Raw genomic sequence first — 57,671 nt, 5'->3', positions numbered from 1 at the left:
TCGAAGGTGTGACGTGGGAGGACAAACACAACGGCGTCGCCCTGCATTGCCGCCGCGCGCCCGCGCAGTTCGCGCCGCTGCAGGCGGCGGCCATCGCCCTGCTGCCGCAGCTGCCCGGCTACGAACTGCAGCCGGGCAACCTGGTGCTGGAGTTCAAGCCCGCGGGCATGGACAAGGGCAAGGCGTTGCTGGAGCTGCTGGACAGCGAACCGTTCCGCGGCCGCTTGCCGATCTACCTGGGCGACGACCTCACCGACGAGCATGCTTTTGCCAGCATCAACGAAGGTCATGGCATCAGCGTGCGCGTGGGCAACCGTGAACCCACCCATGCCCGTTTCACATTGTCTGGCCCTGCTGCCACGCAAGCTTGGCTGGATCGCGTCCTGGACGCCCTGATGCAAGGAACCCCCGCCCATGCCCCAATCCCCGGAGGCCACACTGCCCGCCAGCCTTGAGCTCGGCGTGATCGGCAACGGCAGCGTTGCCGCACTGATCGACAGCCACGCGCGCATCGTATGGTGCTGCCTGCCCCGCTTCGACGATGACGCCAGCTTCTGCGCGCTGCTGTCGCCCACCACCGAGGGCGGCGACTGGTCGATCGAGCTGGAGGATTTCGACCACGCCGAGCAGTACTACCTGCAGAACACCGCCGTGCTGGTCACCCGCCTTTTCAGCCGCCACGGCGACGCGGTGGAGATCATCGATTTCGCGCCCCGGCATCGCTCCAACGGCCGCTTCTACCATCCGGTGATGCTGGCGCGCCGGGTCAGTCCGATCAGCGGCTCGCCGCGCATCCGCGTGCGCCTGCGCCCACTGTGCGACTACGGCGCGCGCGTGGCGCCCACCACGTCGGGCAGCAATCACATCCGCTACCTGCTGACCAGCGTGGTGCAGCGCCTGACCAGCGACGTGGCCACGCCGCTGATCGAGCGCGGGCTGGCGTTCGGGCTGGATCGCCCGGCCCATTTCATCTTCGGCCCCGACGAAACCCTCAGCGAAAGCCCCACGGTGTTCTTCCACCTGATGCTGGAGCGCACGCTGGAATACTGGCGCGAGTGGGTGCGCTACCTGTCGGTGCCGTACGAATGGCAGGACGCGGTGATCCGCGCCGCGATCACGCTGAAGCTGTGCCAGTACGAGGCCACCGGCGCCATCGTGGCGGCGCTGACCACCTCCATCCCCGAATCCGCCGGCACCGCGCGCAACTGGGATTACCGCTACTGCTGGCTGCGCGACGCCGCGTTCACCGTGCGCGCGCTGAACCGTCTTGGCGCCACCCGCACGATGGAGGAATACATCCGCTACGTGTTCAACCTGATCGCGGCGCAACCGGACCCGGAAACCGGGGATGCGGAGATCGGGCCGGTGTTCGGCATCACCTTCGAGCGCGAGCTGACCGAGCGCCAGGTGCCCAGTCTGGCCGGCTACCGCGGCATGGGTCCGGTGCGCGTGGGCAACGACGCCTGGCGCCAGCGGCAGAACGATGTCTACGGCTCGGTGGTGCTGGCGTCAGCGCAGTTGTTCTTCGACCGCCGACTGGAGCACCGCGGCGACAAGCTCACCTTCCAGCGGCTGGAACGCATGGGCGCGCTGGCGCTGCGCACCGCCGAGGAGCCGGATGCCGGGCTGTGGGAGTTCCGCGGCCGCGCCGCCGTGCACACCTATTCGGCGGCGATGTGCTGGGCCGCCTGCGACCGGCTGGCACACATCGCCACCGAACTGGGGCTGGACGAGCGTGCGCGCTACTGGCACGACGAGGCGGTGCAATTGCATGCGCGCATCGAGGCGCGCGCGTGGAACGCCGAGCTGGGCCATTTCGTGGATGCCTACGATGGCCATCATCTGGACGCCAGCCTGTTGCTGCTGGCCGACATCGGCTTCGTCGAGCCGATGGACCCGCGTTTCATCGCCACCGTGGACGCCATCGGCGCGGCTCTGGGCCGCGGCGAATACCTGTTCCGCTACATCGCCCCGGACGATTTCGGTGCGCCGGAAACCAGCTTCAACATCTGCACGTTCTGGTACATCGAGGCGCTGGCCGCCACCGGCCGCAGAGACCGGGCGCGGGCGATGTTCGAGCACATGCTGAAGAAGCGCACTGCGCTGGGGTTGTTGTCCGAAGACCTTGCACCCGACAGCGGCGAGCACTGGGGCAATTACCCGCAGACGTACTCGCTGGTGGGGCTGATCCAGGCCGCCATGCGCCTGTCGCGCCGCTGGGAGGATGCCCTGTGATGGCCAACCGCAACACCAAGGGGCGCCTCGTTGTCGTCTCCAACCGCGTGGCCTTGCCGCGACAAACCGCGACCGGCGGCCTCGCCTCCGCGCTGCAGGCGGCGCTGCACGAACTGGGCGGCCTGTGGTTTGGCTGGAGTGGCAAGCTGGCCGCGGAAACCGGTGCCGAGGTGCATCGCCTGCACGACGCCAAGGTGGATTACGCCACCATCGACCTGTCGCGCGCCGACCACGACGACTTCTACACCGGGTTCGCCAACGGCACGCTATGGCCGATGCTGCATTACCGCCCCGACCTGGTGGATTACCAGCGCAGCCATCTGGAAGGCTATCTGCGCGTCAACGAGATCTTCGCCCAGCACCTGTGCAAGCTGATCACGCCAGAGGACGTGCTGTGGGTACACGACTATCACCTGATTCCGCTGGCCGCGATGCTGCGCCAGCGCGGCGTCAGGAACCGCATCGGCTTCTTCCTGCATACGCCGTTGCCGGCCGCCGGCCTGCTGATCGCCCTGCCCAACCACCGCGAGTTGCTGGAAACCCTGGCCAGCTACGACCTCATCGGCGTGCACACCACCCGCGACCTGCGCGCGCTGGAGGACTATTTCCTGCATGAGGCGGGTGCCTCCATGCGCCTGGGCGGACGCATGCGCTCGGCCGGCGGGCGGATATTCCGCGCCGCGGCGTTCCCCATCAGCATCGACACCGCGGGCATCGCCAGGACGGCCAGCGACGCCGGCGCGCACAAGGAGATCAACCAGCTGCGCACCAGCCTGGATGGGCGCGCGCTGATCATCGGCGTCGACCGGCTGGATTATTCCAAGGGCCTGCCGCAGCGCTTCGAGGCGTTCGCGCGGCTGCTGGAACGCGCACCGGAGCTGCACCGCCAGGTCACCTTCATGCAGATCGCGCCGCCCTCGCGCGGCAGCGTGCTGGAATACCGGCAGATCCGCCGCGAACTGGAACGCAGCGCCGGCCACATCAACGGCAAGTACGCGACCCCCGACTGGGCGCCGCTGCGCTACATCAACAAGTCGTTTCCCCATCGATTGCTGGCCGGCTACTACCGCACCGCGCGCGTCGGCCTGGTGACGCCGCTGCGCGACGGCATGAACCTGGTGGCCAAGGAATACGTGGCATCGCAGAACCCCGACGATCCGGGTGTGCTGATCCTGTCGCGCTTCGCCGGCGCGGCGCAGGAGCTCACCACCGCCTTGCTGGTCAACCCGGCCGATACCGAAGAGGTGGCCGACGCGCTGCAGCGCGCGCTCAACATGCCGCTGCCCGAACGGCGCGACCGCTGGCGGGCGATGATGAAGGTGCTGGAGCACAACGACATCACGTTCTGGCGCAAATCCTTCCTCAGCGCATTGACCGAAAAAGCGCCGGTGGCGCAACGGCGGGTCGCCGAGACGCTGGGCTGAGCGACGCGCGGTGCGTCAGCCGCGCCTGGATGGTTCCAGCCAGATCAGGCTGGCGAACCGGCCGCTCCCGGCAGCATCCCGGCGGTACGAATAAAAACGGGGGTCGGCAAAGGTGTCGAAGCCGCCGCCGCTGACCTGCCTCACGCCAGCCGCCTGCAGACGCTGGCGTGCCAGCCCGGCCAGATCGCACAACCAGTGGCCGGGATGCGTCGGCTCGAAGCACGCCGAGGCGGCGGCATCGCGTGCCACGAAGGCCGCGCGCACCTCGTCGCCCACTTCATACGACGCCGCGCCGATGCACGGCCCCAGCCAGGCCAGCACGTCGCCGCGCGGCGACGCCATCTGCTCCAGCGTCGCCTCCAATACACCGCCGGCCAACCCGCGCCAACCCGCATGCGCGGCGGCGATTTCACGCCCATCCACGGCGCAGAACAGCACCGGCAGGCAATCGGCGGTGAGGATGGACAACACCGTACCCGGCACCCGCGACACCGCCGCATCGGCCACCGGCTCGTCGGCGCTGGGCAACGGCCCCAGCTCGGCCACCTCGCTGCCGTGCACCTGCCGCAACCAGCGCGGCGCCGCAGGCAGCGCCAAGGCCTGCTGCAGGGCGCTGCGGTTGGTCGCCACCGCCTCGGCCATGTCGCCATTGCGCAGGCCAAGGTTGAAACGCTCGAACGGCGCCGCGGACACACCCGGCCCATGCCGCGTGGTGACCGCCGCATGCACCTGCGGCGGCGCGGGCCAGTCGGGGAAAATCCAGGCTTCGGTCATGACGGCACGGTCCAAAAACAATCTGACATCACGAGCCCTTGCTGCATGACGTTGCTCTGGCCCCTCATGCCGCGCCCTCGGATTGTCCCGCCTTCCGCCGCCGCACCCAGGTAACGAGGCATCCCAGCGCGAAGATCGCCAACAGATAAGTCAACGGCCGAAACGGCACGCTGTAGCGCGACAGCGGGAGTGCCGCCAAATGCACCAGCACGAAATAAGCATGGATGAAAGCTGCCGCCCGCATGCCCATAACGGCTGGCGCGGGCAGCCATCGGGTTGCCGCCGGCACAAACGCAAACAGCGTCCCGACAAGCCCCAGCAGCATCAGCAGCGGATGGAGACCAACCATCACCGACATCAGGACGATCAAGCCATGATTGGAGAGCCACGGCGAGCGGTGGACGGGGTATTCGAACAGGTTTTTCCAGCCGCTCTGCTCCGTCCAGGCAAACAGCGCCATCGGCTTGCCCACGACATACCAGCGGAGCATTTGCCAGGGATGGGCGCGAAACTTGCCCGCAAGATCGACCAGCGCGGCGCGCACGCTGGACTCGGCTTGCGCCGCCGCCGGATCACCGCGGTAGGGATAACCAAAGGTCGCAGGATCGCCTCCGCGCATCATGTCCGGATAGCTGCCCTGATGAATCGTCACCGCCATCGCATGCGACTGCTTCTGGTGCGAAACCTGCGTATTCCGCACCCACCATGGCGTCATCACGGCAACGAAACCGAGCAGGAATATAGATGTAATCATCCACTGGCGCCGCCACGCCGGCACGGCGAGGGCCAGGCCGAGCACGACCCAAGCCAGTTGGTCCAGCGTGGGCCGAAGCAGGCAGGCCACGCCCAGGCAGAGGCCGGCAACTGCCATCAGCGCGGCCCGCCGCCTCGACGACGGCGCCATCAGCCCGCACGCCGCCGCCATCACGAAACCCGTGAGCGCGAGGGAAAACGGCGTTTCTGTAAGCAGGTAGGGCACGTAGACCACCAGATGTGGACTCAGCGCGGTAAGCACCGCCACCGGGATCGCCCACAACCAGCCAAGCAACCGCGCCGCCAGCAGGCCGACGAGCCACACCACGAGCGCACCCAGCCATGCCTGCGCCACGACCACGTGATGGATGAAGCCACCCAGGTCGCCGAGATCGAAAAACGGTGCCAGGAACAGGGGGTAACCGGGCGGGCGCTTGGCGTCCGGCAACAGCTGTCCATTGAACTGGCCCACCAGCACGTGGGGGTCGGACGAATACACGCCATGCAAGGTGAGATTGGCCGCATAACTCACGTAGTCGCGGGCGTCATTGCGGATGGGGACGTCAACCTGCGTACCCACCGCTGTCCACCAGCGCAACGCCAACCCCAGCAGGACGATGACGAAAAGCGCGGGCAGGAACCAGCGTGGTCGCGGTACGGCGGCGTTCCCGATGTCAGTTGTCGTCAAGGCTGCATACTCAAGTGTGCTGCCGCACGCACTCGTGGTGGCGTGGGCAGTTGGGAGAAATCCAGGATTCGGTCATTTTTTCGGGATCGACGAGCGTCGCATGCCTTGGGTTTTCTTCCCCGCCTCAGTAATGGTCCGAGCCGTGTTCGGCCAGGTCCGCCCGCAACGCCTCGATCAGCAACTGCAGGTCGGCCGGCCGCTCGGCGCTGAAGGACACCGTTTCACCGGTGGCGGGGTGGCTGAAGGACAGCTTTTCGGCGTGCAGCGCCTGGCGCCGAAAGCCGCGCAGCGTGGCAGCCAGTTCCGCTGAAGCACCCTTGGGCAGCTTCAGCCCGCCGCCGTAGAGCGGATCGCCGATCAGCGGATGCTGGATATGCGCCAGATGCACGCGGATCTGGTGCGTGCGCCCGGTTTCCAGCTGGCACTGCACCAGGCTGTGGGCGCGGAAGCGTTCGCGCAGGCGGTAGTGGGTGACCGCGCGCTTGCCGTCCTCCTCGTCGCGCACGGCCTGGCGCAGGCGGTCGCCCATGCTGCGACCGATGGGTTCATCGACCGTGCCGCCGGCCACCATCGTGCCCAGCACCACCGCCTCGTACTGGCGCTCCACTTCGTGCCGCGACAGCAGGTCGACCAGTGCCGTGTACGTAGGCAGCGTGCGCGCCACCACCATCAGGCCGGAGGTGTCCTTGTCCAGCCGGTGCACGATGCCCGCACGGGGCAGTTCGGCCAGCTTGGGATCGCGGAACAGCAACGCGTTGAGCAGGGTGCCCGCCGGATTGCCGGCGCCCGGGTGTACCACCAGGCCCGCCGGCTTGTTCAGCACCAGCAGGTGGTCGTCCTCGTGCACGATGTCCAGCGCGATGTCTTCCGGCGCGCTGGTGACCTCGTTCTCCAGCTCCGCCTGCAGCACCACCTGCTCGCCACCGCGCAGCAACTGGCGCGGCGGCACCTGGGCGCCGTCGAGCGTCACCGCGCCGGACTTGATCCAGCCGCTGAGACGCGAGCGCGAATAATCGGGGAACATCTCGGCCAAAGCCTGGTCGAACCTGCGTCCTGCGGCGGTCAATGGCACCGCCGCTTCCTGCCTGATGGTGGTCACGCCGGGCTCCGCGAGGCCGGGCCGGTTTCCGCTATCATGCCTTTTCGATCAAACATCTGAATTCTTTCCCATGCGCGTAATGAAGTTGCCGAAGTTCGACTTGCCTGTCCTGAAGGGGCTCATCGTGATCGCCGTGGTCGTGTCGCTGAGCGCCTGCTCCATATTCCGGAACAAGCATGACTCGCTCGACACGATGCCGGTGGACGCGCTGTACAACAAGGCGCACGTCTCGCTGGAGAAATCCGATTACGCCGCCGCCGGCAAGGCCTTCCAGCGCCTGATCGCACGCTTCCCCTCGGGTGAGTACAACGAACAGGCGCAGCTCGAACTGGCCTATGCGCAGTACAAGGCCAACCGGCCCGACGACGGGCTTTCGACGGTGAACCGGTTCATCAAGACGTATCCGACCAACAAGCACGTCGATTATGCCTACTACCTGCGCGGCCTGATCAATTTCGACCGTACCGGTGGCGCGATCGAGCGCCTGCTCAAGCGCAGCGACCAGCAGTCGCGGCGCGACCAAGCTTACAACCTGCAGGCGTTCGACGATTTCTCCGAGCTGGCGCGCCGCTTCCCGGACAGCGCCTACACCGCCGATGCGCGCCAGCGGATGATCTACCTGCGCAACGTGCTGGCCCAGTACGAGATCAACGTGGCCGAGTTCTACCTGCGCAACAAGGCTTATGTGGCCTCGGCCGATCGTGCCCAGTACGTGATCGAGCATTACCAGCAGGCACCACAGACCGGCGACGCGCTGGCCATCCTCAGCCGCAGCTACCTGTCGATGGACCAGAAGGACCAGGCCGAGCAGGTGCGCAAGGTGCTGGCGCTGAACTATCCCGATCATCCGTATCTGGACGACCCCAAGTGGCCGCACCCGCCGTCCACCTTGCGCAAGATGGTGCCGTTTTCGGGGCATCATTGAGGGAGCGGTTGGGTGAAGGAAAAAAACCGGCGCTGAGCCGGTTTTTTTTGTGTCGGGTGCGGGAGAGGGGGCGATGGCGGTGGGCGGGATCGCTCCATAGGCATGATCGCAGTCGTCAGCGGTGAGGATGAATGGATTGCGGAGGATTTATCACTTCCATCCGGAAGTGATGGGATACCTCCGCTCCCTTCCGAACGCCCGCGTGGTCACCCGCGGCCCTGGCGCGGACTGGCGGCGCTTGAACTCGTTGGCCAGCACCAGGCGCACCACACGGTGCACGGTGTCGGCGTCGAAACCCTGCGCCACGATCTCCGCCTGCGATTGCTCGCGTTCGATGAAGCGGTTGAGAATGCCATCCAGTTCGTCGTACGCAGGCAGCGAATCCTGATCGGTCTGGTTGTCGCGCAGTTCGGCCGATGGTGGGCGGTCGATGACTTCTTCCGGGATTGGGGATTTGGGATTTGAGATTCGTGAAAGGCCGCCGTCTGGCGAGGATTCGCTCTGCCGAATCCCGAATCCCCAATCCCCAATCCCGGCCTTGTTACGCCAGCGCGCCAACCGGTACACCACCGTCTTGTACACGTCCTTCAGTGGCGCATACGCGCCGCACATGTCGCCATAAAGCGTGGCGTAACCCACTGCCATCTCGCTCTTGTTGCCGGTGGCCAGCAGCAGTTGGCGGTGCTTGTTGGACAGCGCCATCAGCATCACGCCGCGGGTGCGTGATTGCAGGTTTTCCTCGGCGGTATCGGCCGCCTTGCCAACGAACGCCGGGGTCAGCGCATCCACGAAGGATTCGTACGTGGCCTCGATCGAGATCACGTGATATGCCACGCCGAGCCGTTCGGCCTGCGCCTGCGCGCCATCCAGCGACAACTGCGAGGTGTAGCGCGTGGGCATCATCACCGCGGTGACGCGATCGGCGCCCAGCGCATCCACCGCCAGCGCCAGGGTCAGCGCGGAATCGATGCCGCCGGACAGGCCCAGCAGCACGCCGGGGAAGCCGTTCTTGTCGATGTAGTCGCGAATGCCGCGCACCAGCGCGCGATACAGCGTGGCGTCGGCGCTGGGGTCAGCGGCGAGCGGCCAGTCCTGCGCAGTCAGTGTGCGGGTTTCGGTATCGAATTCCGCCCATAGCAAGGCGTCCACGAACGCCGGTGCACGCGCGGCGACGGAGCCGTCGCCATTGACCAGGATCGAGGCGCCGTCGTAGACCACCTCGTCCTGGCCGCCGACCAGATTGAGATAGGCGATCGCGCAGCCGGTCTCCCGCGCGCGCGCCACCAGCACGGCCTCGCGCTCGGCCTGCTTGGCGTCGTCCCACGGCGAGGCATTGATCACCAGCAGCAATTGCGCACCGGCCGCCGCCGCCTGCGCGGCCGGTTCGCTGCGCCAGACGTCCTCGCAGATCAACAAGCCCACGGTGACACCATCGATCACCGCCGTGGCGGTTTCGTGGCCGGGCTGGAAATAGCGCATGTCGTCGAACACGCCGTAGTTCGGCAACGCCTGCTTGTGCGCCGTCACCTCGATGCGGCCTTGGCGCAGCAGGCTGGCGGCATTGAACACTTCGCCTTCGCTGTGCGGATGCCCGACCAGCACGGCGACGTCAGCGGAACCCGCGGCCAGCACCGCCAGTTCGCTCTGGCAGGCCGCCAGGAAACTGGGACGCAGCAACAGATCCTCGGGCGGATAGCCGCTCAACGTCAGCTCCGGAAACGCCACCAGCGCCGCCCCGCCCGCCGCGGCCGCGGCGGCGAGCTGGCGCACGCGATTCGCGTTGGCAGCCACCGCGCCGACCGGGAAATCCTGCTGGGCCAATGCCAGACGCAACTTTGCCATGGCGAAAAACGTTTCCGGAAAAATGGACGGCCATGGTAATCCATAGCGTTGGTCAAGAACCTTATCGCAGCTGCGGGATGCCGCGATCGGCCGTCCAAATGGCTGCGGCCCAGCATGCCAAGAGCGCCCTCATCCGCCCTGTCGGGCACCTTCTCCCGCGAGCGGGAGAAGGGAATGGTCGTGAGCCTTTCAACCGTGCCGGGAAAACAAAAGGCCGCGCAATGCGCGGCCTTTCATCAACAACGTGCCATCACGGCTTACTTCATCAGCTTGGCGAGCGCCTTGCCCAGGTCCGCGGGCGACTTCACCGTGGTGACGCCGGCCTTCTCCAGCGCGGCGAACTTCGCTGCGGCGGTGCCCTTGCCGCCGGAGATGATCGCGCCGGCGTGGCCCATGCGCTTGCCCGGAGGGGCGGAGGCACCGGCGATGAAGGAAACCACCGGCTTCTTCACGTATTCGCCGATGAACTCGGCGGCGTCTTCCTCGGCGCTGCCGCCGATCTCGCCGACCATGATGATGCCTTCGGTCTGCGGGTCGTCCTGGAACAGCTTCAGGCAGTCGATGAAGTTCAGGCCGTTGATCGGGTCGCCGCCGATGCCGATCACCGTGCTCTGGCCCAGGCCTTCGTTGGTGGTCTGGAACACGGCTTCATAGGTGAGCGTGCCGGAGCGCGAAACCACGCCGACCTTGCCCTTCTGGTGGATGTGGCCGGGCATGATGCCGATCTTGCATTCGCCGGGGGTGATGATGCCGGGGCAGTTCGGCCCGATCAGCACCACTTCCGGATGCTGGGCCAGCACGTTCTTCACGCGCAGCATGTCCAGCACGGGGATGCCTTCGGTGATCGCCACGATGGTCTTGATGCCGGCGTCGATCGCTTCGAGGATGGAATCGGCCGCGAACGGCGGCGGCACGAAGATCACCGACGCGTCGGCGCCGGTTTCCAGCACGGCTTCGGCCACTTCGTTGTAGACCGGCAGGCCGATGTGCTCGGAGCCGCCCTTGCCCGGGGTCACGCCGCCCACGATCTGGGTGCCGTAATCAAGGCACTGCTGCGCATGGAAGGTGCCCTGCTGGCCGGTGAAGCCCTGCACGATCACCTTGGTGTTCTTGTTGACGAGTACGCTCATGTTTCGATTGCTCCTCAGGCCTTGGCCGCAGCCACGGCTTTCTGGGCCGCGTCGTTGAGATCATCCGCCGGCGTGATCGCCAGGCCGGAGTTGGCCAGCAGTTCGCGGCCCTTCTCCACATTGGTGCCCTGCAGGCGCACCACCACGGGAATCTTCAGGCCCACTTCCTTGACCGCGGCGATGATGCCCTCGGCAATCATGTCGCAGCGGACGATGCCGCCGAAGATGTTGACCAGGATGCAGTTGACCTTGTCCGAGGAGGTGATCAGCTTGAACGCCTCGGTCACGCGCTCCTTGGTGGCGCCGCCGCCCACGTCGAGGAAGTTGGCCGGCTCGCCGCCTGCCAGCTTGATCACGTCCATGGTGGCCATGGCCAGACCGGCGCCGTTGACCATGCAGCCGATGTTGCCATCCATCGTCACGTAGTTGAGGTTGCTCTGCTGCGCGGCGGCTTCGGCGGCGTCTTCCTGGGTCAGGTCGCGCATCGCGGCCAGGTTCGGATGACGGAACTCGGCGTTGTCGTCGGAGTTGACCTTGCCGTCCAGCGCGGCGAGGTTGCCGTCTTCCAGCACGGCCAGCGGGTTCAGCTCGACCAGGGCCAGGTCCTGCTCGTTAAACAGCTTGTACAGGCCCAGCATGATCTTGGTCAGCTGGTTGACCTGCTTGTTGTTGAGGTCCATCGCGAAGCCGAGCTGGCGGCACTGGTACGGCTGCAGCCCTTCGACGAAGTCGACCACGATGGTGTGGATGTCTTCCGGGGTGTCCTTGGCGACCTGCTCGATGTCCACGCCGCCGTGCTTGGAGGCGATGAACGAAACGGCCTTGGAGTCGCGGTCGACCAGGATCGACAGATACAGCTCGCGGGCGATGTCGGTGGCGTCGGTCACCAGCACCAGGTTCACCGGCAGCGCGCGGCCGGCCGACTGGTAGGTTTCCATGTTGGTGCCCAGCATCGCCTTGGCGGCGGCGCGCACGTCATCGAAGCTGCGGCAGAACTTGACGCCGCCGGACTTGCCGCGGCCGCCTGCGTGGATCTGCGCCTTGACCATCCATTGCGTGCCACCCAGTGCCTTGGCGGCATCGACGGCAGCGTCGGGGGAGTTGGCGACCTTGCCCGGCGGCACGGCGATGCCGTATTGCGCGAACAGTTCTTTGGCCTGGTATTCGTGGAAATTCATTCGATACCTCGAGCGAACGGGGGAACATGGTGGCCGCACACGGTGCGGCGGCGTGGGTCACGAAGGCGGAAAGCGGGAAGATCGATGCCGTTGAAACGGGCAAAATCCACGCGATTCGGCCCGCCATTTTCGCGGATGGGGGCCGCAATGGAAAGAGCCAGCCCCCAAAGCGAGGCCCGGCGCGGCCTGCGCGGCGCGAAAGCCCCGGCCCGGCCTAGCCGGCAGGGCTCGTGCCGCCCTCCGCGGCCGGCACGTAAACCGCCCCATCCGCCCGCAAGGTGCGCACGGGCACCGCGAAGGTCAGCTCAAGCGCTTCCAGCCGTTGCATCAATGCCAGGTTGATGCCCTGCTGGATATCCATGTAGACGTTGTAGTCGGGGCTTTGCACGATGTGCACCACCTCGAAATCCAGCGAACTGGGGCCGAATCGCTGGAAGTGGGCCCGGTCCAGCCGGGTGTTTTCCACGGCGCCGACGATATCGCGCACCGCCTCGACCACCTGCTCGACCTTGCCGCGCGGCGTGTCGATCGGCAAACCGAAGCCGAACACGATGCGCCGCGTCTGCATGCGGCTGTAGTTGCGGATGGTCTGATCCAGCAGCATCGAGTTGCTGATGCTGATCTCCTCGCCGCTGAGTGATCGGATGCGGGTGGTCTTGATGCCCACGTGCGCGATCGTTCCCAGGAAATCGCCGAACTGGATGAATTCGCCGATCTCGAACGGCTTGTCCAGGCCGATCGCCAGCGAGGCGAACAGGTCCTTCAGCACGTTCTGCAAACCCAGCGCCACCGCGATGCCGCCAATGCCCAGGCTGGCCACGAACGCGGTCACGTTGACGCCCACGTTGTCCAGCACCGCCAGCAGCAGCAACGCCCACACCATGGTGCGCGCAAACCAGCTCAGCATCGTCATCACGACCGGGTTGCCCGCGCCTGTGCCGGTACGGCGGAGGCTGCTGGCCGTCCATGCGCTGATCGCATGGCTGGCCCACAGCCCCACCTGCAAACCGACGACGAGAAACATCAGGCTGTCGAGCCAGCGCGCCACCTGTGGCGACGGCTGCAGCACATGCAGCCCGATCAGTACGAAAAGCAGGAAAAGCAGGGTGGCGCTGGTCAGTTTGAGTACCGAGGCCATGATCGTCAGCGCGGCGCTGCCGGTGCGCTCGGCCAGTTTGCGCAAGCGGGTCGACACCACGCGCAACACGCCGCGAGTCAGCAGGAAGCCACCCAGCGTCACCAGCGCGGCATAGGCCCAGCGCAATACCGGGATGTGGAAAAACTGATGCCCTGAAAGCCAGTCATGCATGGCGTTCTACCTTGTTCGGGGAGAGGGGGGCGGAGCAGCCGGATCAATCACGGCATGCGGTTGCGCAGACGGCCATGCTCGCAAATGCCCGCGCATGGCTCAACCCGCGACGCGGCAGCTGGCGCCTGCCAGCACATCGAAAAACCGTGTTCCACGCACTGCGCGCCTGGCGCGCGCCGCTTATACTCGCGCAACTGCCACGGAGTGCCTTGCGAATGTCCAGCACGTCACTTTTGCCCGCCTCCAGCGGACCCGCCACGACGTTCTACAACGAACTTACCTTTCTCAACGTTTTCCGCCTGGTCCAGGCGCTGGTCTACATGGGGTTGGCCTTCAGCCCCACGGGACTGGGCTGGCCCAACGTGCCCGACCCCGCCTTCGCCCACCACGTGGCCGAGGCCTATCTGCTGTTCGCGCTGGTGTCGCTGCTGCTGAACCGGCGCAGCATGCCGCATGCCCGGCTCGCGGTTTCAGTGGCGCTGGTGGTGGATATCGGCGGCGCGCTGCTGGCGATCACCGCGATGCGCGAAGCCCATATCGGCATCGCCATGATGCTGGCAGTGAACCTCAGCGCGGGCGCGCTGATCCTGCCGCTGCGCCTGTCCAGCTTTTTCGCGGCGCTGGCCACGCTGGGCACCCTCGGCCACACCTTGCTGGACACCAGCTCCGCGGGTGCCGGCGACCGCGACCTGCTGGAAGCGGCACTGTTCGGCCTGGCCTACTTCGCCACCACCACGCTGTGCCACGTGCTGGGCCGGCAACTGCGCGCCACCGAGGCATTGGCCGAGCAGCGCAGCACCGACCTGGCCAACCTGGCGCAGGTCAACGAGCTGATCATCCGCCGCATGAAAACCGGCGTGCTGCTGGTGGACGACGCCAACCGCATCCACCAGATCAACGAATCGGCCTGGATGCTGATGGGCAACCCCGGCGCCGACCAGCGCGACCTGGGGCAGCTGGCGCCGGAACTGTCGCGCCGCCTGTATCACTGGATGACCTCGGGCAAGCTGGACGAAACCGCCACCCAGCTGGCCGACGGCGTGCCCGAGGTGGTGCCGCGTTTCTCGCGCCTGGCGCCGAACGACGACTCCCACGTACTGATCTTCCTGGACGACACTTCGCTGCTGTCGCGCCGCGCCGAAGAGCTCACGCTGACCTCGCTGGGCCGGCTGTCCGCCTCCATCGCGCACGAGATCCGCAACCCGCTGGCGGCCATCCGCTACTCCGCGCAGCTGCTGGCCGAATCGAAAAGCATGGACAGCACCGACCAGCGCATGGTCGAGATCATCAACAACCACTGCATCCGCCTCAACGAGATCATCGAGAACATCCTGCAGCTGTCCCGGCGCGAACGCTCGCGGCCGGAAACGCTGGACCTGGGCCACTGGGCGCAGTCGTTCGTGGAGGAATACAAGCAGGGCAACGACATCGGCGCCGACACGCTGCGCGCAGTCACCAACAGCGATGTCGAGGTCGCCGCCGTGGCCGACCCGCAGCAACTGCAGCAGGTGATCTGGAACCTGGTGCAGAACGCGCTGCGCTATGGCCGCATGCCCGGCCAGGCGGCGCGGGTGCTGGTGGTGGCGCGCCGTGGCGAACATGGCGTGCCCATCCTCGAAGTGATCGATCGCGGCCCCGGCATCGCGCCGAAAGTGGCCGCGCAGATTTTCGAGCCGTTCTACACCACCCACGAATACGGCACCGGCCTGGGCCTGTACCTGGCCCGGCAGATGAGCGACGCCAACCAGGCCGCGCTGGAATACGTGCGCGTACCCGGCGGCGGCAGCTGTTTCCGGCTGGTGCTGACGCCGCCGGCGCGCAATCCGGCCGACGCGGAGGTAGCCGATCGCGCCGCCACGCGTTGACCTTTCGCCCTGCCCTAGTAACCTGCACAGCACCGTTGCCAACCAAGAAGCCCATGACTGCACAGACCGTTCTGGTCATCGACGATGAACGCGACATCCGCGAACTGCTGACCATCACGCTGGGCCGGATGGATCTGCAGGTTGACGCCGTGGGCACCGTCGCCGACGCGCGACGCGCGCTGGCCGAACGCACGTACGACCTCTGCTTCACCGATATGCGCCTGCCCGACGGCAACGGCCAGGAGATCATCGAACTGATCGCCGAAACCTGCCCGGACACACCGGTGGCGATGATTACCGCCTACGGCAACGTCGACGCGGCGGTGACCGCGTTGAAAGCCGGCGCGTTCGACTTCGTCTCCAAACCGGTGGACATCCAGATGTTGCGCGGCCTGGTACGCACCGCGCTGCGGCTGGCCGAGGAAAAGCGCAACGGCGGCGGCGCCACCAAGGCCGGCGACTTCGGCTCGCGCCTGATCGGCGACTCGGCGGCGATGCAGCAGGTGCGCACCACCATCGCCAAGCTCGCCCGCAACCAGGCGCCGGTGTACATCGCCGGCGAATCGGGCGTAGGCAAGGAGCTGGTGGCGCGACTGATCCACGAGCAAGGCCCCCGCGCGGCCGGCCCGTTCATCCCGGTCAACTGCGGCGCGATCCCGTCCGAGTTGATGGAGAGCGAGTTCTTCGGTCACCGCAAGGGCAGCTTCACCGGCGCCGGCGCCGACAAGGAAGGCCTGTTCCAGGCAGCGCAGGGCGGCACCCTGTTCCTCGACGAAGTGGCCGAACTGCCGCTGCACATGCAGGTGAAACTGCTGCGCGCGATCCAGGAGAAGGCGGTACGCGCCATCGGCGGTCGCGACGAGATTCCGGTGGACGTGCGCATCCTCTCGGCCACCCACAAGAACCTCGGCCAACTGGTTGAACAAGGCCAGTTCCGCCAGGATCTGTTCTATCGCATCAACGTGATCGAGCTGCGCGTGCCACCGTTGCGCGAGCGTCGCAGCGATGTGCCGCAACTGTCCGGGTTCATCCTGCAGGCACTGGCCAGCAAGAACGGCGGTGGCGTCGGGCAGCTGTCCGCCGAAGCGAAACAGGCGCTGGAAGCCTACGATTTCCCCGGCAACGTGCGCGAACTGGAAAACATCCTGGAACGCGCCATGGCCATGTGCGACGGCGAACGCATCGACGCCGCCGACCTGATGCTGCCGCAGCGGACAGCTCGCCCCAGCCCCGAACCCGCCGCCGAACCCGCGCTCGGCCAGCCGCCGGCAGCGCCGGCACCGGGCGCCGATGGCGGTCTCGACGACTACATCAGCAACCTGGAACGCACCGCGATCATCAAGGCGCTGGAAGAATCCCGCTACAACAAGACCGCCGCCGCCAGAAAGCTCGGCATCACCTTCCGCGCACTGCGCTACAAGCTGAAGAAGCTGGGTATCGACTGAGGCTGGATAACCTTCCCTCCTTCTCGTGGAGGATGAGCCAGAACCCGCCATCTGCTTCGCCCCCTCCACTGCTTGCAGGGGAGGGTTGGGGGTGGGGTTCGCTTTTGATCTTCTCCGCCGGCCCGGACAACCCCCTCCCAACCTCCCCCTGCGCGCAGAGGGAGGAGACAAGAGGGCTGCACTGGCTCACGCGTTCGAGGCCACCGCCTGCAGCGCCTTGCGCAAGGTACGCAGCAGTACCTGGGTCACCACGGGCTTGTCGACCACGAACAGGTTTTTCAGCGACGGCAGTTCGTTCGGGTCGGGCGGCGCGTCGGGGCGGGCCAGCAGGATCACCGCGCCGGCGTAGCCGTGGTCGATCAGGGCGGCCAGGGTGCGCACACCGGTGAACAGGTTCATGTCGGCGTCGAGCACGACCAGGTCGGGCAGGCCGCAGGCTTCGATCCATTGCAGCGCGGCGGTACCGCTCTGGCTGGCGTGCGCCTCGTAGCCGTAGGCATCGAGGGTGTCGACCAGCAGGGACAGCTGGCCGGCCTCTTCCACCACCACCAGCACGCTTTCGGCGGCACCATCCAGATCCTCTTCCAGCGCGGTGTCGGTATCGGCGGCCAACGCTTCCAGCGGAATGTAGAGATCGAAACGGGTGCCGCGGCCCGGCGCGCTGTCCACCCGCATCACGCCGCCATGGCTGCCCACGATACGCTTGCACGACATCAGACCCAGGCCGGTACCGGTTTCCTTGGTGGTGAAGAACGGCTCGAACAGGTGCTCCAGCACGGCGCTGTCCATGCCCGGGCCGCTGTCGATCACGCTGATGCGCAGGTAGCGGCCCGAATGCGGCTGTTCGCCGGCCATGAAAAAATCGACGGGAAGCTCGGCCTGGCTGGTCTGGATGCGCAGCCTGCCGCCGTCGGGCATCGCCTGGATGGCGTTGAGGCAGAGATTGAGCAGGCACTGCTGCAGCTCGGTGTGGTTGCCCTCGAACGTCAGCTCGGGGTCCTCGATCGCCAGCTCCATCGCCACCGAGCGGGGCACGCTGCCCTGCATCAGCAGGTCCAGCGCGCTGAACAGTTCGCCCAGCCGCACCTGTTCGGCGCGGCGTGCGCCGCGGGCGAACGACAGCATCGACTGCACCATGTCCAGGCCGCGCTTGCCGCAATCGCGCACCAGCTTGCCCAGCCGCGCCAGCCGCGGGTCGTCTTGGTAATCCTGCAAGCTGTCGCCGGCCAGCAGCAGGGGCTGCAGCAGGTTGCGCAGGTCGTGGCTGAGGCCACCGGCCAGCATCGCCAGGCTTTCGAAGCGTTGCGCGCGGATCAGTTCGGACTCGGCGCGGCGGCTGGCGCGGCGTGCGGCAGCCTCGGCCAGCGCGCGGCGCACGGCGCTGGCCAGCCGGGCCGGGTTCTGTTTCAGGATGTAATCGGTAGCGCCGTTGCGCAGTGCCTCGATCGCCGCCTCCTCGCCCAGGGTGGCGGAGACGAAGATGAAGGGCAGATCCTCGTCGTGCCGGCGCAGCAACTCCAGCGCGTGCTGGCCGGAGAAGCCCGGCAGGCTGAGGTCGGACAGCACGATGTGCGGCTTGAAGTCGCGCAGGGCGGCGCTGAAATGGGCTTCGTCGTCGACCAGCAGCACTTCGTAGGGAAGGCCGTCGTCGTCGAGCTCGGCCAGGACCAACTCGGCATCGAGATGGTTGTCTTCGACCTGCAGCACGCGAACGACCGGCATGGTGCGCGACGTTTCGTTTGACCCGGTGTGCTCCGCCATGATCCTCGTCCTTTCAACCCGCACCTGCGCGTTTTCAGTAGCCACCCAGCGCGGCCGTATCGCCCTGACTCGCGTTCGCTCAGTCCTGTTCGGGCGCCTGGTTCAACACGGCCCAGAACTGGCCCAGCGTGCGCACGGCGTCGAAGAACTGGTCCACGTCGACCGGCTTGATCACGTACGCGTTGGCGCCCAGGTCCCAGCTGCGCGCCAGGTCGCTTTCCTCGCGCGAGGAGGACAGGATCACCACCGGTATACGCCTGAACTGCTCGTCATTGCGCATCTGGGTAAGTACGTCCAGGCCATTCATGCGCGGCATCTTGATGTCCAGCAGCACCACCGCCGGATCGCCGGGTTCGCGCGTGGCCCAGGCGCCGCGCGCATAGAGGTAGTCGAGGCATTCGACGCCGTCTTCCACGTGCACCACCGGGTTGGCCAGATGCGCCTCGCCCAGCGCATCCATCGCCATTTCCGCGTCGGCGGCGCTGTCTTCAACCAACAGGATGGTTCGCAGGTCTTTCTTGTTCATGCCTTGTCTCGGGTTTGTGAGCCGGCCAGGTCGGTGGCCGGCAACGAAAAGTGGAAGTGGGCTCCGTGCCCGGGTTCGGCTTCGGCCCAGACGCGGCCGCCATGGCGTGCCACGATGCGCCGGACATTGGCCAGGCCGATGCCATTGCCCGGAAACTCGGAAGCGCGGTGCAGGCGCTGGAACACGCCGAACAGTTTGTCCGCATACTGCATGTCGAAACCGGCGCCGTTGTCGCTCACGGTGAACTGGTACTCGCCCTGGCGACCCTGGGTCGCGCTGACCTCGATCTGCGCCACGTCGCAATGGCCGGTGTACTTGACCGCATTGCCCAGCAGATTCTGCCAGACGGTGCGCAGCATGTTCTCGTCGCCGATGACCATCGGCAGCGGCTTGATGGTCCACACGATGCGCCGGTCCGGTGCGCCCGATTCGGCCAGCGCGCTGGCTTCCTCCACCAGCGACTGCATGTCCACCGCCTGCAGCCGCAGCGCACCACGGCCCAGGCGGGAAAACACCAGCAGGTCGTCGATCAACAGCGCCATGCGCTGTGCCGAGCCGCCGATGACATCAATGTAGTGGCTGGCCTTCTCGTCCACCCGTTCGCCCAGGTGCTGCTCCAGCTTGCGGGCGAACCCGGAGATGTGCCGCAGCGGCGCCCGCAGGTCGTGCGATACCGAATAGCTGAACGCCTCCAGCTCGCGGTTGACGTCGGAAACCTGCGCCACCTTGCCTTCCAGCTGGCGGTTGAGGTCGTTCACCTGCTGCTCGGCCAATGCGCGCGTGGTGACGTCGCTGACCGTCAACAGCAGCGTGGGCGCGTCGGTGTCCAGTTTCTGCAGGCGGCGCGCGTTGATCACCACGTGGCGATCCATGCCGTCGACGGTGCGCTGGATCATGTCGTAATCCCACAGCTCACGGTCGCGCAGCAGCACATCCTTGAGACGTTGCAGCAGCACGCTGTCCTGCCACGCGCCTTCGCCGATCTGCGCCAGCGGCATTGAGCGCTGCCCGGCGTCCATGCCGTACAGCTCGCTGAAGGCGTTGTTCACCAGCAGGCTGTTGAGGCTCTCGTCGAACAGCGCGATCGGCTCGCGCACGGCCTGGAAGATCAGCTGCGAGCGCAGCACCGCCCGGCCCTCACGGGTCTCGGCCAATCGCCGCTGGCCGATCTGCCGCTCGGACATGATCACGATGATCATCAGCAGCACGAGCTGGGCCAGTGCGGTGATCGACAACACCACCCGGCCCGTAGTGGCCTGGTCGCTGGCGATGAGCTGACGCTCCGTCAGCAGGTTGTCCTCGTTGGCCACGATCGCACTGATCCGCGCGTTCATCCCGAACAGATCGTCGCCATCGCGCAATGATTGCCGCGCACCGGCGGCATCTCCCTTGTCCAGCCGGGCCTGCGCCTGGGTCATCAGGGCGATGCGACCGTTGACGCTGCTTTCCAGTGCACTGACCAGCGCCTGTTGCTCGGGGCTGTCGCGCATCATCGCGTGCAGGGCCGGCAACAACTCAGCCGCTTCGTTTGCTGCCCTTGCCGCCCGCTGACGCACGGCATCGGTGGCGTCGCCCGCCAGCAGGCGATAGCTGGCCGCCTCGCTGTCGTGGATCACGTACGCGATCCGGTAGGTAAGTGCCTTGACCTCGTTGGAATGAATGACCCACGCGTTGGCGCGCACGGTGTCGCGCTGACCGGACAGCGTCACGATGTATGGCAGGCCCACGATGATCATCATCGCCAGCAACAGCCCGGCCGTGCGCCAGCGCACGATACCGTTCAATTTCATGTGGCTCGCGTCATCGGCACGACCTGCCGCAAAGGGAAATATTCTTCATTCTTGCATGCTTTTGCAGGCTGTCCAGCTGGCGAGGTAACGTTGCACACGGCCCGCGCCTCGTGCGGACGGCTGACACAGGTGTCTGATTTTCGGGGAAAAGACCTGCCGTTGCCAGCGCCCGGCACTATCCGCAAGCCACCGGGCGCGCGGCGTACGCCATGGCCTGTGGAGGTTGTGGATATCATCCCTGCCTTGCCCCTTTCCCCGAGGTATCCATGACTCCATCCACCGCGCGCGTCCTGTTCGGCAGTGTCCTGTTGTGGCTGGCCATGCCGGTCACGGCTGCCACGGCCGATAGTGCCGCGTTCAACCCGCAGCAGGCGTTCGCACCGTTCGATTACCCGCAGCCGGCAACCGCTTACCGCTCCGCCAGCGGCAAGCCCGGGCCGGCGTACTGGCAGAACCGCGCCGACTACCACATCACCGCCACGCTCGACCCGGCCAGCCGCGAGCTCGGCGGCAGCGAAGTGATCAGCTACACCAACAACAGCCCTGACGCGCTGGACGTGCTGTGGCTGCAGCTGGACCAGAACCGCTATCGCAAGGATGCCCGCGGCGCCTTCACCGGCGACAAGTTTCCCACCGAGTTCACCGATGGTTACCGGATCGCATCGGTGGCCGTCGAAGACGCGCACGGCCGCAAGCAGGCGGTGAAGTGGGTGGTCTCCGATACGCGCATGCAGGTGCGCCTGCCTGACGCGTTGCCGGGCCACGGCGGCAAGCTGCGGCTGCACGTCACATGGAGCTTCACCGTGCCCGGGGAGTTCGGCGGCCGCATGGACGTGAACGCCAGCAAGAACGGCGAGATCTTCGAGATCGCGCAGTGGTATCCGCGCATGGCCGTCTACGACGACCTGCGCGGATGGGACACCGCGCCCTACCTCAACAGCGAGTTCTACCTGGAGTACGGCGATTTCGACTATTCGGTCACCGTGCCGTCAAACATGATCGTGGTCGGTTCCGGCGAGCTGCTGAACCCCGAGGACGTGCTGACGGCCACCCAGCAGAAGCGGCTGGCGCAGGCGCGACACAGCGACAAGACGGTGATGATCCGCACGGCAGCGGAGGTGGTCCAACCGTCCAGTCGTCCAAAGGCAGGCGGAACGCTGACCTGGCACTTCCGCATGCAGAACACTCGCGACGTGGCCTTCGGCGCCTCGGCCGCCTATGTGTGGGACGCGGCGCGCATCAACCTGCCCGAGGGCAAGACGGCGCTGGCGATGTCGGTGTATCCGGTGGAAAGTGCGGGCCCGCAGGCCTGGGGTCGGGCCACCGAGTTCCTCAAGGCGTCCACCGAATATTTCTCCAGGCAGTGGTACCCGTACCCGTGGCCAGTGGCGATCAACGAAGCCGGCACCGCCGGCGGCATGGAATATCCCGGCATCACGTTCGATTCCAAGCGGGCGAAGGGCAAGAGCCTGCACATGGTGATTGCGCACGAGATCGGCCACATCTGGTTTCCGATGATCGTGGGCAGCAACGAGCGCCGCGATGCGTGGATGGATGAAGGCTTCAACACCTTCATCGACGTGTACGAGGACGACGCCTTCAACCACGGCGAATACGCACCCAAGCGCGACAGCGAATACGCGCCCGGCGGCGGCAACCCCGCCGACGAAATCGCCAAGGTGATGTTGGACACCGACGCGCCGCCGCTACTGATCGGCGCCGACATGGTGCCGGAGAAATACCGCCACCCGATCACCTACTTCAAGGCCGCCTTCGGCATGGTGCTGCTGCGCGAGCAGATCATCGGGCCGGAACGGTTCGACCCGGCCTTCCGCCGCTACATCGCCACCTGGGCGTACAAGCACCCCAGCCCGTCGGACTTCTTCCGCTTCATGGAAAGCGAAACCGGCGAGGACCTTGGCTGGTTCTGGTGCGGCTGGTTCCAGCACAACTGGACGCTGGATCTGGCGGTGCAGAAGGTGGCTTACACCGATGGCGATTACCGCAAGGGCGTCGACGTCACCATCGCCAACCTGGACCGGCTGGTGTTGCCGGCCACGCTCGACGTGGTCTACGACGACGGCAGCAAGCAGCAGGTGCGCGTGCCGTGGGAAACCTGGCAGCAGCATCGCCACTACGTCGTCCACGTGGATGGCACGCGCCAGGTGTCATCCGTCAGCATCGACCCGGATCATGCCCTGCCCGATCACGACCGCAGCAACAACAGCCTGCAGGTGAAGTAGGCCGCTGACGGCAACGGTGTCCTGCCTGGCATGGGCACCATTGCTTGGCGAAACACTCAGTCGGTCAGGGTGCAGACGAATTCAAGGCGCGTCCCGCCCGGTTCGCGCACCATGCAGTGCATGCGTGATCCTCCGGCGGCCACCGGTTCCGGCGCAAATTCGGTCTGCACGCCGGGCCAGGCCGACACGCGGGCGTAGATGTTCTGCAGCGTCGACGCGTCGGGCACTTTCAATGCCAGGTGATGCAGGCCGATGTTCTTGCGTCGATCGAACGCGACCGTGGTCGCGGACTTGTCGACCTCCCACAGGGACAATCCGACGGTGCCATCGGAGACGAATACCGCCGGGTACGCCGGTACACCGCCAATGACCTGCCACCCCAGGCATTCGACAAAGAAGCGGCGGGACTGCTCCAGGTCACCCACCGTGAGGCCGATGTGGTCGGCCCCCACTGTTTGCGCATGCTGCTCTTGCATGAATCAACTCCTTGCCCGGAAAACCCGGATTGCAGGCCGCCCTGTGAATTTTGTACTTCGTCGGATAATATTTAGACCGGCGCCGCAGGTCAATGTTTCCATACGCAACGGTACAAAATGAACGAAACAGCAAAGAAGCCACGCGGACGACCGCGCGCCTACGAACCGCAGGTTGCCCTGCGACAGGCCACGGGCGCGTTCTGGAAGTCGGGCTATGCCGCAACCTCGCTCGACGACATCACGGCGGCGACCGGCATGAACCGGCCCAGCCTGCGCGCGGCGTTCGGCGACAAGCGCGCGATCTACCTGCAGGCGCTGGCCGACTACTGGGAACTGCAGCTTGCCGCGATGCGCAAGGCACTCGACGGCGACCATGCCCTGGAAACCGCACTGATGCGCGTCTACGACGCGGCATTGGCTATCTATTTCTCCGGGGACGGCCCGGCGCGCGGCTGTTTCGTGGTGGGTACGGCCATCACCGAAGCGGTCGACGACCCCGAGGTGCGGCGCTGCGTGATGGATGGCTTTCGCACGCTCGACACCCGTTTCGAAGCCCGCCTGCGCCGTGCACGCGACAGCGGCGAACTCGGCAGCGATACCGACCCGACCGCGCTGGCCCTGCTCGCCACCGCAACCCTGCACACTCTGGCGCTGCGCGCCCGCGCCGGCACCTCCCGCAAGGACCTGCGCACATTGGCGTCGAAGGCGGTCGGCGTGATCTGCGGATGAACCCTCGGTGGCAAAGCATGCATGGCGAGGCCGAAGGCACATCGACGGCATTGCCGGACCTCATGGCGACGCAGCTTGCCGTGGTGTTCTGTGGCATCAACCCGGGCCTGATGGCTGCCGCCACGGGACATCATTTCGTCGGGCCGACGAATCGTTTCTGGCGCGTTATCCACCTGGCGGGCTTCACCCCGGACGAAATCCGGCCCGAGGACGATCGGCAGATTCTCCGTTACCACTGTGGTCTGACCACCGTTGTCAGCCGGCCCACCGCCAGCGCCGACCAGCTGGCGCCCGAGGAATTCGCCTCCGCCGCCGCTGAATTCCGGCGCAAGATCGAGCACTACGCGCCACGCTTCGTGGCCTTCCTGGGCAAGGCGGCGTATGCCGCGTTATCAGGCCGTCGAGAGGTCAGCTGGGGACGGCAGGCCGACCTCATGGGCGGCGCAATCGTCTGGGTGCTGCCCAACCCGAGCGGCCGCAATCGAAGCTTCCGACTCGACCGTCTCGTGGCGACCTACCAGCAGCTTCGGCTGGCGGTGAGCGCCGCGCCATAACGCACCCTGCGTGAGTCACCTCACTGGTGCAGGGCGTCGATGCTGGCCGCCTTTGGTTGATCGGCAATGGTGAAACGCAAGGTGCGCGCGGCACGGTCGGACACCGCGTCGACGCGCCGCCCACCGACCATCGCGTGGCCTGCGCCATCCCAGCCATGGATTGTCACTGCCAACTGCTTCCACCATGGCTTGAACCGGCCATCGCGCGCCGCGAAGTCGATACGCACGCCATCGGCGCCCACCGTGCAACGAAGCGTCTGGCGCAGGAAACCCTGCTTGCGGTACGCCATGCTGTGGCCGTCGTCGGCATACAGCTGGCCATGACAATCGGCGCCGGGATAGACGTCTATCTGCAACGCACCGGCTGGCGTTTGCGCGGTGCTCTGCACCAGCGGCTGGCGCGGCAGGATGCTGCCGGCGCGCACGAAGACAGGCAGCTTGTCCAATCGCGGCGTCTCTTTCACCACGATGCTGCTGGAGCGTTTCTCATTGGTGGCCTGCGATGCCGACTGGATGGTCGGGTTGGCGCCATCGACAGCCGCACCATCCACCGCCAGCCCGGTCCAGTAGTCGTACCAGCCGCCCGCCGGCAGGCAGACGTCGTAATCCTGCGGCGATTCCGGATTCGGCGGCGGCGCCACCAGCAGCTGGCTACCTACGGTGAACGCCATCGACTGATCGCACGAGGCGCTGATCGCGTCCGGGTAATCGTAGAAAACCGGCCGCATGATCGGATCGCCCAGACGCGCGTTCTGGTCGGCCAATGCATAGAGATAAGGCAGCAGGCGGTAGCGCTCCTCCACGTAATGCCGGCGGATGGCCAGGTGTTGCGGCCCATCCACCCACGGCTCGGCCCGCGGCGTGCCCTTGGCTGCATGGTCGCGGAATACTGGCGTGAACGTGGCGATCTCGAACCAGCGCGTCAGCAGGTCGGCGCTGGGGCCGCCAGTGAAACCGCCGACGTCGGCGGCGCTGTATGAGAAGCCCGACAGGCCCAGGTTGATCAGTTGATGCACCGACAGCTTCAGCTGATCCCAGGTGGAGCCGTTGTCGCCGGTCCAGGTCACCGCGTAGCGCTGGCCGCCGGCGTAGCTGGCGCGCGTCATCACGAACGGCCGCTCGTCCGGGCGCAGCTTGCGCAGCCCGTCATAGGTGGCGCGCGTGTTCTGCATGCCGTAGACGTTGTGGATCTCGGCATGGCTGGCGTTGCGATGGGCGAAATCGTCGCTGGCGATGCGGTGGACGGTGTCCAGCGGCATCGTCTTGGTCGGCGTCTCGAACACTGCCGGCTCGTTCATGTCGTTCCAGAAACCGGCAATGCCGTCGGCCACGAACGGTCGGTACAAGATGCCCCACCAGTCGCGCACGCTGGCCTCGGTGAAATCGGGAAACACCGACGGCCCCGGCCACACCGGCGCCACGTAGACCGAGCCATCCGGGTTGTGCACGAACGCATCGGCTGCCGTGCCGCTGTCGTACGGCGCGTAGCCCTCGCCCGGCGCGTGGGCGATGTGCGGATCGGTGATCGCCACCAGCTTGATGCCCTCGCCGCGCAGTTCGCGCACCAGCCCCGGCATGTCGGGAAACGCCTGCCGGTTGACCGTGAACGGGCGGTTGCGGTCCTGGAAGTCGATATCCAGCCAGATCACGTCGGCCGGAAACCGGTCCGCACGCAAGCGCGCTGCCACCTGCCGCACCTCGTCGCCGCTCATGTAGCTGTAGCGCGACTGCTGATAGCCGAACGCCCACTTCGGCGGCAACGGCGCCTTGCCGGTGAGGTCGGTGTAGCGGCGCACCACGTCCGCCGTGGAGGGGCCGGCGATGAGGTAATAGTCGATCGGGCCGTCGGGCGCGCCGAACGCCAGCGTGTCCGCATCGCGATGGCCGAAGTCGAACCAGCTGCGCCAGCTGTTGTCGAACAGGATGCCGTAGCTGCCGCCTGAACCGCCCACGCCGATGAAGAACGGAATCGACTTGTAGATCGGATCGGTGGCGCTGCTGAAACCGTAGGCGTCGGTGTTCCAGTCCACATAGCTTTGCCCGCGCCGATCCAGCGAGCCACCGGTCTTGTCGCCCAGGCCGAAGATGTGTTCGGACAGCGGCAGCTGCTTGCGCAAGGTGAAAGCGCGTCCGTCTCCATCAAATGGCTGGGCCGCATCGGCCGAAATCGTGCGGCCCTGCAAATCTTCCACCACCATCCGCAACGACAGTGGATCGATGCGCACGCGCAATGCCTTGGTGGAAAAGCCGTCAGCATGACTTTCCACGGCGACGCGCGCGCGGCGAACCTCGGCCGGCACCGCCCAGCTGGCGTCTTCGGGGAACACGCCGTCGCGCGCGATCCGCACGCGGATGATGTGGTCGGTCAACGCCGTCACGCGCAGCGACACGGCACCGAGCGCCAGCTCCACGCCGTCGCGGCGATGGTCGAGGTGGGATGCGCGCTCCACGCTTCCGTTCGCGGCGATGGTGGAGGCAAGACTTCCGCCCGCCGCAAACAGCAGCGCGAGGGCGGCGATGACGCGAATCAACCGGATTTTTCTGGTCACGTTTCGATCTCCCCATGGCCAGGCATGGATGACATGTTTCGGAGGTGGTCGCGAGCGTCAGCAGCCAGCCATGCGGGGCTGGCGTTCACGCACAGACGCTCCGGCGGCCAGCCAGGGGAGTCTCGCATGGCAATCCGGCTTCGTTGCCCCCGACCGGCCCTCTTCGCGCATGAATACGTATGCACTCGCCACGCAAGCACCGGCCTTCCCCATGCACCGGTCGCCACAACCAATCTCCGGACAAAAAAAGGCCGGCGCACCCGCCGGCTCTCATTGACCTCTGCTCACCCGTTCGCACAATTGGGCAGCAGGCTGCTGCCCGAATGCTTACGGCTCTGGCGATTCACCGGAGAACGCTCACGCGAATCCATCACCTGTGTGATCAACCCGCTTCCGGCCATCCATGGCCGGGCTGAGAGGTTGAGAAATCACAACCTCTCAGCGCATCTCCAACTTCAGTACCTTGGCAATCGACTCCCATGGCACGTACTTGTAGTTCTGGTTTTGCGAGGGCAGGACGTTGCGACCGTCTTGCGCCACCATGGCGCCGTGCTCGAAGCCAGGGCCCAGGTTGCGGCTGCTGACGTCGAGGCCGTCGGTTTCGGAGATGCCATCGATGCCGCGCGCGCCGTCGGCCACCACGGCGAATGAGCCCAGGTAGGCGTGATCGCCTTCGCGGCGGTACACGGCGTACGTGTCGTTGCCTTGGCTGGAAACCACCACATAGCCGCGGCCATTGCCCAGGTCGTAGATGCCCATGCCTTCGATGTCATCCTTGATCGCGGGGTTGCTTTCCACGCGGTCGACCGCCGTCATCGCGCTGCCGCCGTCCGGTTCGGGATCCATCTTCCACAGCGCCACGTCTTCCTCGCCCACGAACAGCGCGCCGCCGATGTCATCAGCCACGCAGCCCTCGGCCTGGCTGGGGATCTTGAACTCGCGCACCTGCGCGGTACGCACCTTGCCATTGCCCGCATCCCGCAGTTCCCACTGCCGCATCAGGCCATCGCCGCTGTTGATGAAGACGTACGTCTTGTGGCTTTTCGCGCTGCGGTACATGCACAGGCCGTACGGATCATCGAGGCCGGTGGGCTGCACGCCATCGGCCACGTTGACGAGTTGGCGCACGTCGCCATCGAGACGGTAGATCGCGATCGACTTGTGAGTGCGATCGCTGGCGGTCACCAGCGTGACCTTTTTGCCGCCCAGGCTGAAACCATCGCGCAGGTCCGTATTGTTCATCTTGCCGTCGGGCAGGAATTGCACCAGGTCACCCTGCATGTCGTACACCACCATGCCGGCCTTCTTGTCGGTGGCCACTACCAGGCTTTTCGCAGGATCGGTCGGGTGGGCCCAGATGGCCGGGTCGTCGGCCGCATCGCCGTAGCTGCCGACAGGGCGGGTTTCCACCAGGGCGGTCACCGTGGCGATGGCAGGTTTCGGTGCGTTGCGCGGGTCCTGCGGCGTGCCAGACGAGAGCTTCAGCGCGCTGGCCACGTCGGCCATCGATACCAGCTTGTAGTTGCTGCCGCCATCCTCGTCGCCGATCAGCAGCACGCCATGCGGAAAACCGCTACCAAGCGCGGCGCTGGTGGCAAACAGCGGGCCAAGATCGGCTACGGTGTCCTTCTGGTCGCCAGCGCTGACACTGAAGCTGCCCAGGAGCGCGTTGTCGTGGGCGCGGTCGTAGACATTGATGCGGCCCTCCGAGGTGTTCGACACCAGCAGCCACTGGCTGCCCTTGCCGCCGTCGTACAGCGCTACGCCTTCGTTCTCCTCACCCAAATGGCCCAACCGCGGCGCGTCCACCAAGGTGGCGGCGAGGTCTGCCTCCGGATTGCCGTTCAGATGCCAGACGCCCACCGTCTGCTCGTTGATATAGACGTCACCGGCACTGTTGGCGGTGCACTGTTTCAGCTTGGAGGGCAAGTTGATGCGGCGCACCTGGCGCGCATCCAGCTTGCCCTGGGCGTTGGCGTAGATCATCTGTTGATCCACCTCGCCGCCGTCACCGATCACGAAGGCGTAAAAGGCGTTGTCCAACTGGCTGCGATAGAGGCAGACGCCCTCGACGGCGAAGTCGAGCGGAATGGCGCGGGCGCCGGCTTCGACGGGGGTGTCACCGTGCATGGTGAACAACCGCAGGCTGTTGCCGGTGGATTCGACCGCGGCCAGGATGGTTGTGGGTTTGCCGTTGAGCGAAAAGCCGTAGCCCACGTCCACTCCCGCCACCTCGCCGGCAGGGGTGCTGTGCTGGCTCGCGCCGTCCATGCCGAACACTTGCAGCCCCCCCAGCGCCGCGGCCGCAACGACGTGTGCCTGACCGTCGGGACCAGCCACCACCACGGCCGCATTGGCCTTGCCGCTGCTGGTCGGCTGTGTCTGCACGCGTGCAGGGACGGTCGTCGTCCCCGTCGCTGGAGCGCTGCGTGTTGCGCCGCCGCAACCCACGGCGCCGAGCGCGAGGGTTGCCACCAAACCGTAAAGAAACAGTGCTTTCATCCCCAACTCCTCGCTATCGGCCACGCCCGTGCGCGGCCGTTTAGCCAACCATACGGGAGAAGATTACCATTTGCACGAAAAATTCCAAGAGTGTTGCAAATTAGAAAATTTATTCGTAATCTACGTTTGCCAGATGCTTCGCCATGGGGGCGCAGTCGAAGTTGGCACGTCTTCGGGGGTAGATGATCCATGACCACTTTTCGCCGAAATGCGTTGCACGCAGCCCTGCTTTTGAGCGGGTGCGTGCTCGCCACACCCGGCTTCGCTCAGGACGCCGGCGCCGGCACCGCAGCCAGCGACAACGAGCAAGCCGCAGCCACAGAAGATAAAAAGACCATCGACCTGCAGGGCATGGTCGTGACCGGCAACATCGAATACCGCAGCCACATCGACATTCCCGCGCCGGTGCTGGTGTACGACCAGCAGTTCTTCGCCAAATTCGAGCCGGTGTCGGTGGGCGACCAGTTGCGCCGCGTGCCGGGTGTGGCTTTCGTCGGCGACGTGGGCGAATCGGTGGCGCCGGAAATGCGCGGCCTGGGCAACGGCTACACACAGATCCTGATCAATGGCCGCTCGGTACCCGGCATCGGCAACGATCGTTCGGTGGCCGTTGACCGTATCCCGGCTGAAATCATCGACCGCATCGAGATTGTGCGTTCGCCGTCGGCGGAATTCGACAGCCAGGGCGTGGGCGGCACCATCAACATCATCCTGAAGGACGGCGCCACGCTGCCGCCGGGCGTGATCGTGCGCGTTGGCGAGACATGGGACAAGAAGACCGGCAGGATCCGGCCCAACGCTGCGTTTTCGTGGTCCGGCGGCAACGACGCGAAGAACCTTTTCTACTCGTTGACGTTAGACGCGCAAAAACGCTTCAACGAGAAGCATGCCATCCAGGAAGTAGTCGACGGCAATACCGTCGGGTTCGCCGGCGCGATCGCCGCCCACAGCAACGGCCACGACCTGCAGAGCTGGAACAACGCCGCCAAGTCGCGTGCGGCGTCTCGCGAGGAGCAGGGCGATACGCGCGAATCGAGGGACCTTTCCTTCAATGGCGACCTGACCTGGCTGCTCTCCGACATGACCAGCCTGCGGGTGGACGCGTTCGCGATGCAGACGCGCCGCGATGAATACGAGAACACGCGTACCTACGAGGGCGACGGCACCGTGGGTGGCCTGGATCTGCAGAATCCGGAGCGCAAGTTCGAAAAAACGCCCATGGACGAAGACAGCTACGGCCTGTCGGCCGTGTTCAACACGTCGTTCAACGACCAGACCGATTTCGAGGCCTACCTAGGCCGCAACAGCACCAAGGGCAGCACCGTAAAGCACTACTTCAAAGACACACCCGATACCAAGGATAAGGTCAAAGGCACCTCGGCGGACGACAAGAATTGGCAGGCCGACGCCTCTGTCACACGCCGCATGCCGGGTCTAGCCAAGTCGCTGGGCATCGATGCGGCGACGCTGAAAGTCGGCGTGCAGCTGAAGAACAAGGACCGCACGTTCACCGAGTCGGAAATATCCGGCCTCAGCAAAGCGAAGCAGAAAGGCACGGCGGGCGATTACCAGTACGACGAAAACCGCTTCGACACGTATGCCAAGGTGGACTGGAACCTGTCTTCCGCGGTGACGTTAACCACCGGCGTGCGCGGCGAAAAAACGCGGACGAGCCAGAACTTCGTCACGACCGAATCCACCAACGGTGTGGCGGACGGGCAAACGAGGGGCAGTGCCGACAGCCACGCGTTCATGCTCAATCCATCAGCGCATCTGCAGTGGAAGCTGACTGACGCGGACCAGTTGCGTTTCAGCGTCGCGCGTACCGTGCGCCGGCCCGGCGTCGATCAGCTGGTGCCTTCGATCACACTCGAATCGCCGGGCGACTACGACGTTACAATTGGCAACCCGAATCTGAAGATGGAACGCGCGCTCGGCTTCGATCTGGGCTTCGAGCACAACATCGGCAAGAGCGGCGTAGTGGGCGTGAACCTGTTCCAGCGCAACATTACCGATCTCATCGGCATGGTGCGGACCCTGCGCCCGGTGACCGACGCTGGCCAGGACCCGGACGATTTCCCAGGCGGGCTGTACAGCTTCCAGAACATCGGCAAGGCCAAGGTCCGTGGTGCCGAGTTCGATCTGTCGATGCCGTTGACCTTCATGGGGATGGACCACACCGGCGTGTTCGGCAATTACACGCGGTTGTTCTCCAAGCGCCTCAATCCGATCACGAATCGCGACACGACCATCGATGACCAGCCCTCGTATGTCTACAACGTGGGCGTCACTCAGGAAATCCCTGCGTGGAAAGCCAGCTTCGGCGCCAGCTATCAGAAACAGGGCCCGGCCTACCAGCACAACTCGCCGGGCGAAATGCAGAGCACCATCTACGGCGGCAACCTCGAGCTGTTCCTGGAGAAGCGATTGGGCAAGTCGTACGTGGTTCGCCTGACCGGAAACAATCTGCTGGACTCTTGCAGCCAGCAGCTGGAGCAGGATTTTGCCGGTGACGATGCCGCCGAGATGATGGCCAACAACCGGGCATACAACGTCGATTTTATGGAGCTGGAACGTGAATGCTCCTCGCCACGTTGGTCACTGACGTTGCGCGCCGTATTCTAAATTACCGTCCCCACGGTGGCTGGCGGCGGTCCCTCGGGATCGCCGTTTTTTTCTGCATCCATCGCGAGCGAGGTCACGGCAACCTGCCGTTGGCCATGATCCACGAGGAATCCGACCATGCTCAAGACACGTCCGATGCTGCCTGCCCTGCTGGCAGGCGCCTTCGTGCTGGTAGCGGGCGCCTGCACGCGTCCGCATGAAGCGCCCCCCGCGCCGGCCCCCGCCGCTTCCACGCACGCCAGTTCCGCGCCCACCGTTGCGCCCAGCGAGTTGCGGCTGGAACGCGTGGTCATGTTGATGCGTCATGGCGTGCGCCCGCCCACCAAGCCGCAGGTCACCCCGCCAAGGACCAACGATCAACCGTGGCCCAAATGGACCACGGATTTCGGAGAGTTGACCACGCACGGTTACGACGCGGTGCGTCTGCTCGGCGAGTGGGACCGTGCCAACTGGGCGGCGCGCGGCCTGCTGCCCGCCGCAGGTTGCCCGGCAGTGGCCGACGTGGATGTGGCGGCGAGCTCCAAATCGCGCACCCAGGCGACGGCGCGTGCCCTGCTGGAGGGGCTTGCGCCGGGCTGCCACATCGACGTCTCGTTCCCCGCCGACAAGCACGACGACGTGGTGTTCCATCCTCTGGAGACCGGCGCGATGGCGATCGACGCCGACGAAGCCATGCGCGCGGTGGAGGCAGTGATGCCGCCCGGCGGCATGGCCGCGGAAGTGAAGGCCAACGCGCCACTCTTCGAATTGCTCAACCACGCACTGGGCTGCACGCCCGGCGCCGCGTGCGATATCTCGACCATGCCGGCTGGCCTGGTGCGCAACGAGAACGATCGCCCGGATGTGGGCGACCCGTTCGGCATCGCCTCCACCGCCAGCCAGACCTTCCTGCTGGAATACCTCGAAGGCATGCCCATGAAGGATGTCGCCTGGGGGCGCCTCGATCGCAAACAGATCGCGACCCTGCTCGAGTTCCATCCGATCAAGTATCGCTATGAAGGCCGCGTGCCATACGTTGCCGACCGTGCTGCCTCACCGTTGGCCGCGCGTATGCTCGCCGCCGTGGAGCACGGCCCCAAGCTCACGTTGCTGGTAGGCCACGACACCAACATCGCCGACCTCGGCGGCATGCTCGACCTGCATTGGCAGGTGCCCGGCTATCCGCGCGACGATCCGCCGCCTGCCGGCGCGATCGGTTTCGAGGTCCTGGCCGATGCCGCCGGCGAGCAGTTCGTGCGTGCGTTCTACCGCTCGCAGACGATGGACCAGGTGCGTGAGCTGCAGAAGCTGGATGAAGGCAACTCGCCGTCCTACGAATATCTGTCGATCCCGGGGTGCGACCAGCGCTGCCCCATCGCGGACTTCGAGCGGATCGTGGGCGCCAAGCTGATCGAGCCGCTGCGTACGCCAGCGGCGAAGTGAGCGTTGCACCGGGGCGGCATCTCGGCCCCGGTGGATTCATGCACTTCCCGGCAGGTCCTGTTCGCTAACCCGCGCGCAATTGCGACGGGCGAACCGGCTGGGTCGCGGGCACCGCGCTCGGCCAGACCCGTGCCGTGTTCAGCCCGCGTAACCGCCGCCCACGACGACCACCTTCGCTTCGTGCCGACCCTGCAACGTGGCGTACAGCGCATGGGCATGGGCATGGAGCACGGCGGTGTCGCGGTAATAGGAGGGTGGTGGCAAACCTCGGGTCATGTGGCGTACCCGACAACCGGTGCGCGCAAGGCGACGAGTGCCGGAAGGCTGGTTTGCCGCACGAGCCTCAGTTCATCGCTGCACTTGAATGCGTACGTGTCAGAACTTGTGAAGAAGACCACTTCCAGTGGTCTTCTTCCATCTCGCGTCCGGTACGTGCCCGGCCATCGGGCAACCGCTCCCTGCGTTGCCCCAACTCGGGCATCCTTGCCCTCGCCATGCCCTCTATGGCCGGGCTGAGAGATTGGAAAATCACAACCGCTCAGCCCGGCTTTCTGCTGGCGTCCCAGGTGAAGCAGACCTGCAAGCCGCCCAGTGCGGAGCGGGACATGCCGATGGCGCCGCCGGTGGCCTCGGCCAATTCGCGCGCGATCGCCAACCCCAGGCCACTGCCGCCCTGCGCCTCGTCCAGCCGGCCACCGCGTGCCAGCGCCGCCTTGGCCTGATCGGTGTCGATGCCGGGACCATCGTCCTCGATCGCCACGCGCGTCCACCCCGGCCCGGCCTCCGCTTGTATCCGCACTTGCCGACGCGCATAGCGCACGGCGTTTTCCAGCACTGCGCCCAGAATTTCCGACAGGTCATCCGGCAGCACTGCCAGTTGCAGGTTGGCGGGGATGTCCAGCGTGAACGCCAATTCGCCGCCACGATCGGTCTGCTCCAACACTGTCACCAGCCGCTCCACCGTGGCGCGCACGAACGCGCTGCCGCCGGGTTGGCGACGGATGGCGGCAATGCGGGCGCGAGCCAATTCTGCCTCGACGGTGCGCTGGATGGCGGCGATGGCGCGATCCAGTCCATCGGCGGCCTTGTCGGCACCGGCGTCGCGGGCGCGCCGGCTTTGCGCGGCCATGGCCGCCAGCGGTGTCTTCAAGCTGTGCGCCAGATCGGCGGCGCGCTGGCGCGCCACGGCGAGGTCGCGCTCGCGCGTGTCGGCCAGCGCGTTGATGGAATCGACCAGCGGCTGCACCTCACGCAAGCGCGCTTCGGGCAGGCGCGCGCTGGCGCTTTCGCGCAACGCGGCCAGCTCGCTGCGCACGCGGCCGAGCGGCCGCAAACCCAGTCGCACCTGCAGCCACGCCGCGCCGGACAGCACCACCCACAGCCCCGCCAGGAACGCCGCCAGCTCGCGCCCGAATTCCGCGCGGGCCGAGGCCAGCGGCGCGCTGTCCTGAGCCAGTTGCAACAGCGCTGGCGCGTCCCGATCCGCCAGCGCCACGCGTCGTTCCAACAGCGACACCGGCTTGCCATAAGGCCCGTTTGCATGACGCAGGCGCCAACCATCCAGCGGCGCGTCGGTGGACGGCGGCAGATCGGCATCCCACAGCGAGCGCGATCGCAGCGTGCCGGCGGCGGTGGTCACCTGCCAGTAGTAACCGCCGGCCGGCGTCTCCAGTCGCGAATCCACCGGCGGACGCTCGATCCGCGGCGCCTCGCCCGGCGTAATCACCAGACCGGCCACCAGACGCAGCCCATCGCGCGTCATCTCCGCCTGCAGCCGACGCTCCAGGTGGTGCTCGAACAACACGGTCATGAACAGCCACGCCAGCACCAGCGCCAGCAGGATCGCCGCCATGGCGCCGCCAAGCAGGCGCCAGTGCAGCGAGCGAGCGATCATGCGCCAGGCTCCAGCAGGTAGCCGAAGCCGCGGCGGGTGACGATGATGCCGGCGCCGAACTTGCGCCGCAGCCGCGCCACGATCGCCTCGATGGCGTTGGTGTCGCCGTCCTCGGTCGCACCGTAGAGATGTTCGGCAAGCTCGCCAGCGGACACCGCGCGGCCGCTTTGGTGGGAGAGGTAATCCAGCAGGCGAAATTCCAGCGGCGACAACCGCGCCGGCGCGCCGTTGAACACCGCGCTCATGCGCAGGGTGTCCAGCCGCAGGCCGCCGATCGCCACCACGCTGCTCACGCGCCCCGCGCCGCGCCGCACCAGCGCACGCACCCGCGCCACCAGCTCACCCATCTCGAACGGCTTGGCCATGTAGTCGTCGGCGCCGGCCTCGATGCCTTCCACCTTCTCGGTCCAGTCGCCCCGCGCGGACACGATGATCACCGGAAATGCGCGCTCCGCGGCGCGCCAGCGGCGCAGCACCGACAGACCATCCAGCCGCGGCAGGCCCAGATCCAGCACGGCAGCGTCGTAATCCTCCACGTCCCCGCGGTACCAGGCATCGTCGCCGTCGCCGGCGCGATCGACGACGAAGCCGGCGGCCTCCAGCGCGCGCGCCAGGTCGGCCTGGATGTCCGGATCGTCCTCGACCACCAGGCAGCGCATCAGTCGTCCTTGATCTTGCGCACGGTGCCGGTGCGCGCGCTCAGTTTCACCTTGCGCACCTGGCCGGCGGCGGTGAGTACTTTCACCTCGTACTCCCAGCCGTGCTTGCCGTGCTCGAGTTCCACTTCGATGGCGTCGCCTGGCACGTGCTGCTGCACGATGGCGAGAATGCGGCTGAGCGGCAGGATCTCGCCCCGCTGCAGCAGCGCGCGGGCCTCGACATGATCGTCGTGGTCGCCGGCCAGCGCGCGCGGGGACAGCCCCAGCGCAAACGCGCCCAGCAACAGCGCGGCGAACGAGAAGGGAATGGCGAGGCGGCGGATCAGACGATAGGTATTCATGGGGTCGATCCTGCGGCAACCGCGCTGACAGCAAGCTGACATCGGGCGTGGCGCGGATGTCAGCAACGCCGGCACAGACTGCGGGGAACTCCTGCGGAATCGAAGTCTCCATGTCCATCGCTTCGCGTGCAAGCTGGTTCGTCCTGGCGTCCATCGCCGGGCTGTCAATCATCCCCGCGGCACCGGCGCAACAGCCGCCGGCCATACGCGGCGGCGACGTCACCATTTACTCGCCCGCCGACTTCGCCGACAACGCACCGGCCAACGCGTGGGACATGCTCTCGCGGCTGCCCGGCTTCGTCACCGTGGATGCCGACGAGGACGTGCGCGGCTACGCCGGCGCGCGCGGCAACGTGTTGATCGACGGCGCGCGCCCCACCAGCAAGCATGAGGACGCCAAGACCCTGCTCAAGCGCATCCCGGCCAGCGCGGTGGCGCGCATCGAGCTGATCCGCGGCGGCGTGCCCGGTATCGACATGGCCGGCTACGCCCTGCTGGCCAACGTGGTGCGCCGGCACGAAGCCACCAGCCAGTCCGCCATCGAGGCCGGGATGATCGCCGGCACCGACGGCTGGCTCGCGCCCAAGGGCCAGTGGGAATACGGCCGCCGCTGGGACGGCCACACGCTGGACCTGGCCGTGAAGCTCGACCCGGAACTCGACGACGACAGCGGCCGCGGCCACATCGACACCTTCGCGGCCGACGGCACGCGGCCGCAGCGCGAACGGCTGGATACCCGCACCATCAAGAACAAGGGCGACGCCAGCGCCAACTGGCGCCAGCCACTGGCCGGCGGCCAGCTCAGCATCAACCTCGCCGCCCGCGGCGAACGCGCGCGCACCGACACCCGCATCGACGCGCAAGCGCCCGCCGACGGCAGCGAGCGCGTGCACGAAAACGAGGACACCAACGAAGCCGAAGCCGGCGCCCGCTACGTGCGCGAGTTCGGCGCACGCACGCGGCTGGAATTGATGGCCACCCGCCACCAGGCCTGGCTCGACGACCTCGAGCGCTCGCGCGACGACGGCGATGACGAAACCTTCGACGAACACACCCGCACCGCCGAAAGCATCGGCCGCATCGATTTCACCCATGCCTGGTCCGATGCGCTCACCTTCAACGGTTCGTTCGAGGGCGCACGCAACACCCTGCGCAGCAGCACCCGTCTGCAACAGGACGGCATCGACATCGCCCTGCCCGGCTCCGACGTGCAGATCGAGGAGCGCCGCAGCGAAGCCGCCGCCGGCGCCACCTGGAAACCCGCGCCCGGCTGGATGCTCGACGCCGATCTGCGGCTGGAGCAATCCACCATCGCGCAAACCGGCGACTCGCCGCGCCAACGCCACTTCACCTATCCCAAGCCGTTCGTATCGGTGCAATGGGATGTCGACCCCGGCAACCAGCTGCGGCTGGCGCTCTCGCGCGAAGTCGGCCAGCTCGACTTCGAGGACTTTGTCGCCTCCGCCTCGCTGGAAACAGGCCGCATCAGCGCCGGCAACGCCGAACTCAAACCCGACCGCACCTGGCGCAGCGCCCTCACCTGGGAACACCAGCTCTGGCGCGACGCCGCCTTCACCGCGAGCTGGACCCACGAGCGTATCAGCGACGTAGTCGACCGCGTACTGGTGATCACCGACGACGACATCTTCGACGCCCCCGGCAACATCGGCGACGGCCGCCGCGACACCCTGGCATTGGACATATCCGTGCCACTCGACGGCATCGGCTTCCACGGCGGCCGCCTCACCTCATCGATGCAATGGCGCCGCAGCCGCGTCACCGATCCCACCACCGGCCGCCCCCGCCCCATCTCCGAGGAAAAACCCGTCGAAGGCAGCATCGAACTCACCCAGGACCTGCCCACCCTGCGCACCCACTGGGGCATCGAACTCGAACACATCGCCGAACGCAAGACCGAATATCGCTACGACGAGATCAAGCGCCAGTCCGAAGGCATGGGTTGGACCGTGTTCGTCGAACGGGAGATGGGGGCGCGCTGGCGTGTCCGTGCCGAGGCGACCGACCTGTTCGGACGCGGCTTCAGCGAGACGCGGGAGAAGTACGACGGACCACGCTCGATCCAACCGTTGCAGGAGATCGAGCGGCGCCGGCGGCGGTCACCGGGGTTCGTGAGCTTGACCTTCCGCTGCCGCACCGGGGCCTAGTGCACGTAAGCGCCGCCCGGCGAAAGCGGCTAGTGCTCCTTGCGCAGACGAACCAAAAAGCGTTGAACCTGCCTTCGGCCGTCTTTACGCCAGTGAACAGATGCGGAACCCTGGCGTCCACACGCACGCCGATCAAGATGGCGCACCGCCCGTCGCCGCGTGCCGTGGCTGCGCGGGAAGGATGGCCATCTCGCCGCGAACGCCTGCAACCTCAGCCGGACTTGCGTGTGGTGTACGGCTGTTCGGGCCAGCCTTCCGGCACGTCGTTGCCGTAGTAGCCGCCGCCGCGCTTGAAGCGTTCCAGCCGCTTCAGTTCGTTCGGATCGGATTTGCTGTCCCAGGTCTGCACACCGTTGCGCAGATCGTCCGGGGTCAGCACCAGCGGCTCCCACACCGGCTCGCCAAGCACGTCATGCAGGGTGTAGGTCATGCTGGGCTTGCCGCCCTTCATGCGAAAGTGCATCAGGCCCACGTTGACGCTGCGTGTCCAGGTATCGCGCACGCGCACTTCGGGCATTTGCCGCGTGTTCTTGTTCGCCGGCATCTGCGCCAGCGGCGAGGAGCACATGTCGTAGATGTCATAACCGCCCACGGTCGAGCGTGGAATGCAGTTGAGTTCACCCATGTGCGAGTCGCCGGAGATGCAGAACACGCCGCCGATGTCATGGTCGCGGATGTAGTCGAAGATCTCGTTGCGCTCGGTCAGGTAGGTGCCCCAGGAGTCGCCGCCCTTTTCGTTCTCCGCCGTGGACCAACCGCCACCGGAAACCAGCACTTTGAACGGAGCCTTGCTGGCGCTGAGCGCCGCCTTCAGCCAGCGCTTCTGGCGTGCGCCGAGCATGCTCTTGGCCGTGTTGTCGGGCTTTTCGATCGGATCACGGTTATAGCGGCCATCGAGGAAGAAGAAATCCACGCCGCCGTGGGAATGGCTGAAATACACGCCCGGCGAATCGGCCTCGCCATAGGAGGGGTTGGCCCAGAAATTCCTGAACACCTTCAGCGACTCCTGCTTGCGCGGGTGCCTGCCATCGGAATCGTTGTAGCCGAAATCATGGTCGTCCCAGATGGCCAGTTGCGGGGTGCTGCGCAACAGCGGGGCCAGCCTTTCTACCACGCGGCCACGGCTGTACAGGTCGGTGAGCACCGCCGGATCATCGCTGTCGCCGTAGATGTTGTCGCCCAGCCAGAAGAACAGATCCGGCTGCAGGCCGCGCACCGCGTTCCATATCGGCTGGTCGGCGTCGTACTGGATGCGGCAGCACGAACCGAACGCCACGCGGAAATCCGCCGGCCCCTCTGGCGCCGTGCGCGTGATGTAGTTGAACCACTGGTAGCGATCCTGCTCACCGTTGTATTTCAGCCGGTACCAGTACGGAGTATCGGGCTTGAGCCCTTCCGCGCGCAGCACCACGCAGCAATCGTCCGCGGCGCTGGCGCGGATCGTGGGGCCGATGATGGGAGTGCTGAAATCGCGGTCGGTGGAGTATTCCAGCGTGACATCGAATGCGCCGCTGGCGCGCACCCACACACTGAAATGATCCGGTCCGGAGGCGCCGACCATGGGACCGTTCAAGGCCCGCGGATAACCCAGCACGCGGCCGATGGCCCGCGGCACCAGGGCAAACAGGCCGACCATCACGGAGCCGGCAAGAAAGGCGCGACGATGCGGGTTCATGAGCTTGGTTCCCGTAGTGCGCGGTTCAGCTGTTCGATCAGTGCATCGTGGATGGCGCCGTTGCTGACGCAGACGTTGCCGCCGTGCACGTCCAGCGCGGCGCCCGTGACGGAGCTGGCCAGGCCGCCCGCTTCACGCACCAGGATCACGCCAGGCCCCATGTCCCAAGCATTGAGCGCACGCTCCCAATACGCGTCCCAGCGACCGGCCGCGACATAGGCCATGTCGACCGAACAGGCGCCTGTGCGGCGGATGCCCGCGACGTTGGCCGAGAGCAGCGCCATCTCCCTAGCGAACACCGGATGGTCGGGCTTGCCCGCGAATGGAATGCCGCAACCCAGTACGCTGTCCACCAGCCGATGGCGGCTTGATACATGGATGCGCTGACCGTTCAACCACGCACCGGCGCCCTTTTCGGCCACGTACATCTCGTTCAACACGGGCAGCCAGGTGACGCCGGCAACGATGTCACCCTCGCGCGCCAAGGCCACGTTGACACCCCACAGCGGCGTGCCGAACAGGAAATTGGTGGTGCCATCCAGGGGATCGGCGATCCACGTCTGTGCATCGTCCCCGCCGGAGGTGGCGCCACCTTCCTCGCCCAGAAAACCGTATGAAGGCCGCGCCTTGCCCAGGATCGCGCGGATGGTGCGCTCGGCTTCCTCGTCGGCGATGGAGACCAGGTCGGCCGGCCCGCTCTTGGTGCGCACGCCCAAAGAGGCGAGTGCGCCGAAGTGGCGCACCAGTCCATCGCCGGCGGCCCGCGCGGCGTCGATCATCGCTTTCAGGTCATCGGATGCTTGCAACATTGGAATCAGTCCCTGCGACGTGTGCGCCACAGGCTCAGCGCCAGCAGCATGGAAAGTACGGATGATCCGATCCAGAACGCGATGGCAGGCCCGAAGTTGTAGTGGCGCACGCCATCGATCATTTTCATGCCGTGCTGGATCAACATGCCGGACACCTGCTCCTGGATGCCCGCGCCGATGTAGCTGCAGATGCCGATGACGCCCATGGCGGCACCAGCCACGCGTTTGGGCGCGATATCCACCGCGAACAGCCCGCCCAGCGAGGTGACCAGGCCGGTCATGCCCATGCCGAACAACACCATCGCCAGGATCATCATCGGGAGATGGCTGGGCCCATAGAAGAACAGACCCAGCCCGACCAGCTCCAGCGCGGCAAACAGCAGGTTCACCGGCGGCCGGCGCGCGTCGAACAGCTTGTCGGAAATGAAGCCGAACGCGATGGCGCCGGCCATGCCCGCCAGCGTGCTGATCATCAGCAGCGTGCCGGCCATGGTCAGCGAATAACCGTGGATCTCCTGCAGGTAGAGAATGCCCCAGGAGTTGATCGCGTAGCGCGTCACGTAGGTGGTGGCCGAGGCAAGGCACAACACCCAGATGGCCGGCATTTTCAGGATCGACAACTGCAGCTTCAGCACCGAGGCGATCTTCGGTTTGGCGGTCTCGCCGAAGTTGTCGTCCTGCCAGTCGTTGACCGCCGGCAGGCCCAGCGTCTGCGGACGATCCTGCAACAACAGGTACGCGCCAATCGCGGTGGCCACGCCGATCATGCCCGGACCCCAGAAACCGAAACGCCAGCCGAAGGCGGCCACCGTGGCGCCCACCACGAGGAAGGTCAGCCCCTCGCCGATGGAATGCGCGGTGCTCCAGATGCCGTACGCGCGGCCGCGTTCACGGTTGGAAAACCACGATGTCATCGCCACCACGCCACCGGGTGCACCGAAACTCTGGAACCAGCCGTTGACACCCCACAGGATCACCGCCACCCACACCACGGTGACGAAACCCATCGCCAGGTTGCACAACGCCGTGGCCAGGAAGGCGAACGCCAGAAACCGCTTGATATTGGCGTGATCGGCCAGAAAACCGTTGGTGAGCTTGCCGATGGCGTAGGTATAGAACAGCGCCGAGCCGATCAGACCCAGCTCGGTGGGAGTGAAGATGCCGGCATCGATGATCGGCTTCTTCACCACGCCCAGGGCCAGCCGACAGGTGTAGATCAGGCCGTAGCCCAACGTGATCGCCACCATCACGCGCAAGCGGTGCTTGCGGTACTGCCGGTCGATCACGCCCCTGTCGGCCATCTCGGGCTGGTCGGCGCCTGTTGCGAAAAATGCCAGCCATCCACCCGCCATAGGACTCCCCCTTCAACAGCCGGCGTGCAGGTACCCCGGCCTCGTTGCAATCAGACTATTTCATTTCGTCAATAATTGGAAGAATTATTCCATAGATGCCGGCAGCGTGCTTCCACCGCTGTGCGGGGATGCTGCCCGAAAGGCTGATGGGGCCCCGCGAAGCTTGCTTCCCCCGCCCGCGGGGGAAGCTGCCCGAAGGGCTGAAGGGGGGCGCTTTTGCGGGGCAAGATCAAGAGCCACCCCCATCCGCCTTCGGCACCTTCCCCCGTAAACGGGGGAAGGGAAATTCAGAGCTTCGGCTTCGCCTTCCTGTCCATGCGGGAATCCCGGCTTCCCGCGAAGCTCGCTTCCCCCGCCCGCGGGGGAAGCTGCCCGGAGGGCGGAAGGGGGCGCTTTGCGGGGCAAGATCAAGAGCACCCCCATCCGCCTTCGGCACCTTCCCCCGAAAACGGGGGAAGGGAGATTCAGAGCTGCGGCTTCGCCTTCCTGTCCATGCAGGGAATCCCAGCTTCCCGCGAAGCTTGCTTCCCCCGTCCTCGGGGGAAGCTGCCCGAAGGGCTGAAGGGGGCGCTTTTACCGGGCAAGATCAAGAGCCACCCCCATCCGCCTTCGGCACCTTCCCCCGTAAAAACGGGGGAAGGAACAGTGGCGCGCTGCGCCGCGTGCGCAGCATCACAACGTCGGGATGACAAAGCTCTGCTCGATCGCCTCGCCGCCCTTGGGCCAGCGTTGGGTCACGGTCTTGGTGCGGGTATAGAAGCGCACGCCGTCCATGCCGTACTGGTTGAGGTCGGCGAAGCCCGAACGCTTCCAGCCGCCGAAGCTGTGGTACGCCACCGGCACCGGGATGGGCACGTTGATGCCCACCATGCCCACCTCGACACGGTCGGCGAATTCGCGCGCGGCATCGCCGCTGCGGGTGAAGATGCTGACGCCGTTGCCGTATTGATGCTGGGACGGCAGCGCCAGGGCTTCCTCGAACGTGTTCGCGCGCACGATCTGCAGCACCGGGCCGAAGATTTCGTCCTGATAGGTTTTCATGTCGGCGGTGACGTGGTCGAACAAGGTGGGCGCCAGGAAGAAGCCGTCTTCGTGTCCGGGCACTTTCAGGCCACGGCCATCGACCACCAGCTCCGCACCCTCGTCCACGCCGAGCTGGATATAGTTTTCGATGCGCGCCTTGTGCGCGGCCGATACCACCGGGCCGTAATGCGCGTCCGGATTGCTGGACACACCCACCTGCAACGCGGCGATCGCCGGCAGCAGTTTCGCGCGCAGGGCCTCGGCGGTGGCTTCGCCCACGGGCACCACCACCGGCAGCGCCATGCAGCGCTCGCCGGCCGAGCCGTAGGCCGCGCCCATCAGGTCGGCGACGACCTGGTCGAGATCGGCATCCGGCAACACGATGCCATGGTTCTTGGCGCCACCCATGCACTGCACGCGCTTGCCCTGCGCCGCGCCAGCCGCATACACCGACTGCGCCACGTCGGAGGAACCGACGAAGCTGACCGCCTTGATCAGCGGATGCGCCACGATGGCGTCCACCACCTCCTTGTCACCGTGCACCACGTTGAGGATGCCCGGCGGCAGGCCGGCCTCGATCATCAGTTCGGCCAGCCGCACCGGCACCGACGGGTCGCGCTCGGAGGGCTTCAGGATGAACGCGTTGCCGGTGGCGATGGCCGGGCCGAACATCCACATCGGGATCATCGCCGGGAAGTTGAACGGGGTGACGCCGGCCACCACGCCCAGCGGCTGGTGCGCCGAATAGACGTCTATCCGCGGACCGGCGCCCTGGGTGTACTCACCCTTCTGCAGGTGCGGGATGCCGCAGGCGAACTCGATCACCTCCAGCCCGCGCAACACGTCGCCATGCGCGTCGGATACCACCTTGCCGTGTTCGCTGGCCAGCAGCTCGGCCAATTCGTTCTTGTGCAGGTTGAGCAGGCGCACGAATTCCATCAGCACCCGCGCGCGACGCTGCGGGTTCACGGCGGCCCAGGCCGGCTGCGCCGTGGCCGCGTTGCATACCGCGCGATCCAGCTCCGCGGCATTGGCCCGCGATACCTTCGCCTGCACCTTGCCGGTATTGGGATCGAAGACGTCGCCGTAGCGGCCGGTGGTGCCGGCCACCGACTGGCCGTTGATGAAATGTTCGATGTTGCGCATGACTCACTCCTGGATGAATGTTTTCTGGTGGTGCCGAATCTCCGGCCCGAGAACCCGCTCCCCGTGTACCCGTGATTTTTTTGCTTCCTCCGCGTGCAGCGGGGAAAGCTGCCCGGAGGGCTGTTGGGTGAGAGGTGAAGAGCGCCCTCATCCGCCCTGTCGGGCACCTTTCCCCGCAGCGTGGGGGAAGGGAATTTGAGCGCCGCGAAACCCGGCCCTAACCAGGGCGTCGGGCGATCCAGTCGTGAGCCGGGTCGTTGCGGAAAATCCACTGGCGGTCGGGGCCCGCCATCACGTTGAGGTAGTAGAGGTCGTAGCCGTGGGGCGCGCCGACCGGGTGGTAGCCGCGCGGCACCATCACGACGTCGCCGTCTTCCACCGCCACGGTTTCGTCCAGGGTGCGGTCATCGGTGTAGACGCGCTGGAAGGCAAAACCTTGCGGCGGATTCAGGCGGTGGTAATAGGTTTCCTCCAGCGCGGTTTCGGCGCCTTCCTCGGCGGTGTCGTGCTTGTGCGGCGGGTAGCTGGACCAGTGCCCGCCGGGCGTGATCACTTCCACCACCAGCAGGCTGTCGGCCGGCTCGGTTTGCGGCAGGATGTTGCGTATGTAACGCGTATTGGTGCCGCTGCCACGTACTTCGCGGCTCATTGACGTTTCGGCGATCAGCCGCGGCAGGCCTTCGCCCGAGCCAGGTGCCGTGCAGACCGCCAGTTCCACCGGGCCCCACGCCGTCACCGTGTAGGACAGCCCGGCCGGCACATAGACCGCGCCCGGCGCCTTCGCATCGAACGGCGTGGCGCGCGTCCCCACATGCACGAAATGGGCGTTACCTGCATGCACGTCGGCGCTGCCGGCAACGATCACCAGACAGGTTTCGCGCCCCGTTTCACGATTGCTGTAGCGCTGGCCGTTAGCCAGCCTCACTACGCGGAAACCGACATGCTTCCAGCCGGCGCTGGCCGGCGTCACCTCGAGCACGGTACCGTCGGCCGCCGGATCGTGCGGTCGGACACGCAGGCCGCTCATTGCCCCATGCCCGCGCCGGCGGCCTCGCGTTTGAGCGTCTCCAGGCCCAACTCGGCATAGGCGCGCGGATTGGCGACGACCGGATCCTGCTCAGCCTCGATCACGATCCAACCGCTGTATTCGATGGTGTTGAGGGCCGACATGATGCGTGCGTAATCAAGCCCGCCGTCGCCCGGCACGGTGAACATGCCGGCCACCACGCCGTCGAGGAAGCTCGACCCATTCGCCACCATGCGCGTAAAGACGTCGCGGCGCACGTCCTTGCAATGCACGTGCGCAATCCGGTGAGGATGGCGCGCGATGACCCGCAGCGCATCGATGCCGCCCAGTGCGGCGTGACCGGTATCCAGCGTCAAACCGACCGAATGCCCGGTCATGGCCAGCAACGATTCCAGATCGTCGGCGTTTTCCACCACCGTACCCAGATGGTGGTGGTAGGCAAAACGCAGGCCTTGTGCCTGGATGTAGTCGGCCACCTCGGTCATGCGCTGGCCGAACAATGCCCAGCTTCCGGGGGTCAGGCGCGGCCTGTCGCTCATGTTGCGCGCACGCTGACCGTGGATGGCATTGCTGGTTTCGGCGATCACGAAAACGCTGCTGCCCATGGCCTTGAGCAATTCCAGATGTGGTTGCAATGCCTCGATTTCGGCGTGGGCTGTTCGCGTCAAAAGCGAGGCGCTGTACCAGCCACCGATGAGGTCGAGCTGGTGGCGCGCCAGCAGCGGCTTCAGGATTGAAGCGTCGCGCGGAAACTTGCCGCCCAGCTCCACTCCCTCGAAACCAAGTTGCTGGATGTCGTCCAGGATGTTTTCCAACGGCGTGTCGCCGCCCAGCTCGGGCATGTCGTCATTGGCCCAGGCAATCGGGCTGACGCCAAAACGGATGGTCATGACAAATCCCTCTTCATTCGTGTGCCTTGCTCGTAGGCGCGGCGCGCCGCTTCGACTTCAGGCCGTTGGGAAACCTCGGGCACCGCGACGTCCCACCACCAGCCGCCCGCCTCGGTGCTTTTCAATGGATCGGTGTCGATGACCACCACGTAGCTGCGCTCCGCCTTGCGGGCGCGGGCCATGGCGGCGGTCAGTTCGCCCAGCGAGGTCACGTGCTCGGACAGCGCGCCAAGGCTGGCCGCGTGGGCGGCGAAATCGATCTGCGGCAAGACCTGATGCGTGGCGTCGGCCAGCAGGTTGTTGAAACCGGCGCCACCTGTGGCGTGCTGCAACCGGTTGATGCAGCCGTAACCGCGGTTGTCCAGCAGCACCACGATCAGCTTGTGGCCCAGCATCACCGACGTCGCCAGCTCGGAGTTCGCCATCAGGTAGCTGCCATCGCCGACCATCACCACCACGTCGCGATCGGGCGCGGCCATCTTCACGCCCACGCCGCCGGCAATCTCGTAACCCATGCAGGAGAAGCCGTACTCGACGTGGTAGCTGTCCTGCCGCACGCAGCGCCACAGCTTGTGCAGCTCACCGGGCAGGCCACCGGCGGCGCACACCACGATGGCGTCATCGCCACAGCTGCGCTGTACCACACCGATCACCTGGGCATCGCTGGGCTGCGTCTGCGCATCGACCCCCGCGGTGGCGGCATCGACGGCGGCGTTCCATTCATCGATTTCCTGCTGCCTGTCCGCTTCCACGCCCGCATGCCAACCCGACAACTCCCGGGCCAGGGCCTGCAGCACGGTGCGTGCATCGCCCACCACCGCCAGCGCGTCATGCTTGTGCGCATCGAAGGCCTGCACGTTGATCTGCGCCACGCGGGCATCGGCAAACAGGCTGCGCGAGCCGGTGGTGAAATCCGCCAGCCGGGTGCCGATGCCGACCACCAGATCGGCACGCGCGGCGGCCGCGTTGGCGGCGCTCGATCCGGTGACGCCGATCGAGCCCAGCGCATGGGGATGGTTCCACGGCAAGGCACCCTTGCCGGCCTGGGTCTCGGCGACGGCCAGACCGGTGGCTTCGGCCAGCGCTGCCAGCGCCGCTTCCGCCTCGCTGTAGCGCGCGCCACCCCCGGCGATGAGCAGGGGATGCCTGGCCGATTTCAGCGCGGCGACCAGCGCGGCCAGCTCGCCGCTGTCCGCACCTTGCCGCCGCTCGCGCCACAACCGGGGCGCAAAGAAGGATTCCGGATAATCGAAGGCCTCGGCCTGCACGTCCTGGCAGAACGCGATGGTGGCCGGGCCGCAGGTGGCCGGGTCGAGCATCGTCGCCAGCGCTTTCGGCAGGGCGTCCATGATCTGCTCCGGCCGCGTGATGCGGTCGAAATAGCGCGACACCGGACGGAAGCAATCGTTGGCCGACACGCTGCCGTCGGCGAAATGCTCCACCTGCTGCAACACCGGGTCGGGCTGGCGACCGGCGAAAACGTCGCCCGGCAACAGCAGCACCGGCAAACGGTTCACATGCGCCAGCGCGGCGGCCGTCACCATGTTGGTGGCGCCGGGGCCGATCGAGCTGGTGCACACCATCGCGCGACGGCGACGCATCTGCTTCGCGTAGGCAATGGCGGCATGCGCCATGCCCTGCTCGTTGTGCGCGCGCCAGGTGGGAAAGCTGTCGCGCGCGGCATGCAGCGCCTCGCCGATTCCGGCCACGTTGCCGTGTCCGAAGATGGCCCATGCACCGGCGAAGTAAGGCAGCTCGCGGCCATCCACCAGCACGTGTTGTGCGGCCAGCCAGCGGACCGTCGCCTGTGCCGCCGTCAGTCGTCGCGTCGTCATCTCACACCGCCTTGCGCGTGATGCCCTTGGATGTGTCGCCGGACGCCTCGGCACGTGCCGCGCGCCATGCATTCACCAGCGTGCCGAAACTCGCGGCGAGATCGGCCACGGCCGCGTCGTCGTCGATGTCGCCGGCCAGCCAGCGCGCGGCGGCATCGGCGAAGATCGTTCGACCCACCGCAAACCCCTTCACGATCGGACTGGCCGCCGCCACCCGGAACGATGCCGCCAGCGCCGCCGCGCTCGCCTGCAGGCCCAGCAGCAACACGCCGCGGCACAGGGGATCGTTGCCGCGGATGACGTGCTCGATATTCGCCCACGTCGCGCTGTCCGCCGCCGGCTCGAGCTTCCACCAGTCCGGTTTCATGCCCTGATCATAGAGACGCTGGATGGCGCGCGCCGCGGTGTGCGCATCGACGGCGCCGTGGCGCGACACGATGATCTCCACCAACAGCTCGTGCCTCGTCTTGCGGCAGGCATCCTGCAGCCGGCGCAACTGGCGCTCCTGCTGCTCCAGCAGGTCGAGCGGGTCGTCCGGGTGATAGAACACCAGGCACTTCACCACATGGTTGCGCGGCCAGGTGGCCACTTCGGTGGCCACGTCCGCCGAGCTTTCAAAAGCCAGCGGACGCGAACCGGGCAACTCGATAGGCCGGCCGATCCAGTACGGCAAATCGGCAGCCGCCTCCAGCCCGCGCATGCCGTAGCGACCATCGAGAAGCACGCCAAAATGTTCGCCGGGCTTTGCCAGCTGGTTCACCGCGCGCAGCGTCAGCGCCTTGAACGCCGGGATGCGCGCCGGGTCGGCGCCGGTTTCGCGGCACAGGTCCTCGAACTGGCTGCGATGGTCCATTGCCAGCACGGTGAGGTCGTCGTAGACGCCGGTGCGGGTGGAAGCCCAGTGCACGTGCTCCAGCGCGGCATCGTCACGCAGGCGAAAGGGCCGCGGTGTGCCGTCGAGAAACTGCTGCAGCTCATCCCAGGTCGGCATCGCCGGCGCGCAGCCGTGGCGCGACACCACGATGGCGCCGCAGGCGTTGCCGTATTCGCAGCACATCGCCAACGGCTCGCCACGCAACCAGCCGCGCAGGAAGCCGGCCATGAACGCGTCGCCCGCGCCCAGCACGTTGAACACCTCGATCTGGAAGCCGCGACCCACCACGCCATCATCGAGGCTGTCGGGAATGGCGTCCGGAAACGCGGAGCACCCGTGAGCGCCACGCTTGCAAACCAGCAGCGCAGGCGTCTTTTCCCGGATGGCACGCATCGCGGCGATGGTGTCGGTGGAGCCGCCGAGGATGTGCATCTCCTCCTCGGTGCCCACGATCAGGTCGCACAGCGGCAACACTTCCTGCAACCGCGCAGTGACGCCGGCATGGGCCACGAAGCGGTTCTCGCCCATGTCCTTGCTGGTCAGTCCCCATAGCACCGGCCGGTAGTCGATGTCGAAAACCACCCGCGCCCCGGCCGCGCGTGCGATGCGGCAGGCGTGCACGGAGGCATCGAAAACATTCGGTTGCGACAGATGCGTACCGTTGATGAGCACCGCGCCGGCCGAGCGCACGAACGCTTCATCGATGTCGCCGGCGGCCAGCGCCATGTCCGCGCAGTTCTCGCGATAGAAGATCAACGGAAACGTGTCCGGATCACTGATGCCAAGGAAGACCAGTGCCGTCAACCGCTCGCTGTCGATCGCGACGCCGTTGGTCGCCACGCCTTCGCGAGCCAGTTCCTCGGTGATGAAACGGCCGAAATGGTCGGCGCCGACGCGGGTGATCAGGCCACTGCGCAAGCCCAGCCGCGACACTCCGATGGCGGTATTGGTGGGGCTGCCACCGATGTACTTGGCGAAAGACATCATGTCTTCCAGACGGCCGCCGGTTTGTTCGCCGTACAGATCGATGCTCGATCGCCCGATGGTAATCAGGTCAAGCTGCTGCGCTGCCCCTGGCATAAGTGCTTTCTCTCACGAATATCCGGCGCCCGTCGCGCCGAATGCACGTAAAATATATTCCATTTATTTCTTGAACGCAACATATGTTTCATTTTTTGGAACGGATGTTCCCGCCCAGCGTGGAAGCGTTGCGGGTCTGCGTGCTGGTGGCAAAGGCAAAGGAGATCACCAACGCCTGCGCCAGGCACATCGACGCGGACAACGAGCGGAACTTGCGGATTTCCGCTTCGCGCACCTGCAGCACCACCGTCGCCGGTTGTGCCACCGGGCTGACCAGGCTGTCGCTGATCGACAGCACGCGGCAACGCTGGGCGGTGGCTGCCTCGATCAATTGCACGGCCTCCTCCGCATACGGGTGATAGCTCACCGCAATCAGCAGGTCGCGTTTCGAGATGGCGTGCACCTGCTGCCGGGTCATGCCGCCGATGCTGTCGATGAACACGGTTTTCTTGTCGACCTGGTGCAATGAATAGGCAAGGTAGGCGGCCACCGGAAACGCGCGACGAAAGCCGGCCACGTAGATCGTCTCCGCCTCGCAGATCAGCTTGACGGCGGCGGCCAGGTTCTTCTTGCCGATCGCATCGCCCAGGTTCTGCAGCGCCAGTACGTTGCCCTGAGTGAATTCCGCCAGCACTTGCGCCGGATCCCCCACCAGCTTGCTGTCCACGCTCTGGCTGAATTGGCGCACGCGCTCGCCATAGCCCAGCGATGCGTTGCCCGAGAGCAGACCGTCACGGAACAGGCGCTGCATCTGCGTAGCGCCCTCGAAACCGAACGACTTGGCAAACCGCACGATCGCCGACGGCTGCACGCCGCAACGCTCGGCCAACACCGCCAGCGTTTCCAGCGCCACCGCGTTGGGTTCGTCCAGGACATAGCGGGCGATCTGCTGCAACCGCTTGCTGAGCCCCTCGTAGCGCTCGAGGATGGCAGCGCGCAACTCGTCGGCGCTGGTCGGGGGCACATCCACTTCAACCATGATTTCCTTCCTCCCTAAATGCGACGCGCGTCCAGGCTGGGCGCGCGCGTTGGAAAAAGCTACACCTTGCTGGAAATTCTATTACACTCACAAACAGAACATAAATTCCATTACCGCGCAGCCCGATTTTCGGGGGGAGTGTACTCTTGGACCAGATCGACATCGCACTGATCGGAGCTGGCCGCATGGGTCAGATCCACGGCGGAAATGCCGCCCGTCACCCCCGCCTGCGCCTCAAGTACGTAGTGGACCCGCGACCGGCGGCAGGCGCGTTCGCCGCGCAGCATGGCGCAGGACTGGTGACGCTTGAACAAGCGTTGGGGGATCCCGCCGTGGGCGGCGTGCTGGTATGCAGCACCACCGACCGGCACCTGGAGCATGCACTGGCGGCAGTCGACGCGGGTAAGGCCGTGTTCTGCGAAAAACCGATCGACCTGGACCTGGACAAGGTGCGCGCCGCGCAACCACGTTTCGACGGCGCGCGTTTCCTGCTCGGCTTCAACCGTCGGTTTGATCCGCAGTTCATCCGCCTCAAACAGCAACTGAATGCGGGCGCGGTGGGTCCGCTGGAGTCGCTGCATCTGGTGAACCACGACCCTGCCGCGCCGCCACCGGGTTTCGTGCCCACCAGCGGCGGCCTGTTCAAGGACTTCACCATCCACGACCTGGACATGGCGCGCTGGCTGATGGGCGAGGAACCGGTACAGGTATTCGCCACGGCCAGTTGCCTGGTGGACCCGGACATCGGCCGCGAGGGAGACGTCGACACTGCCCGCTGCGTCCTGAAGACCGCCAGCGGCCGCCTGTGCGTGATCTCGAACACGCGCCGCAGCGGCTATGGCTACGACCAGCGCATCGAAGCGTTCGGCGCCCTCGGCATGATTCGCGCGGGCAACGTGACCTGTGACACCGTGCATACGCTCACCGAAAACGGCACCGGCGGCGCGCCGATCATGCCGGCGTTTGCGCAACGCTATCGCGACGCCTACCGCGACCAGATCGGCCATTTTGCCGACGTGGTGCACGGTCGCGCCGAACCTCTCATCGGTTACGCCGACGGCGTGGCCGCCCTGGTCCTGGCTGAGGCGTGCGGGTGGTCCGCGCGCCATCAGCAGGTCTTCACCCTCCCCAACGAGAACCCTCATGCATAAAGTCGTGCTCATCGGTGCTGGCCGCATTGGCCATATCCACGCGCGCAACGCCGCGCTGCACCCGCGCATCGAACTGGCCGGCGTGGTCGATGCGATCGACGCCTCGGCCCAGGCGCTGGCCCGCGAATGGAACACCACGGTAACGACGCTCGATGCGGCCATGGCCGACCCGACCGTCACCGGCGTGATCGTGGCCAGCTCTACCGACACGCACCTCGATTACAGCCTGCGCGCGGCTGCCGCCGGCAAGGCGATCTTCTGCGAAAAGCCCATCGACCAGGATCTCGGCCGTGCCCGCACCGCCCATGCGGGCCTTTCGGGCGCCAACATGTTGCTGGCGTTCAACCGACGTTTCGACCCCAATTTCCAGGCCTTGAAAGCCCGTCTGGACAGCGGCGCGGTCGGCGCGATCGAAACCCTGCAGATCACCTCCAACGACCCTGCCCCACCGCCGCCTTCCTATGTCGCCGTCTCCGGTGGCCTGTTCAAGGACATGGCGATCCATGACTTCGACATGGCGCGCTGGCTGCTGGGCGAGGAGCCCGTGCTGGTCTACGCCACCGGCAGTTGCCTGGTGGACCCGGCCATCGGCGAACTGGGCGATGTCGACACCGCGCGGACCGTGCTGAGGACCGGCTCCGGCCGCCTGTGCGTCATCTCAAACAGCCGGCGCAGTGGCTTCGGTTACGACCAGCGGGTCGAGGCATTCGCCTCCGCCGGCATGGTGCGCGCGGACAATGTCAGCGAAAGCACCGTACAGCTATGGAGCGAAAACGGCATCGCGACCGACCGCTTCCAGAACTTCTTCCTCGACCGCTACGCGGAAGCCTATCGTCGTGAAATGGATCACTTCGCCGAAATGCTCGATGGCGCACCCGCACAGGTTGGCTACGCCGACGGCGTGGCCGCACTGGCGTTGGCCGAGGCGGCGGATGAATCCATGAGAACCGGAGCGCCGGTGCAGCTATGAAGCACACCATGCGCAGAAAAATTGTGGCCGGAAACTGGAAGATGTACGGCAGTCGCTCCATGGCTTCGGACCTCGCCGGCGCCATTGCCGCCAATATGCCGGCCGAAATCGATATCGCCGTGTTTCCCCCGCTTCCCTACATCGCTGGCCTGCGCGCGCAACTCTTCGGCTCGGGGCTGCAGTTCGGTGCGCAGGATCTCAGCGAGCGCGAAGGTCAGGGCGCTTTCACGGGCGACGTAAGCGCCGCGATGCTGGTGGATGTCGGTGCGAACTACGTATTGGTGGGCCACTCGGAGCGCCGCAAATACCACGGCGAAAGCAACGAATGCGTCGCACGAAAATTCGCTGCAGCGCGGGCGGCAGGGCTCACGCCCATCCTTTGTGTCGGTGAAACAAGGCAACAGCGAGACAGTGGCGAAACAGAGGCGATTATTGGCCAGCAACTGGATGCGGTATTGAAACTCAACGGCATCGCGAGCTTCGACACAGCGTTGATCGGATACGAACCGGTCTGGGCGATAGGGTCCGGTGAGACGGCGACACCGCAGCAGGCGCAAGACGTTCACGCGTTCATTCGTAGCAAACTCGAAAAGGAAGATATTTCAATTGCCCGTCGGACCCGGCTGCTTTATGGCGGCAGCGTCACCACATCCAACGTTGCAAAATTACTTGCGCAAGCCGACATAGATGGCGGATTGGTTGGCGGCGCGGCACTGACTGCAATCGACTTCCTTGAAATTTGCGCCGCGGCGCAACAGACGCCATAGGTTCCAAGACATCATTTTCGTGATTTTCAGTGTCTTCTACATTCTAGTCGCGGCGGCAATGACCGTTCTGATCCTGATGCAAAACGGGCAGGGCGAGGCCGGGTTCGGCGGGGGCGGGACGTTGACGGAGCCATCTGGCAAGCCTAGCCGAGGCCAATGCCGGTTCCGGTTCCGGCGGCGGCGCATCCGCTACCGTGTTTGGTGGGCGTGGCTCGGCAATGTTCATCGACCAGCATCGACAGGCGCCACCATCCAACACTACGAGCTGAATTTCAAAGAAGTGGTTCGCTTCATGGAGCAAAGTACATACGGTACCTGGTAGGAAGACACCCCCCGCTCCGTTGACCAGCCCCTGCTTGCCGTAAAGAAAAAGGCCATGAAAATCATGGCCTTTTGGTCATACGCGACAATTTAACTGACGGTAGAAATCAGAACGGAATTTCATCATCCGCGAAGCCGTTGTCGGCCGGTGGCGGTGAAGAGCGCGACGCGCCCTGGTCGTCGTTGCCGCGTGACTGGCCACCGTAATTGCCGCCACTCTGGCGCTGCCCGCCGCCCTGCGAGCGCGGCCCGCCGCTACCGCCGCCCTCATTGCCGCCCAGCATCTGCATCTCGCTGGCGATGATGTCGGTGCTGTAGCGCTCGACGCCGTCCTTGCCGGTGTACTTGTCGGTGCGCAGCGAACCTTCGATGTAGACCTGGCGGCCTTTCTTCAGGTAATCGCCGGCGATCTCGGCCAGGCGGCCGAACATCTTCACCCGGTGCCACTCGGTCTTCTCGACTTTCTCGCCGCTCTGCTTGTCGGTCCAGCTTTCCGACGTGGCGATGTTCAGGGTAGTGACCGCGGTGCCGCCGCCGGTGTGGCGCATTTCCGGATCCGCGCCGAGATTGCCGACCAGAATGACTTTGTTGATGCCACGTGCCATGGGATGTCCTCGGTGAGCCAGCCGTATATATAAGCATGATTACGGCCGGAGTGATGTAGCAGGCTGGCCATCATAACTGCGCGCGGGCCGCTCAAGTAGTGCTCGATGACCCGCTTGCCGCCAGCCCTTGCCGGCACCTTTCGTGGGCGCCGAACCTCCGGCATGTGGGAGCGGCTTCAGCCGCGATGCCCTTGCTTCAAGCCCAGGGACAGGAGCATCGCGACTGAAGCCGCTCCCACAGGGATTCCCGGCGTCTGTTCCCAGCCTGCTAGATCGCGGGCACTTCGGCCGCGGCGGTCGCCCTGATGTCAGCGCCGATCCGGCGCGCGCCGGCCACCACCAGCGGTAGCCACAGCAAGGTCATGGCGGCGGCGCAGATGAAAATGCCGCTCGGCCCCAACCGGCCCAGCGCGATGCCGCCGAAGGTGCCGCCGACAAACGCGCCGATGAACTGGCTGGTGGAATACGCGCCCATGGCCGCACCACGCAAATGCGCCGGCGCCAACCGCGAAACCAGGCTGGGCAGCGCAGCCTCCAGCAGGTTGAACGCGGAGAAAAACACCGTGGCGGCCACGCCGAACGCGATCAGGTGGTTGCCCGACAGCGCGAACCCCAGCAGCGCCAAGCCGATCGCCACCACGCACACCATCACGATGCGCAGGCTTTGGCCGATCTCGCGCATGTGGCGCAGGCTGCCGCCCATCACCAGCGCCGCCACCACCATCACCGGCAGGTACAGCTCCCAGTGCCGGTTCACCGGCAGGTTCAAGGTGTTCGCCAGCAACAGCGGCAGGCCCACGAAACTGGCGGTCAGCAGTGCGTGCAGGAAGAACACCGAACCGTTCAGCACCATCATGCGGCTGTCGCGCAGCATCACCAGCACATGGCCGAAACCGGCCGCGGCCGGCGCCTGCGCCCGTTCCGGCGTGGGCACGATCAGCCACAGCAGCGCCAGCGAGATCAGCGCCAGGATCGAGGTGGCCGCAAACAGGCCGGGCAGGCCGTCGATGGCTTCCAGCGGCGGCCCCAGGATCAGCGCCAGCAGGAACGCCAGCCCGATCGACACGCCGATGATGCCCATCACCTTGCCGCGATTTTCCTCGACGGTGAGGTCAGCCGCCAGCGCGATGCCGGCACCGGCCACCGCGCCCATGCCCTGCACCGCGCGACCGATCACGATGCCGGTCAGCGTATGCGACATCGCCGCGATCAAACCGCCCAGCGCGAACAGCAGCAGCCCCAGGGTGATCGCCGGCTTGCGTCCGATCCGGTCGGACAACAAGCCCAGCGGAATCTGCAGCAGCACCTGCCCCAATCCATACACACCCAGCGCCAGCCCGATCATGAAGCCGGTGGCTCCCGGCATCGTCTTCGCGTACAGCGAAAACACCGGCATGATCAAAAATAGGCCGAACAGGCGCAGGCTGATCACGCAGGCCAGGGTCAGGGCGCTGCGCCGTTCCAGGCGGGAGAGTTTGCTCACCGGGGTACCGATTTCGGGGAAGGCATGGGCGGCATTATAGAGTCGCGGCCGACGCCGCGGTTTGTGGCGACATGTCGCGGCCGCGCATGGTGTGCGCTGATCAGACCATGCGGGTGGCCGCCCGGCCCTATAATCGAACCGATAGCCTCCTTGAATTTCCCCATGACCTCGATGCCAGCCGACGCCAGCCGCCCCGCCGACTTTGCCCGGGTGCGCGATCTTGCCGCCACCGACATGCAACGCGTCGATGCGCTGATCCGCCACCGCCTTTCCTCCGACGTGGTGCTGATCAACCAGATCGCCGACCACATCATTGCCGGCGGCGGCAAGCGCCTGCGCCCGATGCTGCACACGCTGGCTGCCGGCGCGGCCGGTTACACCGGCGAGCAGCACGTGAAGCTGGCGGCGGTGATCGAGTTCATCCACACCTCCACCTTGCTGCACGACGACGTGGTGGACGAATCGGACCTGCGCCGCGGCCGCAAGACGGCCAACGCGCTGTGGGGCAACGCGGCCAGCGTGCTGGTGGGCGATTTCCTGTATTCGCGCTCGTTCCAGTTGATGGTGGAGTTGGACGACATGCGCATCATGCGCATCCTGGCCGACACCACCAACACCATCGCCGAGGGCGAGGTGCTGCAGTTGCTCAACATCGGCAACGCCGACGTCAGCGAGGCGGCGTACCTGGCGGTGATCGAGCGCAAGACCGCGGTGCTGTTTGCCGCCGCCACCGAGCTTGGCGGCATCCTGGGCGGACTGCCGCAAGTGCAGGTGGACGCGC

44 protein-coding genes and 1 pseudogene (2 of these 45 cut by a window edge) are annotated in these 57,671 nt (G+C 66.0%); 17 read left to right on the top strand and 28 right to left on the bottom strand.

Annotation, left to right across the window (positions count from 1 at the left end):
- The 3 genes in view from otsB to otsA are tightly spaced (each overlapping or abutting the next) and all read left to right on the top strand, a layout consistent with a single transcriptional unit that may run on beyond the window.
- On the top strand, nucleotides 1–455 hold the 3' portion of the coding sequence (otsB, locus tag ACFPK0_RS02915; protein ID WP_056082186.1) for a trehalose-phosphatase. Its footprint begins 388 nt before the window's first position; 455 of the gene's 843 nt are visible here — the last part of the coding sequence; its start codon lies beyond the left edge, outside the window; it ends in the stop codon at nucleotides 453–455.
- Nucleotides 415–2,235, top strand: coding sequence for a glycoside hydrolase family 15 protein (locus ACFPK0_RS02910; protein WP_056082189.1), 1,821 nt, complete (start codon nucleotides 415–417; stop codon nucleotides 2,233–2,235). Before otsB ends, ACFPK0_RS02910 begins: the two co-directional genes overlap by 41 nt.
- Complete coding sequence (otsA, locus tag ACFPK0_RS02905; RefSeq protein WP_377338247.1) at nucleotides 2,235–3,659, top strand: alpha,alpha-trehalose-phosphate synthase (UDP-forming); 1,425 nt, start codon at nucleotides 2,235–2,237, stop codon at nucleotides 3,657–3,659. The genes ACFPK0_RS02910 and otsA overlap by 1 nt, the downstream gene beginning before the upstream one ends.
- A 15-nt stretch (nucleotides 3,660–3,674) precedes the next feature.
- On the opposite strand, the gene pgeF is transcribed toward otsA, so the two are convergent.
- The 3 genes from pgeF to rluD all read right to left on the bottom strand — a co-directional run bounded on the left by pgeF (nucleotide 3,675) and on the right by rluD (nucleotide 6,973).
- Nucleotides 3,675–4,433: a peptidoglycan editing factor PgeF gene (gene pgeF / locus ACFPK0_RS02900; protein WP_377338245.1), complete on the bottom strand. Its 759-nt coding sequence runs from the start codon at nucleotides 4,431–4,433 to the stop codon at nucleotides 3,675–3,677.
- A 64-nt stretch (nucleotides 4,434–4,497) separates the two neighbouring features.
- Complete coding sequence (locus ACFPK0_RS02895; RefSeq protein ID WP_377338243.1) at nucleotides 4,498–5,790, bottom strand: ArnT family glycosyltransferase; 1,293 nt, start codon at nucleotides 5,788–5,790, stop codon at nucleotides 4,498–4,500.
- Nucleotides 5,791–5,998: 208 nt separating this feature from the next.
- Nucleotides 5,999–6,973, bottom strand: coding sequence for a 23S rRNA pseudouridine(1911/1915/1917) synthase RluD (gene rluD, locus ACFPK0_RS02890; RefSeq protein ID WP_056082198.1), 975 nt, complete (start codon nucleotides 6,971–6,973; stop codon nucleotides 5,999–6,001).
- Between the two features lie 70 nt (nucleotides 6,974–7,043).
- On the opposite strand from rluD, the gene ACFPK0_RS02885 reads away from it, so the two are divergent.
- Complete coding sequence (locus tag ACFPK0_RS02885; RefSeq protein WP_377338241.1) at nucleotides 7,044–7,898, top strand: outer membrane protein assembly factor BamD; 855 nt, start codon at nucleotides 7,044–7,046, stop codon at nucleotides 7,896–7,898.
- Nucleotides 7,899–8,048: 150 nt separating this feature from the next.
- On the opposite strand, the gene ACFPK0_RS02880 is transcribed toward ACFPK0_RS02885, so the two are convergent.
- The 4 genes from ACFPK0_RS02880 to ACFPK0_RS02865 form a co-directional block, all read right to left on the bottom strand.
- Complete coding sequence (locus ACFPK0_RS02880) at nucleotides 8,049–9,740, bottom strand: NAD+ synthase (RefSeq protein WP_377338239.1); 1,692 nt, start codon at nucleotides 9,738–9,740, stop codon at nucleotides 8,049–8,051.
- Nucleotides 9,741–9,997: 257 nt separating this feature from the next.
- On the bottom strand, nucleotides 9,998–10,870 hold the full coding sequence (sucD, locus tag ACFPK0_RS02875) for a succinate--CoA ligase subunit alpha (protein ID WP_056082207.1): 873 nt from the start codon (nucleotides 10,868–10,870) through the stop codon (nucleotides 9,998–10,000).
- A gap of 14 nt (nucleotides 10,871–10,884) precedes the next feature.
- Complete coding sequence (sucC, locus tag ACFPK0_RS02870; RefSeq protein ID WP_056606091.1) at nucleotides 10,885–12,048, bottom strand: ADP-forming succinate--CoA ligase subunit beta; 1,164 nt, start codon at nucleotides 12,046–12,048, stop codon at nucleotides 10,885–10,887.
- 214 nt (nucleotides 12,049–12,262) lie between these two features.
- The gene (locus tag ACFPK0_RS02865) at nucleotides 12,263–13,357 is read right to left on the bottom strand and encodes a mechanosensitive ion channel family protein (protein ID WP_056082215.1); all 1,095 of its coding nucleotides are present in this window, start codon (nucleotides 13,355–13,357) and stop codon (nucleotides 12,263–12,265) included.
- Nucleotides 13,358–13,572: 215 nt separating this feature from the next.
- Here ACFPK0_RS02865 and ACFPK0_RS02860 point away from each other — a divergent pair, with 215 nt between their 5' ends.
- Together ACFPK0_RS02860 and ACFPK0_RS02855 are read left to right on the top strand one after the other, a co-directional pair.
- Entirely contained in the window at nucleotides 13,573–15,222 is a 1,650-nt protein-coding gene (locus ACFPK0_RS02860) for a sensor histidine kinase (protein ID WP_056606098.1), read from the top strand.
- A 53-nt stretch (nucleotides 15,223–15,275) separates the two neighbouring features.
- Nucleotides 15,276–16,667, top strand: coding sequence for a sigma-54-dependent transcriptional regulator (locus ACFPK0_RS02855; protein WP_056084080.1), 1,392 nt, complete (start codon nucleotides 15,276–15,278; stop codon nucleotides 16,665–16,667).
- 186 nt (nucleotides 16,668–16,853) lie between these two features.
- On the opposite strand, the gene ACFPK0_RS02850 is transcribed toward ACFPK0_RS02855, so the two are convergent.
- From ACFPK0_RS02850 to ACFPK0_RS02840, 3 genes are all read right to left on the bottom strand, one after another.
- Nucleotides 16,854–18,428: a response regulator gene (locus ACFPK0_RS02850; RefSeq protein ID WP_235577609.1), complete on the bottom strand. Its 1,575-nt coding sequence runs from the start codon at nucleotides 18,426–18,428 to the stop codon at nucleotides 16,854–16,856.
- A 79-nt stretch (nucleotides 18,429–18,507) separates the two neighbouring features.
- Nucleotides 18,508–18,954, bottom strand: a complete 447-nt coding sequence (locus tag ACFPK0_RS02845; RefSeq protein ID WP_056082222.1) for a response regulator — start codon at nucleotides 18,952–18,954, stop codon at nucleotides 18,508–18,510.
- Complete coding sequence (locus tag ACFPK0_RS02840; RefSeq protein WP_377338234.1) at nucleotides 18,951–20,744, bottom strand: sensor histidine kinase; 1,794 nt, start codon at nucleotides 20,742–20,744, stop codon at nucleotides 18,951–18,953. Before ACFPK0_RS02840 ends, ACFPK0_RS02845 begins: the two co-directional genes overlap by 4 nt.
- A gap of 266 nt (nucleotides 20,745–21,010) precedes the next feature.
- Here ACFPK0_RS02840 and ACFPK0_RS02835 point away from each other — a divergent pair, with 266 nt between their 5' ends.
- A complete protein-coding gene (locus tag ACFPK0_RS02835; protein ID WP_377338232.1) occupies nucleotides 21,011–22,987 on the top strand; it encodes a M1 family aminopeptidase in 1,977 nt (658 codons plus the stop codon).
- Between the two features lie 56 nt (nucleotides 22,988–23,043).
- Here ACFPK0_RS02835 and ACFPK0_RS02830 read toward each other — a convergent pair whose 3' ends face one another.
- The gene (locus ACFPK0_RS02830; RefSeq protein ID WP_377338230.1) at nucleotides 23,044–23,463 is read right to left on the bottom strand and encodes a VOC family protein; all 420 of its coding nucleotides are present in this window, start codon (nucleotides 23,461–23,463) and stop codon (nucleotides 23,044–23,046) included.
- 117 nt (nucleotides 23,464–23,580) lie between these two features.
- Here ACFPK0_RS02830 and ACFPK0_RS02825 point away from each other — a divergent pair, with 117 nt between their 5' ends.
- On the top strand, nucleotides 23,581–24,192 hold the full coding sequence (locus tag ACFPK0_RS02825; protein WP_377338228.1) for a TetR/AcrR family transcriptional regulator: 612 nt from the start codon (nucleotides 23,581–23,583) through the stop codon (nucleotides 24,190–24,192).
- Nucleotides 24,193–24,209: 17 nt separating this feature from the next.
- Nucleotides 24,210–24,746: a G/U mismatch-specific DNA glycosylase gene (mug, locus tag ACFPK0_RS02820; protein ID WP_377338226.1), complete on the top strand. Its 537-nt coding sequence runs from the start codon at nucleotides 24,210–24,212 to the stop codon at nucleotides 24,744–24,746.
- A 20-nt stretch (nucleotides 24,747–24,766) separates the two neighbouring features.
- On the opposite strand, the gene ACFPK0_RS02815 is transcribed toward mug, so the two are convergent.
- Together ACFPK0_RS02815 and ACFPK0_RS02810 are read right to left on the bottom strand one after the other, a co-directional pair.
- A complete protein-coding gene (locus tag ACFPK0_RS02815) occupies nucleotides 24,767–27,295 on the bottom strand; it encodes a glycoside hydrolase family 31 protein (RefSeq protein ID WP_377338224.1) in 2,529 nt (842 codons plus the stop codon).
- A gap of 438 nt (nucleotides 27,296–27,733) precedes the next feature.
- Entirely contained in the window at nucleotides 27,734–29,797 is a 2,064-nt protein-coding gene (locus ACFPK0_RS02810) for a phytase (RefSeq protein WP_377338222.1), read from the bottom strand.
- A 243-nt stretch (nucleotides 29,798–30,040) separates the two neighbouring features.
- On the opposite strand from ACFPK0_RS02810, the gene ACFPK0_RS02805 reads away from it, so the two are divergent.
- A complete protein-coding gene (locus tag ACFPK0_RS02805) occupies nucleotides 30,041–32,422 on the top strand; it encodes a TonB-dependent receptor plug domain-containing protein (RefSeq protein WP_377338220.1) in 2,382 nt (793 codons plus the stop codon).
- Nucleotides 32,423–32,539: 117 nt separating this feature from the next.
- Entirely contained in the window at nucleotides 32,540–33,844 is a 1,305-nt protein-coding gene (locus ACFPK0_RS02800) for a histidine-type phosphatase (RefSeq protein WP_377338218.1), read from the top strand.
- A 138-nt stretch (nucleotides 33,845–33,982) separates the two neighbouring features.
- On the opposite strand, the gene ACFPK0_RS02795 is transcribed toward ACFPK0_RS02800, so the two are convergent.
- The 4 genes from ACFPK0_RS02795 to ACFPK0_RS02780 all read right to left on the bottom strand — a co-directional run bounded on the left by ACFPK0_RS02795 (nucleotide 33,983) and on the right by ACFPK0_RS02780 (nucleotide 36,738).
- Nucleotides 33,983–34,120: a hypothetical protein gene (locus ACFPK0_RS02795; protein WP_156458983.1), complete on the bottom strand. Its 138-nt coding sequence runs from the start codon at nucleotides 34,118–34,120 to the stop codon at nucleotides 33,983–33,985.
- 262 nt (nucleotides 34,121–34,382) lie between these two features.
- On the bottom strand, nucleotides 34,383–35,738 hold the full coding sequence (locus ACFPK0_RS02790) for a sensor histidine kinase (protein ID WP_377338216.1): 1,356 nt from the start codon (nucleotides 35,736–35,738) through the stop codon (nucleotides 34,383–34,385).
- Nucleotides 35,735–36,397, bottom strand: a complete 663-nt coding sequence (locus ACFPK0_RS02785) for a response regulator transcription factor (protein WP_377338214.1) — start codon at nucleotides 36,395–36,397, stop codon at nucleotides 35,735–35,737. The genes ACFPK0_RS02790 and ACFPK0_RS02785 overlap by 4 nt, the downstream gene beginning before the upstream one ends.
- Nucleotides 36,397–36,738 (bottom strand): PepSY domain-containing protein, encoded by a 342-nt coding sequence (locus ACFPK0_RS02780; RefSeq protein ID WP_377338212.1) that lies wholly within the window; start codon nucleotides 36,736–36,738, stop codon nucleotides 36,397–36,399. The genes ACFPK0_RS02785 and ACFPK0_RS02780 overlap by 1 nt, the downstream gene beginning before the upstream one ends.
- A 110-nt stretch (nucleotides 36,739–36,848) precedes the next feature.
- Here ACFPK0_RS02780 and ACFPK0_RS02775 point away from each other — a divergent pair, with 110 nt between their 5' ends.
- Nucleotides 36,849–38,903 (top strand): TonB-dependent receptor plug domain-containing protein, encoded by a 2,055-nt coding sequence (locus ACFPK0_RS02775; protein ID WP_377338210.1) that lies wholly within the window; start codon nucleotides 36,849–36,851, stop codon nucleotides 38,901–38,903.
- A 211-nt stretch (nucleotides 38,904–39,114) separates the two neighbouring features.
- Here the strand turns inward: ACFPK0_RS02775 and ACFPK0_RS02770 are convergent, their stop codons facing one another.
- The 9 genes from ACFPK0_RS02770 to ACFPK0_RS02730 all read right to left on the bottom strand — a co-directional run bounded on the left by ACFPK0_RS02770 (nucleotide 39,115) and on the right by ACFPK0_RS02730 (nucleotide 51,593).
- Nucleotides 39,115–40,578: an alkaline phosphatase D family protein gene (locus ACFPK0_RS02770; RefSeq protein WP_377338208.1), complete on the bottom strand. Its 1,464-nt coding sequence runs from the start codon at nucleotides 40,576–40,578 to the stop codon at nucleotides 39,115–39,117.
- Nucleotides 40,575–41,387 carry an inositol monophosphatase family protein gene (locus ACFPK0_RS02765; RefSeq protein WP_377338206.1) on the bottom strand — a complete coding sequence of 271 codons (813 nt, stop codon included), beginning with the start codon at nucleotides 41,385–41,387 and terminating at the stop codon, nucleotides 40,575–40,577. The genes ACFPK0_RS02770 and ACFPK0_RS02765 overlap by 4 nt, the downstream gene beginning before the upstream one ends.
- 5 nt (nucleotides 41,388–41,392) lie before the next feature.
- Nucleotides 41,393–42,688 (bottom strand): MFS transporter, encoded by a 1,296-nt coding sequence (locus tag ACFPK0_RS02760; RefSeq protein ID WP_377338204.1) that lies wholly within the window; start codon nucleotides 42,686–42,688, stop codon nucleotides 41,393–41,395.
- Nucleotides 42,689–43,411: 723 nt separating this feature from the next.
- Nucleotides 43,412–44,908 (bottom strand): CoA-acylating methylmalonate-semialdehyde dehydrogenase, encoded by a 1,497-nt coding sequence (locus ACFPK0_RS02755; protein ID WP_377338202.1) that lies wholly within the window; start codon nucleotides 44,906–44,908, stop codon nucleotides 43,412–43,414.
- A gap of 217 nt (nucleotides 44,909–45,125) precedes the next feature.
- On the bottom strand, nucleotides 45,126–45,935 hold the full coding sequence (gene iolB, locus ACFPK0_RS02750) for a 5-deoxy-glucuronate isomerase (protein ID WP_377338200.1): 810 nt from the start codon (nucleotides 45,933–45,935) through the stop codon (nucleotides 45,126–45,128).
- Nucleotides 45,932–46,825: a myo-inosose-2 dehydratase gene (gene iolE / locus ACFPK0_RS02745; protein ID WP_377338198.1), complete on the bottom strand. Its 894-nt coding sequence runs from the start codon at nucleotides 46,823–46,825 to the stop codon at nucleotides 45,932–45,934. Before iolE ends, iolB begins: the two co-directional genes overlap by 4 nt.
- Nucleotides 46,822–48,660, bottom strand: coding sequence for a 3D-(3,5/4)-trihydroxycyclohexane-1,2-dione acylhydrolase (decyclizing) (iolD, locus tag ACFPK0_RS02740; RefSeq protein ID WP_377338196.1), 1,839 nt, complete (start codon nucleotides 48,658–48,660; stop codon nucleotides 46,822–46,824). Before iolD ends, iolE begins: the two co-directional genes overlap by 4 nt.
- 1 nt (nucleotide 48,661) lies before the next feature.
- Complete coding sequence (locus ACFPK0_RS02735) at nucleotides 48,662–50,614, bottom strand: bifunctional 5-dehydro-2-deoxygluconokinase/5-dehydro-2-deoxyphosphogluconate aldolase (protein WP_377338194.1); 1,953 nt, start codon at nucleotides 50,612–50,614, stop codon at nucleotides 48,662–48,664.
- Nucleotides 50,615–50,702: 88 nt separating this feature from the next.
- Nucleotides 50,703–51,593, bottom strand: coding sequence for a MurR/RpiR family transcriptional regulator (locus ACFPK0_RS02730; protein ID WP_377338192.1), 891 nt, complete (start codon nucleotides 51,591–51,593; stop codon nucleotides 50,703–50,705).
- Nucleotides 51,594–51,739: 146 nt separating this feature from the next.
- Here ACFPK0_RS02730 and iolG (ACFPK0_RS02725) point away from each other — a divergent pair, with 146 nt between their 5' ends.
- From iolG (ACFPK0_RS02725) to ACFPK0_RS02710, 4 genes and pseudogenes are all read left to right on the top strand, one after another.
- Complete coding sequence (iolG, locus tag ACFPK0_RS02725; protein ID WP_377338190.1) at nucleotides 51,740–52,744, top strand: inositol 2-dehydrogenase; 1,005 nt, start codon at nucleotides 51,740–51,742, stop codon at nucleotides 52,742–52,744.
- Complete coding sequence (gene iolG / locus ACFPK0_RS02720) at nucleotides 52,737–53,714, top strand: inositol 2-dehydrogenase (RefSeq protein ID WP_377338188.1); 978 nt, start codon at nucleotides 52,737–52,739, stop codon at nucleotides 53,712–53,714. The genes iolG (ACFPK0_RS02725) and iolG (ACFPK0_RS02720) overlap by 8 nt, the downstream gene beginning before the upstream one ends.
- A gap of 8 nt (nucleotides 53,715–53,722) precedes the next feature.
- Nucleotides 53,723–54,481: a triose-phosphate isomerase gene (gene tpiA / locus ACFPK0_RS02715; protein WP_056084101.1), complete on the top strand. Its 759-nt coding sequence runs from the start codon at nucleotides 53,723–53,725 to the stop codon at nucleotides 54,479–54,481.
- A gap of 13 nt (nucleotides 54,482–54,494) precedes the next feature.
- Nucleotides 54,495–54,708: pseudogene (locus ACFPK0_RS02710) on the top strand (hypothetical protein); the annotation flags it as partial.
- A 201-nt stretch (nucleotides 54,709–54,909) separates the two neighbouring features.
- On the opposite strand, the gene ssb reads toward ACFPK0_RS02710, so the two are convergent.
- Nucleotides 54,910–55,407, bottom strand: coding sequence for a single-stranded DNA-binding protein (gene ssb / locus ACFPK0_RS02705; RefSeq protein WP_056082294.1), 498 nt, complete (start codon nucleotides 55,405–55,407; stop codon nucleotides 54,910–54,912).
- Between the two features lie 268 nt (nucleotides 55,408–55,675).
- Nucleotides 55,676–56,890: an MFS transporter gene (locus tag ACFPK0_RS02700; protein ID WP_056606145.1), complete on the bottom strand. Its 1,215-nt coding sequence runs from the start codon at nucleotides 56,888–56,890 to the stop codon at nucleotides 55,676–55,678.
- A gap of 162 nt (nucleotides 56,891–57,052) precedes the next feature.
- Here ACFPK0_RS02700 and ACFPK0_RS02695 point away from each other — a divergent pair, with 162 nt between their 5' ends.
- Nucleotides 57,053–57,671, top strand: the 5' portion of a protein-coding gene (locus ACFPK0_RS02695) for a polyprenyl synthetase family protein (RefSeq protein WP_377338185.1). 383 nt of this gene lie beyond the right edge of the window; 619 of the gene's 1,002 nt are visible here — the first part of the coding sequence; it begins with the start codon at nucleotides 57,053–57,055; the stop codon falls past the right edge of the window.

The organism is Rhodanobacter ginsenosidimutans, assembly GCF_042655685.1.
GTDB classification, from domain to species: Bacteria; Pseudomonadota; Gammaproteobacteria; order Xanthomonadales; family Rhodanobacteraceae; genus Rhodanobacter; species Rhodanobacter ginsenosidimutans.
The sequence above is the reverse complement of the archived record's forward strand: the minus strand, read 5'-3'. Positions and strand labels throughout refer to the sequence as shown.

Bases quoted from the DNA above. Each gene is read 5' to 3' on its own strand.
- ACFPK0_RS02795 (WP_156458983.1), bottom strand. From the start codon at position 34,120: ATGACCCGAGGTTTGCCACCACCCTCCTATTACCGCGACACCGCCGTG.
- ACFPK0_RS02785 (WP_377338214.1), bottom strand. From the start codon at position 36,397: ATGCGCTGCCTGGTGGTCGAGGACGATCCGGACATCCAGGCCGACCTG.
- otsA (WP_377338247.1), top strand. From the start codon at position 2,235: ATGGCCAACCGCAACACCAAGGGGCGCCTCGTTGTCGTCTCCAACCGC.
- iolB (WP_377338200.1), bottom strand. From the start codon at position 45,935: ATGAGCGGCCTGCGTGTCCGACCGCACGATCCGGCGGCCGACGGTACC.
- iolG (WP_377338188.1), top strand. From the start codon at position 52,737: ATGCATAAAGTCGTGCTCATCGGTGCTGGCCGCATTGGCCATATCCAC.
- ACFPK0_RS02770 (WP_377338208.1), bottom strand. From the start codon at position 40,578: ATGAACCCGCATCGTCGCGCCTTTCTTGCCGGCTCCGTGATGGTCGGC.
- sucC (WP_056606091.1), bottom strand. From the start codon at position 12,048: ATGAATTTCCACGAATACCAGGCCAAAGAACTGTTCGCGCAATACGGC.
- ACFPK0_RS02910 (WP_056082189.1), top strand. From the start codon at position 415: ATGCCCCAATCCCCGGAGGCCACACTGCCCGCCAGCCTTGAGCTCGGC.
- ACFPK0_RS02800 (WP_377338218.1), top strand. From the start codon at position 32,540: ATGCTCAAGACACGTCCGATGCTGCCTGCCCTGCTGGCAGGCGCCTTC.
- ACFPK0_RS02755 (WP_377338202.1), bottom strand. From the start codon at position 44,908: ATGCGCAACATCGAACATTTCATCAACGGCCAGTCGGTGGCCGGCACC.
- ACFPK0_RS02855 (WP_056084080.1), top strand. From the start codon at position 15,276: ATGACTGCACAGACCGTTCTGGTCATCGACGATGAACGCGACATCCGC.
- ACFPK0_RS02810 (WP_377338222.1), bottom strand. From the start codon at position 29,797: ATGAAAGCACTGTTTCTTTACGGTTTGGTGGCAACCCTCGCGCTCGGC.
- ACFPK0_RS02880 (WP_377338239.1), bottom strand. From the start codon at position 9,740: ATGGCAAAGTTGCGTCTGGCATTGGCCCAGCAGGATTTCCCGGTCGGC.
- ACFPK0_RS02765 (WP_377338206.1), bottom strand. From the start codon at position 41,387: ATGTTGCAAGCATCCGATGACCTGAAAGCGATGATCGACGCCGCGCGG.
- pgeF (WP_377338245.1), bottom strand. From the start codon at position 4,433: ATGACCGAAGCCTGGATTTTCCCCGACTGGCCCGCGCCGCCGCAGGTG.
- ACFPK0_RS02865 (WP_056082215.1), bottom strand. From the start codon at position 13,357: ATGCATGACTGGCTTTCAGGGCATCAGTTTTTCCACATCCCGGTATTG.
- ACFPK0_RS02860 (WP_056606098.1), top strand. From the start codon at position 13,573: ATGTCCAGCACGTCACTTTTGCCCGCCTCCAGCGGACCCGCCACGACG.
- ssb (WP_056082294.1), bottom strand. From the start codon at position 55,407: ATGGCACGTGGCATCAACAAAGTCATTCTGGTCGGCAATCTCGGCGCG.
- ACFPK0_RS02835 (WP_377338232.1), top strand. From the start codon at position 21,011: ATGACTCCATCCACCGCGCGCGTCCTGTTCGGCAGTGTCCTGTTGTGG.
- ACFPK0_RS02840 (WP_377338234.1), bottom strand. From the start codon at position 20,744: ATGAAATTGAACGGTATCGTGCGCTGGCGCACGGCCGGGCTGTTGCTG.
- ACFPK0_RS02830 (WP_377338230.1), bottom strand. From the start codon at position 23,463: ATGCAAGAGCAGCATGCGCAAACAGTGGGGGCCGACCACATCGGCCTC.
- ACFPK0_RS02845 (WP_056082222.1), bottom strand. From the start codon at position 18,954: ATGAACAAGAAAGACCTGCGAACCATCCTGTTGGTTGAAGACAGCGCC.
- ACFPK0_RS02760 (WP_377338204.1), bottom strand. From the start codon at position 42,688: ATGGCCGACAGGGGCGTGATCGACCGGCAGTACCGCAAGCACCGCTTG.
- iolD (WP_377338196.1), bottom strand. From the start codon at position 48,660: ATGACGACGCGACGACTGACGGCGGCACAGGCGACGGTCCGCTGGCTG.
- iolE (WP_377338198.1), bottom strand. From the start codon at position 46,825: ATGACCATCCGTTTTGGCGTCAGCCCGATTGCCTGGGCCAATGACGAC.
- ACFPK0_RS02730 (WP_377338192.1), bottom strand. From the start codon at position 51,593: ATGGTTGAAGTGGATGTGCCCCCGACCAGCGCCGACGAGTTGCGCGCT.
- mug (WP_377338226.1), top strand. From the start codon at position 24,210: ATGCATGGCGAGGCCGAAGGCACATCGACGGCATTGCCGGACCTCATG.
- ACFPK0_RS02825 (WP_377338228.1), top strand. From the start codon at position 23,581: ATGAACGAAACAGCAAAGAAGCCACGCGGACGACCGCGCGCCTACGAA.
- ACFPK0_RS02780 (WP_377338212.1), bottom strand. From the start codon at position 36,738: ATGAATACCTATCGTCTGATCCGCCGCCTCGCCATTCCCTTCTCGTTC.
- ACFPK0_RS02775 (WP_377338210.1), top strand. From the start codon at position 36,849: ATGTCCATCGCTTCGCGTGCAAGCTGGTTCGTCCTGGCGTCCATCGCC.
- ACFPK0_RS02735 (WP_377338194.1), bottom strand. From the start codon at position 50,614: ATGCCAGGGGCAGCGCAGCAGCTTGACCTGATTACCATCGGGCGATCG.
- tpiA (WP_056084101.1), top strand. From the start codon at position 53,723: ATGCGCAGAAAAATTGTGGCCGGAAACTGGAAGATGTACGGCAGTCGC.
- ACFPK0_RS02850 (WP_235577609.1), bottom strand. From the start codon at position 18,428: ATGGCGGAGCACACCGGGTCAAACGAAACGTCGCGCACCATGCCGGTC.
- ACFPK0_RS02885 (WP_377338241.1), top strand. From the start codon at position 7,044: ATGCGCGTAATGAAGTTGCCGAAGTTCGACTTGCCTGTCCTGAAGGGG.
- sucD (WP_056082207.1), bottom strand. From the start codon at position 10,870: ATGAGCGTACTCGTCAACAAGAACACCAAGGTGATCGTGCAGGGCTTC.
- ACFPK0_RS02790 (WP_377338216.1), bottom strand. From the start codon at position 35,738: ATGATCGCTCGCTCGCTGCACTGGCGCCTGCTTGGCGGCGCCATGGCG.